The organism is Streptomyces sp. 2P-4 (assembly GCF_030167965.1).
Lineage (GTDB): Bacteria > Actinomycetota > Actinomycetes > Streptomycetales > Streptomycetaceae > Streptomyces > Streptomyces globosus_A.
Genome location: NZ_CP095011.1, coordinates 5,859,960 through 5,916,676, shown reverse-complemented (window position 1 = coordinate 5,916,676; position 56,717 = coordinate 5,859,960). Strand labels below are relative to the sequence as shown.

At 73.7% G+C, this 56,717-nt stretch carries 45 protein-coding genes and 3 rRNA genes (2 of these 48 cut by a window edge); 19 read left to right on the top strand and 29 right to left on the bottom strand.

Annotation, left to right across the window (positions count from 1 at the left end; all coding sequences use genetic code 11):
* From clsA to MUK52_RS26290, 4 genes are all read right to left on the bottom strand, one after another.
* On the bottom strand, nt 1-114 hold the beginning of the coding sequence (gene clsA / locus MUK52_RS26305; RefSeq protein ID WP_114056672.1) for a cardiolipin synthase ClsA. 477 nt of this gene lie to the left of the window's left edge; the window shows 114 of its 591 coding nt (coding positions 1-114); the start codon lies at nt 112-114; its stop codon lies off the left edge, out of view.
* 127 nt (nt 115-241) lie between these two features.
* Nucleotides 242-358: ribosomal RNA gene (gene rrf / locus MUK52_RS26300) — 5S ribosomal RNA — on the bottom strand.
* 75 nt (nt 359-433) lie between these two features.
* A 23S ribosomal RNA gene (locus tag MUK52_RS26295) occupies nt 434-3,542 on the bottom strand.
* Between the two features lie 279 nt (nt 3,543-3,821).
* A 16S ribosomal RNA gene (locus tag MUK52_RS26290) occupies nt 3,822-5,345 on the bottom strand.
* Together the 16S, 23S and 5S rRNA genes form the textbook arrangement of a ribosomal RNA operon.
* A gap of 741 nt (nt 5,346-6,086) precedes the next feature.
* Here MUK52_RS26290 and MUK52_RS26285 point away from each other — a divergent pair.
* Nucleotides 6,087-6,536: a PTS sugar transporter subunit IIA gene (locus MUK52_RS26285; RefSeq protein ID WP_114056673.1), complete on the top strand. Its 450-nt coding sequence runs from the start codon at nt 6,087-6,089 to the stop codon at nt 6,534-6,536.
* Between the two features lie 90 nt (nt 6,537-6,626).
* Nucleotides 6,627-8,297: a phosphoenolpyruvate--protein phosphotransferase gene (gene ptsP, locus MUK52_RS26280; RefSeq protein WP_284580604.1), complete on the top strand. Its 1,671-nt coding sequence runs from the start codon at nt 6,627-6,629 to the stop codon at nt 8,295-8,297.
* Nucleotides 8,298-8,389: 92 nt separating this feature from the next.
* Here ptsP and MUK52_RS26275 read toward each other — a convergent pair whose 3' ends face one another.
* Together MUK52_RS26275 and MUK52_RS26270 are read right to left on the bottom strand one after the other, a co-directional pair.
* Entirely contained in the window at nt 8,390-9,280 is an 891-nt protein-coding gene (locus tag MUK52_RS26275) for a DUF8829 domain-containing protein (RefSeq protein ID WP_174250429.1), read from the bottom strand.
* A gap of 71 nt (nt 9,281-9,351) precedes the next feature.
* The gene (locus tag MUK52_RS26270) at nt 9,352-11,334 is read right to left on the bottom strand and encodes an acetoacetate--CoA ligase (protein WP_114056675.1); all 1,983 of its coding nucleotides are present in this window, start codon (nt 11,332-11,334) and stop codon (nt 9,352-9,354) included.
* Nucleotides 11,335-11,595: 261 nt separating this feature from the next.
* Here MUK52_RS26270 and MUK52_RS26265 point away from each other — a divergent pair, with 261 nt between their 5' ends.
* Nucleotides 11,596-14,019, top strand: coding sequence for a glycoside hydrolase family 31 protein (locus MUK52_RS26265; protein WP_284580601.1), 2,424 nt, complete (start codon nt 11,596-11,598; stop codon nt 14,017-14,019).
* Here the strand turns inward: MUK52_RS26265 and MUK52_RS26260 are convergent.
* Complete coding sequence (locus MUK52_RS26260) at nt 14,010-14,519, bottom strand: NUDIX domain-containing protein (RefSeq protein WP_114056676.1); 510 nt, start codon at nt 14,517-14,519, stop codon at nt 14,010-14,012. The genes MUK52_RS26265 and MUK52_RS26260 overlap by 10 nt on opposite strands.
* A gap of 29 nt (nt 14,520-14,548) precedes the next feature.
* Between MUK52_RS26260 and MUK52_RS26255 the strand changes: the two genes are divergently transcribed.
* Genes MUK52_RS26255 through MUK52_RS26245 form a run of 3 tightly spaced genes read left to right on the top strand, consistent with a single transcriptional unit; the run spans nt 14,549 to nt 16,893 of the window.
* A complete protein-coding gene (locus MUK52_RS26255) occupies nt 14,549-15,214 on the top strand; it encodes a M15 family metallopeptidase (protein ID WP_246042637.1) in 666 nt (221 codons plus the stop codon).
* Between the two features lie 36 nt (nt 15,215-15,250).
* Nucleotides 15,251-15,697, top strand: a complete 447-nt coding sequence (locus MUK52_RS26250; protein ID WP_114056678.1) for a Zn-ribbon domain-containing OB-fold protein — start codon at nt 15,251-15,253, stop codon at nt 15,695-15,697.
* Entirely contained in the window at nt 15,694-16,893 is a 1,200-nt protein-coding gene (locus MUK52_RS26245; protein ID WP_284580595.1) for a lipid-transfer protein, read from the top strand. Before MUK52_RS26250 ends, MUK52_RS26245 begins: the two co-directional genes overlap by 4 nt.
* A gap of 161 nt (nt 16,894-17,054) precedes the next feature.
* Here MUK52_RS26245 and MUK52_RS26240 read toward each other — a convergent pair whose 3' ends face one another.
* Genes MUK52_RS26240 through MUK52_RS26225 form a run of 4 tightly spaced genes read right to left on the bottom strand, consistent with a single transcriptional unit; the run spans nt 17,055 to nt 21,340 of the window.
* Entirely contained in the window at nt 17,055-17,678 is a 624-nt protein-coding gene (locus tag MUK52_RS26240) for a GTP-binding protein (protein ID WP_114056679.1), read from the bottom strand.
* Complete coding sequence (locus MUK52_RS26235) at nt 17,659-18,105, bottom strand: DUF742 domain-containing protein (RefSeq protein WP_284580591.1); 447 nt, start codon at nt 18,103-18,105, stop codon at nt 17,659-17,661. Before MUK52_RS26235 ends, MUK52_RS26240 begins: the two co-directional genes overlap by 20 nt.
* 11 nt (nt 18,106-18,116) lie before the next feature.
* Nucleotides 18,117-18,554, bottom strand: a complete 438-nt coding sequence (locus MUK52_RS26230; RefSeq protein WP_114056680.1) for a roadblock/LC7 domain-containing protein — start codon at nt 18,552-18,554, stop codon at nt 18,117-18,119.
* Nucleotides 18,551-21,340, bottom strand: coding sequence for a nitrate- and nitrite sensing domain-containing protein (locus MUK52_RS26225; RefSeq protein ID WP_114056681.1), 2,790 nt, complete (start codon nt 21,338-21,340; stop codon nt 18,551-18,553). Before MUK52_RS26225 ends, MUK52_RS26230 begins: the two co-directional genes overlap by 4 nt.
* A 400-nt stretch (nt 21,341-21,740) precedes the next feature.
* Between MUK52_RS26225 and MUK52_RS26220 the strand changes: the two genes are divergently transcribed.
* Nucleotides 21,741-22,244: a hypothetical protein gene (locus MUK52_RS26220; RefSeq protein ID WP_284580588.1), complete on the top strand. Its 504-nt coding sequence runs from the start codon at nt 21,741-21,743 to the stop codon at nt 22,242-22,244.
* A 50-nt stretch (nt 22,245-22,294) separates the two neighbouring features.
* On the opposite strand, the gene MUK52_RS26215 is transcribed toward MUK52_RS26220, so the two are convergent.
* The 3 genes from MUK52_RS26215 to MUK52_RS26205 form a co-directional block, all read right to left on the bottom strand.
* Nucleotides 22,295-26,947, bottom strand: coding sequence for a hypothetical protein (locus MUK52_RS26215; protein WP_114056682.1), 4,653 nt, complete (start codon nt 26,945-26,947; stop codon nt 22,295-22,297).
* Between the two features lie 120 nt (nt 26,948-27,067).
* On the bottom strand, nt 27,068-27,967 hold the full coding sequence (locus MUK52_RS26210) for a hypothetical protein (protein WP_125547287.1): 900 nt from the start codon (nt 27,965-27,967) through the stop codon (nt 27,068-27,070).
* A gap of 154 nt (nt 27,968-28,121) precedes the next feature.
* A complete protein-coding gene (locus tag MUK52_RS26205; RefSeq protein WP_246042640.1) occupies nt 28,122-29,627 on the bottom strand; it encodes a hypothetical protein in 1,506 nt (501 codons plus the stop codon).
* A 109-nt stretch (nt 29,628-29,736) separates the two neighbouring features.
* On the opposite strand from MUK52_RS26205, the gene MUK52_RS26200 reads away from it, so the two are divergent.
* Genes MUK52_RS26200 through MUK52_RS26190 form a run of 3 tightly spaced genes read left to right on the top strand, consistent with a single transcriptional unit; the run spans nt 29,737 to nt 32,065 of the window.
* Entirely contained in the window at nt 29,737-30,510 is a 774-nt protein-coding gene (locus MUK52_RS26200) for a LamB/YcsF family protein (protein WP_114058809.1), read from the top strand.
* A complete protein-coding gene (locus MUK52_RS26195; RefSeq protein ID WP_114056685.1) occupies nt 30,507-31,169 on the top strand; it encodes a 5-oxoprolinase subunit B family protein in 663 nt (220 codons plus the stop codon). The genes MUK52_RS26200 and MUK52_RS26195 overlap by 4 nt, the downstream gene beginning before the upstream one ends.
* Nucleotides 31,166-32,065, top strand: a complete 900-nt coding sequence (locus MUK52_RS26190; RefSeq protein WP_284580580.1) for a 5-oxoprolinase subunit C family protein — start codon at nt 31,166-31,168, stop codon at nt 32,063-32,065. The genes MUK52_RS26195 and MUK52_RS26190 overlap by 4 nt, the downstream gene beginning before the upstream one ends.
* A gap of 166 nt (nt 32,066-32,231) precedes the next feature.
* Here MUK52_RS26190 and MUK52_RS26185 read toward each other — a convergent pair whose 3' ends face one another.
* Both MUK52_RS26185 and MUK52_RS26180 read right to left on the bottom strand, forming a co-directional pair.
* Nucleotides 32,232-33,629 carry a HEAT repeat domain-containing protein gene (locus MUK52_RS26185; protein WP_114056686.1) on the bottom strand — a complete coding sequence of 466 codons (1,398 nt, stop codon included), beginning with the start codon at nt 33,627-33,629 and terminating at the stop codon, nt 32,232-32,234.
* A 338-nt stretch (nt 33,630-33,967) separates the two neighbouring features.
* Nucleotides 33,968-34,390 (bottom strand): ankyrin repeat domain-containing protein, encoded by a 423-nt coding sequence (locus MUK52_RS26180; protein ID WP_114056687.1) that lies wholly within the window; start codon nt 34,388-34,390, stop codon nt 33,968-33,970.
* Between the two features lie 313 nt (nt 34,391-34,703).
* Between MUK52_RS26180 and MUK52_RS26175 the strand changes: the two genes are divergently transcribed.
* Both MUK52_RS26175 and MUK52_RS26170 read left to right on the top strand, forming a co-directional pair.
* Entirely contained in the window at nt 34,704-34,898 is a 195-nt protein-coding gene (locus MUK52_RS26175; RefSeq protein ID WP_114056688.1) for a hypothetical protein, read from the top strand.
* Nucleotides 34,899-34,938: 40 nt separating this feature from the next.
* A complete protein-coding gene (locus MUK52_RS26170) occupies nt 34,939-36,546 on the top strand; it encodes a hypothetical protein (RefSeq protein WP_246042642.1) in 1,608 nt (535 codons plus the stop codon).
* Nucleotides 36,547-36,557: 11 nt separating this feature from the next.
* Here MUK52_RS26170 and MUK52_RS26165 read toward each other — a convergent pair whose 3' ends face one another.
* The gene (locus tag MUK52_RS26165) at nt 36,558-38,060 is read right to left on the bottom strand and encodes an SCO1417 family PLP biosynthesis transcription factor (protein WP_114056689.1); all 1,503 of its coding nucleotides are present in this window, start codon (nt 38,058-38,060) and stop codon (nt 36,558-36,560) included.
* A 183-nt stretch (nt 38,061-38,243) separates the two neighbouring features.
* Between MUK52_RS26165 and MUK52_RS26160 the strand changes: the two genes are divergently transcribed.
* The 3 genes from MUK52_RS26160 (at nt 38,244) to MUK52_RS26150 (ending at nt 41,171) form a co-directional block, all read left to right on the top strand.
* Nucleotides 38,244-39,017 (top strand): glycerophosphodiester phosphodiesterase family protein, encoded by a 774-nt coding sequence (locus MUK52_RS26160; protein WP_284580574.1) that lies wholly within the window; start codon nt 38,244-38,246, stop codon nt 39,015-39,017.
* Nucleotides 39,018-39,084: 67 nt separating this feature from the next.
* A complete protein-coding gene (locus MUK52_RS26155; protein WP_284580572.1) occupies nt 39,085-40,473 on the top strand; it encodes an MFS transporter in 1,389 nt (462 codons plus the stop codon).
* 323 nt (nt 40,474-40,796) lie between these two features.
* On the top strand, nt 40,797-41,171 hold the full coding sequence (locus MUK52_RS26150; protein WP_007262928.1) for an RNA polymerase-binding protein RbpA: 375 nt from the start codon (nt 40,797-40,799) through the stop codon (nt 41,169-41,171).
* Between the two features lie 138 nt (nt 41,172-41,309).
* Here the strand turns inward: MUK52_RS26150 and fxsA are convergent, their stop codons facing one another.
* From fxsA to MUK52_RS26130, 4 genes are all read right to left on the bottom strand, one after another.
* Nucleotides 41,310-41,900 carry an FxsA family membrane protein gene (gene fxsA / locus MUK52_RS26145; protein ID WP_114056692.1) on the bottom strand — a complete coding sequence of 197 codons (591 nt, stop codon included), beginning with the start codon at nt 41,898-41,900 and terminating at the stop codon, nt 41,310-41,312.
* Between the two features lie 85 nt (nt 41,901-41,985).
* The gene (locus MUK52_RS26140; protein ID WP_284580536.1) at nt 41,986-42,852 is read right to left on the bottom strand and encodes a polyprenol monophosphomannose synthase; all 867 of its coding nucleotides are present in this window, start codon (nt 42,850-42,852) and stop codon (nt 41,986-41,988) included.
* Nucleotides 42,853-43,142: 290 nt separating this feature from the next.
* Nucleotides 43,143-44,786 (bottom strand): amidohydrolase, encoded by a 1,644-nt coding sequence (locus MUK52_RS26135; RefSeq protein WP_284580534.1) that lies wholly within the window; start codon nt 44,784-44,786, stop codon nt 43,143-43,145.
* A 90-nt stretch (nt 44,787-44,876) separates the two neighbouring features.
* Nucleotides 44,877-45,317 carry an Lrp/AsnC family transcriptional regulator gene (locus MUK52_RS26130; protein ID WP_162793337.1) on the bottom strand — a complete coding sequence of 147 codons (441 nt, stop codon included), beginning with the start codon at nt 45,315-45,317 and terminating at the stop codon, nt 44,877-44,879.
* Nucleotides 45,318-45,535: 218 nt separating this feature from the next.
* Between MUK52_RS26130 and MUK52_RS26125 the strand changes: the two genes are divergently transcribed.
* Together MUK52_RS26125 and MUK52_RS26120 are read left to right on the top strand one after the other, a co-directional pair.
* A complete protein-coding gene (locus MUK52_RS26125; protein ID WP_114056695.1) occupies nt 45,536-45,976 on the top strand; it encodes a hypothetical protein in 441 nt (146 codons plus the stop codon).
* A gap of 157 nt (nt 45,977-46,133) precedes the next feature.
* Entirely contained in the window at nt 46,134-46,376 is a 243-nt protein-coding gene (locus MUK52_RS26120) for a hypothetical protein (protein WP_284580531.1), read from the top strand.
* Nucleotides 46,377-46,445: 69 nt separating this feature from the next.
* Here the strand turns inward: MUK52_RS26120 and MUK52_RS26115 are convergent, their stop codons facing one another.
* The 4 genes from MUK52_RS26115 to MUK52_RS26100 all read right to left on the bottom strand — a co-directional run bounded on the left by MUK52_RS26115 (nt 46,446) and on the right by MUK52_RS26100 (nt 50,217).
* Nucleotides 46,446-47,618, bottom strand: coding sequence for an acyl-CoA dehydrogenase family protein (locus MUK52_RS26115; protein ID WP_114056697.1), 1,173 nt, complete (start codon nt 47,616-47,618; stop codon nt 46,446-46,448).
* A 273-nt stretch (nt 47,619-47,891) separates the two neighbouring features.
* Entirely contained in the window at nt 47,892-48,044 is a 153-nt protein-coding gene (locus MUK52_RS26110; protein ID WP_114056698.1) for an SCO1431 family membrane protein, read from the bottom strand.
* A gap of 204 nt (nt 48,045-48,248) precedes the next feature.
* The gene (locus MUK52_RS26105; RefSeq protein WP_114056699.1) at nt 48,249-48,686 is read right to left on the bottom strand and encodes an SPW repeat protein; all 438 of its coding nucleotides are present in this window, start codon (nt 48,684-48,686) and stop codon (nt 48,249-48,251) included.
* 106 nt (nt 48,687-48,792) lie between these two features.
* Nucleotides 48,793-50,217 carry a C39 family peptidase gene (locus MUK52_RS26100; RefSeq protein WP_284580525.1) on the bottom strand — a complete coding sequence of 475 codons (1,425 nt, stop codon included), beginning with the start codon at nt 50,215-50,217 and terminating at the stop codon, nt 48,793-48,795.
* A gap of 132 nt (nt 50,218-50,349) precedes the next feature.
* Between MUK52_RS26100 and MUK52_RS26095 the strand changes: the two genes are divergently transcribed.
* Both MUK52_RS26095 and MUK52_RS26090 read left to right on the top strand, forming a co-directional pair.
* A complete protein-coding gene (locus MUK52_RS26095) occupies nt 50,350-50,985 on the top strand; it encodes a uridine kinase family protein (protein ID WP_284580523.1) in 636 nt (211 codons plus the stop codon).
* A 379-nt stretch (nt 50,986-51,364) separates the two neighbouring features.
* A complete protein-coding gene (locus tag MUK52_RS26090; protein WP_114056702.1) occupies nt 51,365-53,299 on the top strand; it encodes an AAA family ATPase in 1,935 nt (644 codons plus the stop codon).
* A gap of 71 nt (nt 53,300-53,370) precedes the next feature.
* Here the strand turns inward: MUK52_RS26090 and MUK52_RS26085 are convergent, their stop codons facing one another.
* The 4 genes from MUK52_RS26085 to hisG form a co-directional block, all read right to left on the bottom strand.
* Complete coding sequence (locus MUK52_RS26085) at nt 53,371-54,438, bottom strand: hemolysin family protein (protein ID WP_114056703.1); 1,068 nt, start codon at nt 54,436-54,438, stop codon at nt 53,371-53,373.
* Nucleotides 54,435-55,877 carry a hemolysin family protein gene (locus MUK52_RS26080; RefSeq protein ID WP_284580520.1) on the bottom strand — a complete coding sequence of 481 codons (1,443 nt, stop codon included), beginning with the start codon at nt 55,875-55,877 and terminating at the stop codon, nt 54,435-54,437. Before MUK52_RS26080 ends, MUK52_RS26085 begins: the two co-directional genes overlap by 4 nt.
* Nucleotides 55,878-56,089: 212 nt before the next feature.
* On the bottom strand, nt 56,090-56,554 hold the full coding sequence (locus MUK52_RS26075; protein WP_114056705.1) for a PH domain-containing protein: 465 nt from the start codon (nt 56,552-56,554) through the stop codon (nt 56,090-56,092).
* Between the two features lie 60 nt (nt 56,555-56,614).
* Nucleotides 56,615-56,717 carry the final stretch of an ATP phosphoribosyltransferase gene (gene hisG / locus MUK52_RS26070; RefSeq protein WP_114056706.1) on the bottom strand. The gene runs 746 nt beyond the window's last position, so 103 of the gene's 849 nt are visible here — the last part of the coding sequence; its start codon lies off the right edge, out of view; its stop codon occupies nt 56,615-56,617.

Below are 56,717 nucleotides of genomic sequence, written 5' to 3'. Positions count from 1 at the left end.
CTCGGCGAGGATCAGCCAGAGGAACAGCGGCACGCCGGCGAGCCGAGCCATGCTCAGGATGTTCGGAATGGTGAAAATTCGGTCCGTCTGAACCCGAGTCTCCTGGACCTCCACCCGGGGGCCTCCACTGTTGCCGTTGAACGTACGAACGATGCCTCCCGACCCTACAGGAGTCGGCCCTGCCCCCTGAACGCAGGAAAGCCCCGCACCAGAGCTGGTGCGGGGCTTTCCCACAATGATTGTTCGGCGGCGTCCTACTCTCCCACAGGGTCCCCCCTGCAGTACCATCGGCGCTGAAAGGCTTAGCTTCCGGGTTCGGAATGTAACCGGGCGTTTCCCTAACGCTATGACCACCGAAACACTATGAAGTTGAACTCAAGCCGGCAATGGCGAGTTCGTTGCTTCAGAACTAACACAGTGGACGCGAGCAACTGAGGACAAGCCCTCGGCCTATTAGTACCAGTCAGCTCCACCCGTTACCGGGCTTCCACATCTGGCCTATCAACCCAGTCGTCTACTGGGAGCCTTACCCTCTCAAGGAGGTGGGAATACTCATCTTGAAGCAGGCTTCCCGCTTAGATGCTTTCAGCGGTTATCCCTCCCGAACGTAGCCAACCAGCCATGCCCTTGGCAGGACAACTGGCACACCAGAGGTTCGTCCGTCCCGGTCCTCTCGTACTAGGGACAGCCCTTCTCAATATTCCTACGCGCACAGCGGATAGGGACCGAACTGTCTCACGACGTTCTAAACCCAGCTCGCGTACCGCTTTAATGGGCGAACAGCCCAACCCTTGGGACCGACTCCAGCCCCAGGATGCGACGAGCCGACATCGAGGTGCCAAACCATCCCGTCGATATGGACTCTTGGGGAAGATCAGCCTGTTATCCCCGGGGTACCTTTTATCCGTTGAGCGACGGCGCTTCCACAAGCCACCGCCGGATCACTAGTCCCGACTTTCGTCCCTGCTCGACCCGTCGGTCTCACAGTCAAGCTCCCTTGTGCACTTACACTCAACACCTGATTGCCAACCAGGCTGAGGGAACCTTTGGGCGCCTCCGTTACCCTTTGGGAGGCAACCGCCCCAGTTAAACTACCCATCAGACACTGTCCCTGATCCGGATCACGGACCGAGGTTAGACATCCAGCACGACCAGAGTGGTATTTCAACGACGACTCCACAACCACTGGCGTGGCCGCTTCACAGTCTCCCACCTATCCTACACAAGCCGAACCGAACACCAATATCAAACTGTAGTAAAGGTCCCGGGTCTTTCCGTCCTGCTGCGCGAAACGAGCATCTTTACTCGTAGTGCAATTTCACCGGGCCTATGGTTGAGACAGTCGAGAAGTCGTTACGCCATTCGTGCAGGTCGGAACTTACCCGACAAGGAATTTCGCTACCTTAGGATGGTTATAGTTACCACCGCCGTTTACTGGCGCTTAAGTTCTCAGCTTCGCCCCACCGAAATGGAGCTAACCGGTCCCCTTAACGTTCCAGCACGGGCAGGCGTCAGTCCGTATACATCGCCTTACGGCTTCGCACGGACCTGTGTTTTTAGTAAACAGTCGCTTCTCGCTGGTCTCTGCGGCCACCCCAGCTCAAGGTGCAAGACCTATCACCAGGAATGGCCCCTTCTCCCGAAGTTACGGGGCATTTTGCCGAGTTCCTTAACCATAGTTCACCCGAACGCCTCGGTATTCTCTACCTGACCACCTGAGTCGGTTTAGGTACGGGCCGCCATGAAACTCGCTAGAGGCTTTTCTCGACAGCATAGGATCATCCACTTCGCCACAATCGGCTCGGCATCAGGTCTCAACCTTGTATGAGGGACGGATTTGCCTACCCCTCGGCCTACACCCTTACCCCGGGACAACCACCGCCCGGGCTGGACTACCTTCCTGCGTCACCCCATCGCTTACCTACTACAAGTCCGGTTCGTCGGCTCCACCACTTCCCTTCACCCGAAGGATCCAGGACGGCTTCACGGACTTAGCATCGCTCGCCTCGATATTGGGCGTTTCAAAGCGGGTACCGGAATATCAACCGGTTGTCCATCGACTACGCCTGTCGGCCTCGCCTTAGGTCCCGACTTACCCTGGGCAGATCAGCTTGACCCAGGAACCCTTAGTCAATCGGCGCACACGTTTCTCACGTGTGTATCGCTACTCATGCCTGCATTCTCACTCGTGAACCGTCCACAACTCGCTTCCGCGGCTGCTTCACCCGGCACACGACGCCCCTACCCATCACAGCCTCCGTTGGGAGTATTACTGCAATGACACGACTTCGGCGGTACGCTTGAGCCCCGCTACATTGTCGGCGCGGAATCACTTGACCAGTGAGCTATTACGCACTCTTTCAAGGGTGGCTGCTTCTAAGCCAACCTCCTGGTTGTCTCTGCGACTCCACATCCTTTCCCACTTAGCGTACGCTTAGGGGCCTTAGTCGATGCTCTGGGCTGTTTCCCTCTCGACCATGGAGCTTATCCCCCACAGTCTCACTGCCGCGCTCTCACTTACCGGCATTCGGAGTTTGGCTAAGGTCAGTAACCCGGTAGGGCCCATCGCCTATCCAGTGCTCTACCTCCGGCAAGAAACACACGACGCTGCACCTAAATGCATTTCGGGGAGAACCAGCTATCACGGAGTTTGATTGGCCTTTCACCCCTAACCACAGGTCATCCCCCAGGTTTTCAACCCTGGTGGGTTCGGTCCTCCACGAAGTCTTACCTCCGCTTCAACCTGCCCATGGCTAGATCACTCCGCTTCGGGTCTAGAGCGTGCAACTCAAACGCCCTGTTCGGACTCGCTTTCGCTACGGCTTCCCCACACGGGTTAACCTCGCTACACACCGCTAACTCGCAGGCTCATTCTTCAAAAGGCACGCAGTCACGAGACGTGCAAGCACGTCCGACGCTCCCACGGCTTGTAGGCACACGGTTTCAGGTACTATTTCACTCCGCTCCCGCGGTACTTTTCACCATTCCCTCACGGTACTATCCGCTATCGGTCACCAGGGAATATTTAGGCTTAGCGGGTGGTCCCGCCAGATTCACACGGGATTTCTCGGGCCCCGTGCTACTTGGGAGATGAGCAAGCAAGCCGCTGATGTTTCGTCTACGGGGGTCTTACCCTCTACGCCGGACCTTTCGCATGTCCTTCGACTACACCAACGGTTTCTGACTCGCCCAGCCGCCGGCAGACGACTGAAGCTCATTCCCACAACCCCGCATGCGCAACCCCTGCCGGGTATCACACGCATACGGTTTGGCCTCATCCGGTTTCGCTCGCCACTACTCCCGGAATCACGGTTGTTTTCTCTTCCTGAGGGTACTGAGATGTTTCACTTCCCCTCGTTCCCTCCACACTGCCTATGTGTTCAGCAGCGGGTGACAGCCCATGACGACTGCCGGGTTTCCCCATTCGGACACCCCCGGATCAAAGCTCAGTTGGCAGCTCCCCGGGGCCTATCGCGGCCTCTCACGTCCTTCATCGGTTCCTGGTGCCAAGGCATCCACCGTGCGCCCTTAAAAACTTGGCCACAGATGCTCGCGTCCACTGTGTAGTTCTCAAACAACGACCAGCCACCCGTCACACCCTGCCGAAACAGAGCTTTACCGGGGCCGGCACTGAAGACTAGCCAGACGGCCGTGCCTTCAGGACCCAACAACGTGCCAGGCACCCTCGTTCATCCGCATCCTCTTTCCACGCCGAAGCAGTACTCGAGAACCATCAGATCCGAAGATGCCAACTAATCAACGTTCCACCCATGAGCTGACCGTGCAGAACGTTTGCCTGCAATCGGTACTGTGCTCCTTAGAAAGGAGGTGATCCAGCCGCACCTTCCGGTACGGCTACCTTGTTACGACTTCGTCCCAATCGCCAGTCCCACCTTCGACGGCTCCCTCCACAAGGGTTGGGCCACCGGCTTCGGGTGTTACCGACTTTCGTGACGTGACGGGCGGTGTGTACAAGGCCCGGGAACGTATTCACCGCAGCAATGCTGATCTGCGATTACTAGCGACTCCGACTTCATGGGGTCGAGTTGCAGACCCCAATCCGAACTGAGACCGGCTTTTTGAGATTCGCTCCACCTCACGGTATCGCAGCTCATTGTACCGGCCATTGTAGCACGTGTGCAGCCCAAGACATAAGGGGCATGATGACTTGACGTCGTCCCCACCTTCCTCCGAGTTGACCCCGGCGGTCTCCTGTGAGTCCCCATCACCCCGAAGGGCATGCTGGCAACACAGGACAAGGGTTGCGCTCGTTGCGGGACTTAACCCAACATCTCACGACACGAGCTGACGACAGCCATGCACCACCTGTATACCGACCACAAGGGGGCACCCATCTCTGGATGTTTCCGGTATATGTCAAGCCTTGGTAAGGTTCTTCGCGTTGCGTCGAATTAAGCCACATGCTCCGCCGCTTGTGCGGGCCCCCGTCAATTCCTTTGAGTTTTAGCCTTGCGGCCGTACTCCCCAGGCGGGGAACTTAATGCGTTAGCTGCGGCACCGACGACGTGGAATGTCGCCAACACCTAGTTCCCAACGTTTACGGCGTGGACTACCAGGGTATCTAATCCTGTTCGCTCCCCACGCTTTCGCTCCTCAGCGTCAGTAATGGCCCAGAGATCCGCCTTCGCCACCGGTGTTCCTCCTGATATCTGCGCATTTCACCGCTACACCAGGAATTCCGATCTCCCTACCACACTCTAGCCAGCCCGTATCGAATGCAGACCCGAGGTTAAGCCTCGGGCTTTCACATCCGACGTGACTGGCCGCCTACGAGCTCTTTACGCCCAATAATTCCGGACAACGCTTGCGCCCTACGTATTACCGCGGCTGCTGGCACGTAGTTAGCCGGCGCTTCTTCTGCAGGTACCGTCACTTTCGCTTCTTCCCTGCTGAAAGAGGTTTACAACCCGAAGGCCGTCATCCCTCACGCGGCGTCGCTGCATCAGGCTTTCGCCCATTGTGCAATATTCCCCACTGCTGCCTCCCGTAGGAGTCTGGGCCGTGTCTCAGTCCCAGTGTGGCCGGTCGCCCTCTCAGGCCGGCTACCCGTCGTCGCCTTGGTAGGCCATTACCCCACCAACAAGCTGATAGGCCGCGGGCTCATCCTTCACCGCCGGAGTTTCCACCGCGGAAGATGCCTTCCGCAGTCGTATCCGGTATTAGACCCCGTTTCCAGGGCTTGTCCCAGAGTGAAGGGCAGATTGCCCACGTGTTACTCACCCGTTCGCCACTAATCCCCTCCCGAAGGAGGTTCATCGTTCGACTTGCATGTGTTAAGCACGCCGCCAGCGTTCGTCCTGAGCCAGGATCAAACTCTCCATGAATGTTTACCGGTCATCCGGTGCACACACACGTAGAGCGGGCCAGTCATGCCGGAATAGGACCGACTGACCACTGCGTCCTCGCTGTGTTGTTGCCTGCAAGCACTTCCAGAGGAAGCCTCACAGGTCTTTTTCAAAGGAACCTCATCCACCGAAGTGGACGGGGTATCAACTTCTGGCGTTGATTTTTGGCACGCTGTTGAGTTCTCAAGGAACGGACGCTTCCTTCGTACTCACCCGCAGTAACACTTACTGGGGCTTCCCTCCGGGCTTTCGTTCTTCGTTTTTGCGTTTTCGACTCTATCAGAGTCTTTCGCGCTCCGCTTTCCGGGGTTTTCGCTTTCGCGCTTTCCCTTTCCGGCGGGTCCGACCATATCAGGGCTTTTCCCGTTCTCCGCAACTCGGCCGCTTCGCCTTACGGCGTGCGCGAGAGAGCTGAGATCGGAGTCGGAGATCAGCTTCTGAGGTGGTTGGTTCCCGACCACTCCACCGGCTGTTCGTGAGGAGTTCACACGGGCCGTCGTGGCGGGAGTCACGACAGTAGCGCTCCCGTGGTTCACAGGCAAATCGAATCAGGCGTATGGTCTAGTCCACTACGGTGTCGGCGGACGCGCTCCGCGGCCTCCGTCAGGAGGTTCGATTCGCGCGAACCGGGACATCTCATGACATACCCTTCTGAACGTGCGCCGTCGACGACAGTCAGTGACGGCGTGGCGACGAAGCCCCACCCCCTGGGAGGCCCCCATGACCACCGTCACGTCCCCTCTTGCCGGGCGCGCCATCGGACTCGCGGCAGTGCCCGATCCGGTGTTCTCCGGCGCGATGGTCGGACCGGGCACCGCGATCGACCCCGTGCGTGAGGCTTCCGAGGCGGTGTCCCCCGTCGACGGTGTGGTCGTCTCCCTCCACCCGCACGCGTACGTCGTCGTCGACAGCGAGGGGCACGGCGTTCTCACCCACCTCGGGATCGACACCGTCCAGCTCAACGGCGAGGGCTTCGAGCTGCTCGTCGAGAAGGGCGACACCGTGAGCCGCGGCCAGGCTCTCATCCGCTGGAACCCGGCGGCCGTCGAGGCTGCCGGCAAGTCGCCGATCTGCCCCGTCGTGGCGCTGGAGGCTTCCGCGGAGTCCCTCGTCGATGTCGCCGAGACCGGCGACGTCGCGACCGGTGACGCCCTCTTCGGCTGGAACTGAGCCGACCGGCAGGGACGCGTCCGCCCGGCACGGGCGAGTCGGACATCCACCGCGGCGGCCGGGGCCGCCGCTCAATCGGAGACGGGTGAAATGGAGACAACGCTGCGAGGCGTCGGCGTGAGCCACGGCGTGGCCATCGGCGAGGTGCGGCACATGGGCACGGCGGTCCTGGAGCCGCCGGCCCGGCAGATCACGGCGGACGAGGCGGAGCGCGAACAGGGGCGCGCACGCAAGGCCGTCAGTGCGGTTGCGGCCGACCTGGTCGCGCGCGGCCAGCTGGCCGGTGGCGAGGCCCAGCACGTGCTGGAAGCCCAGGCCATGATCGCGGAGGACCCCGAGCTGATGGCGGACGTCGACCGGCGGATCGCCGTCGGCAGCACCGCCGAACGCGGTGTGTACGACGCGTTCGCCGCCTACCGGGACCTGCTCGCCGGGGCCGGCGAGTACATGGCCGGACGTGTGGCGGACCTGGACGACGTCCGCAACAGGATCGTGGCGCGCCTGCTCGGTGTGCCGATGCCGGGTGTGCCGGACAGCAACGAGCCGTACGTGCTGATCGCGCGGGACCTGGCTCCCGCGGACACCGCGCTGCTCGACCCGGCGCTCGTCCTCGGCTTCGTCACCGAGGAGGGCGGGCCGACCAGCCACAGCGCGATCCTCGCGCGGGCGCTCGGCGTGCCGGCCGTGGTCGCGCTGCCTGGGGCAGGCGAGATCGCCGAGGGCACCGTCATCGCGGTGGACGGCTCGACCGGCGAGGTCTTCGTCGACCCGAGCAGTGCGAAGAAGGCCGAGCTGGAGACCGCTGCCGCCGAGCGGAAGGCGGCCCTGGCCGCCTCCTCCGGTCCGGGGGCGACCTCCGACGGGCACCGGGTGCCGCTGCTGGCCAACGTCGGCGGTCCGGCGGACGTGCCCGCCGCGGTGGAGGCCGGGGCCGAGGGCGTCGGCCTGTTCCGCACCGAGTTCCTCTTCCTCGACGACAGCAAGAAGGCGCCGTCGGAGGAGAAGCAGGTCGACTCCTACCGCAAGGTCCTGGAGGCGTTCCCCGAGGGCCGGGTCGTGGTGCGCGTGCTGGACGCGGGCGCGGACAAGCCGCTGGACTTCCTGACGCCGTCCGACGAGCCGAACCCGGCGCTGGGCGTGCGGGGCCTGCGCACCCTGCTGGACCACCCGGAGGTGCTCCGGACCCAGCTGACCGCGCTGGCGAAGGCGGCCGAGGGCCTGCCGGTGCACCTGGAGGTCATGGCTCCGATGGTCGCCGACCGGGCCGACGCGAAGGCGTTCGCGGACGCCTGCCGGGCCGCCGGGCTCCAGGCGAAGTTCGGGGCGATGGTGGAGATCCCGTCCGCGGCACTGCGGGCGCGCTCGATCCTCCAGGAGGTCGAGTTCCTGTCGCTGGGCACGAACGACCTGGCCCAGTACACGTTCGCCGCGGACCGGCAGGTGGGTGCGGTGTCCCGGCTGCAGGACCCGTGGCAGCCGGCACTGCTCGACCTGGTCGCGCTGTCGGCGGAGGCGGCGCGGGCCGAGGGCAAGAGCTGCGGCGTGTGCGGCGAGGCCGCGTCGGATCCGCTGCTGGCCTGTGTGCTGACGGGTCTGGGCGTGACCTCCCTGTCGATGGGTGCGGCGTCGATCCCGTACGTGCGGGCGACGCTCGCCAAGTACACGCTCGCCCAGTGCGAGCGTGCCGCGGCGGCCGCGCGTGCCGCGGACAGTGCCGAGGAGGCGCGGACGGCCGCGCAGGCGGTGCTGTCCGGCGAGTAGGCGCCGCAGGGAATCAGAGCTTGGTCGGTCGAGGGGCCCCCGCCAGTCGTGGCGGGGGTCCCTCGGCTTCTGCGGGCGCCCGGCGGGACTGCTCAGTGGTGCGGGGGCGGGTCGTCCACCTCGAACCCGGGCCGGTAGTCGACGCCGTGTTCGGGAGCGACCGGGTCGCCGGTGTCGGGGTCGGTGCAGTAGGCGTTGAAGACGGCGGCTGCGGACAGCGGGACGAGGCCGCCCCCTTCCAGGCGCCATCCGTGGACCCGGTCGCCGCCCCCGTCGGCGGTGGTGCGCAGGACGAGGCCTCCGGCTCCGCCCAGGGCCATCCCGGCGGCCAGGACGGTGACGAAGTCGAGGGCCTCGCGACCGTCCGGATCGAAGCCCGGCAGGTCGGCCGGGCCCGGTGGTCCTGCCGTGCGGGCGTGCAGGACGGCGACGAGCTGTCGCTCGCCGCTGGGGATGCTGCACACGGCGTGGTGGTGTCCGGTGCCGGCCCCGGCGACGAGGCGGGTGACCGCCGTGGCCGCCCGCTCGAACGCGGACCGGCCGATGTCCTGGCCGCAGTCGGCGCAGGTTCCGGCGCGGGCGAGGATGGCGGCCGCGTACTCCCAGGTGGCCTGCCGGGCGGCCTCGTCGACCAGGAGCGGCACCATGTCGGCGACGGGCAGCCCCGTGTACGGGAGTCCGGGTCCGGTGCCGGCGAGTTCGGCGGTGAAGCGGGTGCGGGAGGCGGCCGTGTCGGGGTCGAGGCCCTGTTCGGCGCAGAAGGCGGCGTACTGCTCGGGGTCGAAGAGGGCGACCGTGGTGTGGATGCCCTGTGCGGCGAGGGATTTCAGCAGGTCGTCGACGTGCCGCAGGTAGTCGCGGTGGTCGTCGAAGGCGAAGCTGCGGTAGCGGCGCATGGCCGCGAAGTCCCGGGGGTCGGCGAGCAGGCCGATCGTGCCGGGTACCTCGCGGCGCAGCGTCGTCGTCTTCCGTGTGTCTGGCATGGCTCCCCCTGGTGTGCGAACAAATGCTCACTCAGAGTAATCAGAGCCACTGACAACGCCCGTCCGGTGCCTCAGGAGCCGGTGCGGGTGCGGGCCAGCTCCTGGTAGAAGCGGAGGAGTTCGAGGTTGTCCACGGAGCCGGGGTTGACGGCCTTCTCCAGGGGCGTGCCCTGGAGCAGCCGCTTGACGGGGACCTCGATGCGCTTGCCGGTCAGGGTGTGGGGGATGGCCGGCACCTCGATGATCTCGTCGGGCACGTGCCGCGGGGAGAGCTCCTCGCGGATCGTGGCCTTGATGCGGCCCTTGAGGTCCTCGTCCAGGGTGGTGCCGGGGGCGAGGTGGACGAACAGCGGCATCCAGTAGCCGCCGTTCGGCTCCTCCAGGCCGATGACGAGCGATTCCCTGATCTCCGGAAGGCGTTCGACGGCCTCGTAGATGTCCGCGGAGCCCATGCGGACGCCCTGCCGGTTGAGGGTGGAGTCGGAGCGGCCGTGGATCACGACGGAGCCGTGGTCGGTGATCGTGATCCAGTCGCCGTGGCGCCACACGCCGGGGTAGGTCTCGAAGTAGCTGTCGCGGTAGCGGCTCCCGTCCGGGTCGTTCCAGAAGCGGACCGGCATCGACGGCATGGGGTTGGTGACGACGAGCTCGCCGACCTCGCCGGTGAGCGGCTTGCCGGACGGGTCCCAGGACTGCAGGTCGGTGCCGAGGCAGGCGGCCTGGAGCTCGCCGATGTGGACGGGGAGGGTGGGGACGGCGCCGGCGAAGCAGCTGCACACGTCCGTGCCGCCGCTGACGGAGGCGATCCACAGGTCCTCGGCGACCTCGTCGTGGAGCCAGCGGAAGCCGTCGGGCGGCAGCGGGGAGCCGGTCGTCGCGACGCACTTGACGGCGGAGAGGTCGAAGTCGCGGGACGGGTGGACCCCGGCTTTGCGGCAGGCCATCACGTACGCGGCGGACGTGCCGTACAGGGTGGCCCGGGTGCGCTCGGCGATCCGCCACTGGGCGCCGGTGTCCGGATAGCCGGGGCTGCCGTCGTACAGGACGACGGTGGTGCCGGTCAGCAGGCCGGAGACGAGGAAGTTCCACATCATCCAGCCGGTGGAGGTGTACCAGAAGAAGCGGTCCTCGGGGCCGAGGTCGCAGTGCAGGCCGAGCTGCTTGAGGTGCTCCAGGAGGATGCCGCCCTGCGACTGGACGATCGCCTTGGGCAGGCCCGTCGTACCCGAGGAGTAGAGGACCCACAGCGGGTGGTCGAAGGGGACGGGCTCGAAGACCGGCTCGGCCGGGGTGGAGACCAGGTCCGACCAGGCGAGGGTGCCTTCGGGGGCGGGCGTGCCGAGCAGCGGGATGTGGACGACGGCGCGCAGGGAGGGGAGCTCGGCGCGGAGTTCGGCCACGGTGTCGCTGCGGTCGTGCTGCTTGCCGCCGTAGCGGTAGCCGTCGACGGTGAACAGGACGACGGGCTCGACCTGCTGGAAGCGGTCGAGGACGCTGCGGGCGCCGAAGTCGGGGGCGCAGGAGGTCCAGACGCCGCCGACGGCGGCGGTCGCGAGGAGGGCGACGACGGCCTCGGGGATGTTGGGGAGGTAGCCGCTGACGCGGTCGCCGGGGCGTACGCCGAGGGCGCGCAGCTCGGCGGCGAGTGCGCCGACGCGGCCGCGGAGCTCGGACCAGGTGACGGGGACGGGCTCGTGGGTCTCGTCGACGTGGAGGAGCGCGGCGTCGCCGGCACGGGCCGGGTCCTCGCCGGCGCGCAGCGCGTGCTCGGCGTAGTTGAGGGTGGCGCCGGGGAACCAGCGGGCGCCGGGCATCGAGCGGTCGGCGAGGACCTGCTCGGCGGGGGTGGTGAAGCGGACGTCGAACCATTCGGCGACGGCCTGCCAGAAGGTGTCGAGTTCCTCGACGGACCAGCGGTGCAGTGCCGGGTAGCCGCCGTCCGCGGGAGCTCCGTGCCGCTCGGCCGCCCACGCCTGGAAGGCGGTGATGCGGGCCGCGGCGATCCGGTCGGGCCCCGGGGTCCAGAGGGGTTCCGGCTGGGTGGGCGAGGTCATGGGTCGGCTCCCGGTCAGTGCGGCCCGCGCGTGGTGTGCACGGTGTGCCGCGGTGTCGGCGTGCAGGTGCGCAGGTGGGTGGATCGGTGCTGGTCGTTCCGTGCCGTCGCGGGCGGGGTGGGCTCGCGGTGGCACACAGGGACGATGCCATGTGATCCACCTCCGCACCAGGGGTGCCCGGGGCGTGGGCGCGGGTCGGGGCAGGTGAACGGTGTCTGAACGTCCCCCGTGCGGACGGGTCCCGGTGGCAGTGTGGGCGGCATGGACGGTCGGGATCTGGTGCGTGCGCTGAAGGGGTTCGGTACGGAGGGCGGGAGGCGGGCCTGGCGGTCGGCGCTGCGGAACCGGCGTGCGGACGCGGCGGGGCTGCCGCGGCGCGGGCCGGAGCGGGCGCGGGTGCCGGGGCTGCTGGCGGGGACGGAGCCCGCGCCGGGCGGCGGGCTGCTCCGGTTCGCCCGGTCCGAGCTGCTGGTGCGGGTGACGGTGGGCGGGGCGGTGTTCTGGAGCTGGGACGGGGCTTCGGCTGGGCCTTCGTACGCCGTTCCGGGGGGCGGGCCGGAGCCGGACCCGCGGGCGGTGCTGGAGCCGGACACCGGGGGCGGCTGGCGGGTGGTGTCGCAGCGGGTGACCGTCGGGGTGTCGCGGTACGGGGCGGTGGAGGTGCGCACTCCGGGCGGGGCGGTGCTGCGGCGGGAGCTGCCGCCGCGCTGGTGGGAGCCGCACCCGGGCGGGCCGGGAGCCGGGGCAGGGGCGCGTGCCGGCGGGCGGTGGATGGTGCGGGCGGAGGTGGCCGCCGACGCGCGGTTCTTCGGGCTCGGCGGGCGGGCCGGCGGGCCGCGGCTGCGGGACGGTGCGTACCGGCTGTGGAACACCGACCCGGGCGGCGCCTTCGGCCCGGGTGACGACCCGCTGTACATCACGATGCCCGTGCAGCTGGTCGTCGCGGACGCGGGCACGCACCTGGTGTTCCACGACAGCACCTGGGACGGGCGGGTGCTGCTGCGCGAGGGCGAGGAGGGTGCGGGGTCGGGCCCGGACCGCCCCGGTACGAGTGAGCTGCGCATGGACGGCGGCCCGCTGCGCTGCTGGGTGCTGGCGGGCACCCCGGCGCGGGTGCTGCGGGGCTGGGCGGCGCTGACCGGCGCTCCGGCGGTCCCGCCCGCGTGGGCGCTGGGGTACCAGCACGCGCGGTGGGGGTTCGGGAGCGCGGACGAGGTGCGGCGCGTGGTGGCCGGGTACCGGTCGCGCGGGCTGCCGCTGTCGGCGGTGCACCTGGACATCGACCACTACGACGGGCACCGGGTGTTCACCGTGGACCGGGAGCGGTTCCCCGACCTGCCGGGGCTCGCCCGGGAGTTGGACGGCGCCGGGGTGCGGCTCGTGTCGATCGTCGACCCCGCGGTGAAGGTGGGCGACGCGGTGCACGCCGCGGGGCGGGAGGTCGGCGCGCAGGGGGCGTTCGTACGGGACGCGGCGGGGCGGGAGGTCCAGGGCGAGGTGTGGCCGGGGCGGTGCGCCTATCCGGATTTCACGTGTCCGGAGGTGCGCGCGTGGTGGGGCGGGCTGTACGCGGAGCGGCTCGCGCAGGGCTTCTCGGGGGTGTGGCACGACATGAACGAGCCGGTGTCGTTCGCGCCGTTCGGGGAGACCACCCTGCCGCGGTCGGCGCGGCACGCGCTGGACGGGGAGGGCGGCGACCACCGGGCCGCGCACAACGTGTACGCCCTCGGCATGGCCCGGGCCGGCTGGGAGGGCCTGGTGCGGCTGCGGCCGGGCGAGCGGCCGTTCCTGTTCTCGCGGTCGGGGTGGGCGGGTATGCAGCGGTACGGGGGCACCTGGTCGGGGGACGTCGCGACCGGGTGGGAGGGGCTGCGGGCCTCGCTGTCGCTGGTGCTGGGGCTCGGGCTGTGCGGTGTCCCGTACTCGGGGCCGGACGTGGGCGGGTTCGGGGGCTCGCCGTCGCCCGAGCTGTACCTGCGGTGGCTGCAGCTCGGCGCATACCTGCCGCTGTTCCGGACGCACTCGGCGCTGTGGGCGGGGCGCCGGGAGCCGTGGGAGTTCGGGCCTGAGGTGGAGCGGCACGCGGCCGCGGTGCTGGCGGAGCGGGAGCGGCTGCGGCCGTACTTCGTGACGCTGGCGCACCTGGCGCGCCGGACCGGCGCCCCGTACGTGCGGCCGCTGTGGTGGGGGGATCCGGGCGACCGGGCGCTGCGGGACTGCGAGGACGCGTTCCTGTTGGGGGACGGGCTGCTTGTCGCGCCGGTCCTGGAGCCGGGGGTGGAGCGGCGGGGGGTCCGGCTGCCGCGTGGCCGCTGGTACGACACCGCGACCGGGGCAGCGTACGAGGGGCCCGGGCGGGTGCTGCTGGACGCGCCGGCGGGGCGGATTCCGGTGCTGGCGCGGGCGGGTGCCGTGCTGGCGGTGCGTGCGGCGGGTGCGGGTGCGGAGGCCCGCCGCGGGGTGGTGCCGGAGGCGTGGGCCCCGGCGCCCGGGCGGGCCGGGGGCGGGGTCGTGGTCCGGGAGCCGGGGCCGGGGTTCGAGCCGGGGGTGGTGGAGCGGTACGCGGTGCGGTGGTCGGGCGGCGAGGTCGTCGTGGAGGACGCGGCGGGGGCCCGGGTGGAGGACGCGGTGGTGCGGGGCGCGTATGCGGTGCGTCCGGCTGGGGTGGGGCCCGGTCAGGCGTAGCGGCCGGCGAACCAGGCCGCGGCGGCCCGGGTGTGCAGGGGGAAGGCCAGTTCCGCCGGAGTGCGCAGGATGTGCCAGCCGGTGGTCTCGTCCGTCGGGGTCGACGGGGGGAGGGTGGCCAGGGGGCGGGGCGGGAGCAGGCCGAAGAGGAGCAGGTGGCCTCCCGGGGAGCTCATGGCGTCGGCGAGGGCGACGTCGGCGGCGGGGGCGTGGATGCCGGTCTCCTCGCGCAGTTCGCGGACGACCGCTTCGCGCCAGTCCTCGCCGAAGTCCATGAAGCCGCCGGGGAGGGCGATGCCGCCGAGGGCCGGCTCGATGGTGCGGGTGATCACGACGAGGCCGGTGCCCGCCTCGTCCTCCGCGGGGAGCAGTGCGACGGCCACCGGGAGGGGGTTGCGGTAGGCGACGGCGCCGCAGGCGGTGCAGGTGCGGGGCCAGGCGTCGCTGTCGAACAGCGTTCCGCAGGTGGAGCAGTGCGAGTCCCTCAGGTGTGCCGGCATGCGGTGATGGTAGGCCAGGGGGCATGCGGATGGCGGTGGTTGCGGGGTGTCTGGCGGTGCTGGCGGGTTCGTCGCCGAGCGGGTTCGCGGCGCTGTCGGACGTGGATCCGACCATCGGGCAGGACATGCGCTACGCGACCGCGCGCAATTTCACGGGGCGGGTGGCGGAGGGGTACGAGGAACCGGTGTGCCTGCTCGCGAAGCCGGCGGCCGAGGCGCTGCGGCGGGCACAGCGGGTGCTGCGGCGGCAGGGGTTCTCGCTGCTGGTGTACGACTGCTACCGGCCGCAGCGGGCGGTGGACGGGTTCGTGCGGTGGGCGCGGGACGCCGGCGACCAGGCGGCGAAGGCGGAGTTCTACCCGGAGGTGGACAAGTCGCGGCTGGTCGCGCTCGGGTACATCGCGGAGCGGTCGGGGCACAGCCGCGGGAGCACGGTGGACGTGACGCTGGTGCGGCTTCCCGAGCGGCGGCCGGTGGACATGGGCACGCCGTTCGACTGGTTCGGGCCGCTGTCCCACACGGACGATCCGCGTGTGGGCGGTGCCGCGCGGGAGAACCGGCGGCTGCTGCGGCGGGTGCTGGAGGCGGAGGGGTTCGTGAACCTGCCCGGGGAGTGGTGGCACTTCACGCACCGGCCGGAGGCGTTCCGGGAGCAGTTCGACTTCCCCGTCGCCTTGCGCGCCGTACGCGGATGAACCCACACTTCTGACGGACCGTCAGAAGGAGGGGCTGTGGAGCGGACCCGGAAGCCGGCCGTGCCGGGGTGGTTCACCGAGGAGGGCGGCTTCCGGCTGCTCGGGACGCGGTGTGCGGCCTGCGCGGCGGTGTTCTTCCCGCGGGAGGACGCGTACTGCCGCAATCCGCACTGTGCGGGGGGCGGCGCCATGGAGGAGGTGCCGCTGTCGCGGCGCGGCCGGGTGTGGTCCTACACCGACGGGCGGTACCGGCCGCCCGCCCCCTACCCCTCCGATCCGGGAGAGCCCTGGGAGCCGTACACGCTCCTCGCCGTGGAGCTGGAGGCGGAGGGGATGGTCGTGCTGGGGCAGGCCGTGCCCGGGGTGGGTCCGGCCGACCTGGAGGTGGGCATGGAGGTCGAGGTGGTGGGCGGGGTGCTGGCCGAGGACGCGGACACCGTGTGGACCACCTGGTGCTTCCGGCCGGTGGGGGGCCCGGCATGACGGACGTGGCGGTGCTCGGGGCGGGAATGCACCCGTGGGGCAAGTGGGGCCGGAGTTTCGTCGAGTACGGGCGGGTCGCGGCGCGGGCCGCGCTCGCCGACGCGGGGCTGGAGTGGCGCGGCGTGCAGTCCGTCGTCGGCGCGGGCACCGTGCGCGGCGGATACCCCGGCCATGTGGCGGGCGCCGCGTTCGCCCGGGCCCTCGGATGGCAGGGGGCGCGCGTGGCCAGCGTGTACGCGGCGTGCGCGTCCGGCGCGCACGCCGTCGCGGCGGCGCGGGCGCAGATCCTCGCCGGACAGGCCGACGCGGTGCTGGTCGTGGGGGCGGACGCGGCGCCCAAGGGGTTCTTCGCCCCGGCGGGCGGGGACCGGCACGACGACCCGGACTGGCTGCGGTTCCGGCTGCTGGGCGCGACGAACCCGGCGTACTTCGGGCTGTACGCGCGCCGGCGGATGGCGGTGTACGGGGACACGGCGGAGGACTTCGCCCGGGTGAAGGTGAAGAACGCGGCGGCCGGGGCGCTGAACCCGCTGGCCCGCTACCGGAAGGCGGTCACGGCCGGGGAGGTGGCTGCCTCGCCCGTCGTCGCCGACCCGCTGCGGCTGCTCGACGTCTGCGCCACCTCGGACGGGGGCGCGGCCCTGGTGCTCGGCAGCATGGAGTTCGCGCGGGCGCGGGGCGCGGCCGACCCGGTGCGGATCCGGGCGGTGTCGACGGTGACGCCGCGGTATCCGCGGACGGTCCTCGACCTGCCGGACATCGCGACCGACTCGGGCTGCGGCACCGGGCCCGGCCCCGCGGGCGCCGCCGTGCCGTTCCGGGCGTCGATCGCGCGGGCCGCGTACGAGGAGGCCGGGATCGGGCCGGAGGAGCTCTCGCTGGCCGAGGTGTACGACCTGTCCACCGCGCTGGAGTTGGAGTGGTACGAGGACATCGGCCTCTGCGGCCCGGGCGAGGGCGCGGCGCTCCTGGGGAAGGGCGCCACGGCGCTCGGCGGGCGGGTGCCGGTCAACGCGAGCGGCGGGCTTGCCTCGTTCGGGGAGGCCGTTCCCGCGCAGGCCATCGCCCAGGTGTGCGAGCTGACGTGGCAGCTGCGCGGGGCGGCGGGCGCGCGCCAGGTGCCGGGGGCGCGGGTCGGGATCGCCGTGAACCAGGGGCTGTTCGGGCACGGGTCGGCGATCGTGGCCGTGCGGTGAGGCCGGGCGTGTGCGGATGCCTGACGGGACCGCGGAGCGGGTTCACACGCGCCCCGCGGTCCCGGACCGTCCCCCCTGCCCGGCGGAAGCCGCGGCCCGCACCCCGGTCGGCGGGGGTGCGGGCCGCTCCGGCGGGCGGCTCCGGCGGGCGGCTCCGGCCTTCACGTGCCGGCGGTCAGGCTCCGGCGGCGGGCCCGGGCCGTCGACATGGCATGCTCGACGACCCCGACCAGCACGTCCTTGACGGACTCCCGGTCGCGGGCGTCGCACAGCAGCACGGGCACGCCCGGATCGAGGTCCAGCGCCTCCCGGACGTGCACCACGGGGTGGCGTTCGGCCCCGTCGAAGCAGTTGACCGCGACGGTGAAGGGGATCCCCCGCCGCTCGAAGTAGTCGACCGCGGCGAAGCAGTCGGCGAGCCGGCGGGTGTCGGCGAGGACCACGGCGCCCAGGGCGCCCTGTGCCAGCTCGTCCCACAGGAACCAGAAGCGGTCCTGGCCCGGGGTGCCGAACAGGTACAGCACCAGGTCCTCGCGCAGGGTGATCCGCCCGAAGTCCATGGCAACGGTGGTGGTGTTCTTGCCCTCCACTCCCCCGGTGTCGTCGATGCCCGCACCCGGCTCGGAGAGCGACTCCTCGGTGCGCAGCGGCCTGATCTCGCTCACCGCGCCGACCAGGGTGGTCTTGCCCGCCCCGAAGCCGCCCGCGACGAGGATCTTCAGGGTCAGCGGCTCGACCGGGGAGACGGCGTGCATCGCACCGCGGCTAGAGCGCCCGAAGGCCATCGATCACCTCACGCAGAATGGATTCGTCGGGCAGTTCGGCCGGCGGTACCGGCCGGGTCACGTGGACCAGTTCCTCCTCGGCCAGGTCTCCGATGAGGACGCGCACCACCCCGACCGCCAGGTCGAGTTCGGCCGCGATCTCGGCGACCGACTGGGGGCGCTCCCGGCAGAGGCCGAGGATGTGGGCGTGCTCCGGGGAGAGGGTCAGCTCCCAGACCGGGTCGTCGGCCGCCGGCTCGGCGACGACCAGGGCGATCAGGTCGAGCCGGTGCCGGCCCGCGTGGCTGGTCCGGCCGCGGGTCATCGCGTACGGGCGTACGACCGGGCCTGCGTCGTCGTCGAACCAGTGCGGCTCGTCGGGGCCGTGGGCCCGGGCGGTGTCCGCACCGGGGGCGTGCTCCTGGTGCTCTGCGCCTGGATCGCTCATGCGGCCTCGACTCACCCTCCGGCTGGCAGTCCGGAGCGCGGGGCGGTCGCCAGGTGGTCGCCGACGCGCTTGACCATGAGGGTCATCTCGTAGGCGACCTGCCCGACGTCCGAGTCGGCGTCCGAGAGCACGGCCAGGCAGCTGCCGTCGCCGGCGGCCATCACGAAGAGGAACGCCTCGTCGAGTTCGACGACGGTCTGGCGGACGCCGCCGGAGTCGAAGTGCCGGCCGACGCCTTTGGCGAGGCTGTGGAAGCCGGAGGCGACGGCGGCCAGGTGCTCGCTGTCCTCCCGGGTCAGGTCCTTGGAGCTGCCGGTGGGCAGGCCGTCGCCGGAGAGGACGACCGCCTTGCGGATGCTGCCGACCCGGTCGACGAGTTCGTCGAGCAGCCAGTTGAGCTGGCCGGAACCGCGGCTGCGGATGTCGTTGCCGGTCTGCGGTGCGGTCATCGACCGTCCCCCTCGTTCTCGTTCGCGGGACCGCGGCCGGCGCGGGTGCCCGCCCCGGTCTCGGACTGCTGTGCGTGCGTGTTGCGGCCCGCCGTCCAGCCTCGCTGGAGGGCGGACATACGGGTGCGTACGTCTTCGGCGTCGCGCTCGGCCGGCGGCTCCGGCTCCGGCCGGGCGGGGGCGGGCGCGGGGGCGGACCTCAGCTGCGGCGCGAGGTTCGCCTGCCGGACCCGCCGGGGCAGTCCGCCGGGCCCCGTGGCGGGGGCGGCCTGCTCCGGCTGCGTCGCGCGCGGCTCCGGCTCCGGCTCCGGCCGGTCCGGCGCGGGTGGCACCGGGGAGACCGGGCGGGGCTCCACCCGGCGGCCGTGGTCGGCCACCAGTGTCGGCGTGGGGCGGCGGCGCGGCAGCGGCACGGGGCCCGAGGAGCGGGCGGCCTCGGGGCGGGGGCCGCGGACCGGGTCGGCGCGGTGGCCGTCCAGCCGGACGGGGCCGGTCGGGGCGAGCGGTTCCCGGTCGCGGGCCGTCCGGCGCTCGGGGTGCTGGCGGTCGGCGGGGCGCAGGCCGAGCAGGCCGCTGCGGGGCGTGCCGTGCGGGGGCGTCTCGTCGTCGAGGGTCGCCATCGCGGGGCGGCCGCCAACGCCGGTGAGGCCGGCGATGCCCGCGGCGGGCTCGTCGAGGGCGGCGGTGTCGTCGGCGCCGTCGAGGCCGAGCGTGCCGAGGGGGGCTTCGAGTTCGACGGGGCGGCGCCGGTCGGCGGCGGGCAGCGGCCGGCCGGCCGCTCCGTGCTGCACGGCCGGGCCGGTGTGCGCGGGCCGCTTGCCGGGGCCGGCGGGGCGGCCGTGGCGGTCGTGCTTGGCGCCGCCGGGGCGCAGTCCGCCGCCGGGGGTGTCGGGGGCCTCGGTGAGCAGCGCTGCGGGCAGGAACACCACGGCGGTGGTGCCGCCGTAGGGGCTGGGCTGGAGGACGACCTTCACGTCGTGGCGGCGGGCGAGGCGGCTGACGACGAACAGGCCGAGGCGGTCGGTGTCGGAGAGCTCGAACTCGGGGGTCTCGGCGAGGCGCAGGTTGGCGTCGAGGAGTGCTTCGGGGTTCATGCCGAGGCCGCGGTCGTGGATCTCCAGGGTGAAGCCGTTGGCGACGCGTTCGCCGTGGACCTGGACGGCGGTGTGCGGCGGCGAGAAGACGGTGGCGTTCTCCAGCAGTTCGGCGACGAGGTGGGTGACGTCGGCGACGGCGGGGCCGGCGATGCCGAGGCGGGGCAGGCGGCGGACCTCGATGCGCTCGTAGTCCTCGACCTCGGCGACGGCGGCGCGGACGACGTCCATCAGCTGCACGGGCCGGCGCCACTGGCGGGAGGGGGCCGCGCCGGAGAGGATCACGAGGCCCTCGGCGTGGCGGCGCATGCGCGTGGTCATGTGGTCGAGGCGGAAGAGGTCGGCGAGCTCCTCGGCGTCCTCGGTGCGCCGCTCCATGGTGTCGAGCAGGGTGAGCTGGCGGTGGAGCAGCACCTGGTTGCGGCGGGCGAGGTTGACGAAGACCTCGGAGACGCCCTTGCGGAGCTCGGCCTGCTTGACGGCGGCCTCGACGGCGGCGCGCTGGAGGGTGTTGAGGGCGAGTCCGACCTGGCCCACCTCGTCCTTCTCGTACTCCAGGCGGGGGGCCTCGGTCTCGACGTCGACGTGCTCCCCGGCGGCGAGGCGGCGCATGACGGCGGGGAGGCGGACGCCGGAGACCTCGTGGGCCTCCTTGCGCAGCCGGGAGAGGTCGCGGATCAGGTCGCGGCCGATGCGGACGGACATGAAGAGGGAGGCGAGCAGCGCGAAGAAGCCGAGGACGCCGGCGACGGCGGCCTGGACGAGGACGCTGACGGCGACGGGCTCCACGCGCTCCTGGTAGCGGTCGCCGGCGGCGGTGCCCATGGTGGCGAGGTCGTCGAGGACCTTGCCGGCGGCGTCGTCCCACTGGGCGGCGGTGATGCTGCGGGGGTTCTTGCCGGGGCCGCCGGAGAGGAAGCGTTCCTCCGCGTCGCGCAGGGGCTTGGTGTCGGGCCCGTTCCAGTACGTCTCGAAGACGTCCCGCTCGGCGGGGGGCAGGATGGCGAGGTTGAACGAGTACAGCAGGCGCCGGTTCGCGGCGAGGTCGGAGACCTGGCGCAGGTCGGCGGCATCGACGTTGCGCGCGGCGAGTGCGGAGGCGATGACGGCGTCCTCGCGGGAGAGGGTCTCGCGGGCGCGGGTGATGCCGACGAGGGCGCGGCCCTGCTTGTCCATCTCCACGTTCTCCAGGGCGTGGAGGTTCATCAGGAAGTCGTAGCAGGGGTCGACGAGCCGGCTGTACATCTCCAGCGCCTGGTTGGGGTCCAGGGTGTTCTGGTCGACGGAGCGGCGCAGGGTGCCGATGCCGTTCAGGGCGTCGAGGATGGAGGTCAGGCGCTGGTTGGCGGCCGGCGAGAGCTCTTCGACGACCTCGGGGTCGCGGGCGTTCCTGCCGATGCGGTCGACGAGTCGGTCGGTGGCGGCGCGGCGCTTGGCGAGCTCGGCGGTGGCGGCCGAGGCGCGGGGGTCGCCGATGACGACAAGGGTCTGGCGGCGCTCCTTCTGCAGGACGCGGACGACGTCCTCGATCGGGTAGCCGACCTTGTCGATGACGTAGGCGACGTCGAGGAGCTGCAGGGCCTGGCGGCCGGTGACGACGGTGGAGAAGCCCCAGAGGGCGGTGAGGGAGACGAGCGGCACGAGCAGCAGCGCCACGATCTTCCGGCGGATGGACTTCCCGCGAAAGCGCATGGCCTCCCCAGCCTCCCCAGCTCAACCCCCTTTGCGGGGATTGGTGTTCTGTCACTCAAACGGCGTGAGCCTACTACTGCTGCGCGACGGCTTCGAAGGCGTGTCCGGACGTTTTCGGCCTGCCGCCCGGGCGAAGATCACGAGTTGTCCGATACCTCCGGGCAACTGCGTTCCGATATGCGGCAGATGCCACTCGGTGGGGGGTCGGTTCCCGGGGCGGCACGGATGGCTGGAAGTATTCGTTCCGGCGTGCAAGGCGGTACGGGTGAAAGTCCGCGATCCGGGAATCTCCCGGGGCCGGTGCACGTCTACCTGTTCGAGGGGTTTTCGCCGGGTGCGTCGTCCGGCCCTGCGCGGGCAGGGTAGACACCACCGGCAGTGCGAGGGGAGGGAGCGCGCCATGGGGACGTACGAGGACGCGGGCGCGGGAGCGTCGGTGCGCGCACCGGCGGGTGCGGGCGACAGTGCGGCCGGCGGGCCGCGGCGCGGGCTGTGGCAGGAGGAGCCGGCCCGGCGGCGCCGGCTGCCGGACCCGGTGCGGGAGTCGGCGGTGCGGGCGGTGCTGATCGTGGCGGTCACGCTGACCGCGGCGACGATCGCGTTCTTCCTGACGCTCACGGGGTCCTGGCTGGCCCTGCCCATGGTGGTGGCCGCGATAGCCGGGACCGTGGTGGCGACGTGGGGCGTGCTGGACGTGATCATCACGCGGCAGATCTGGAACCAGCGGTACGGGGTGGTGTCGGAGCCGAGCAGCACCGCGCGGAGCCTGCGGCGCGAGAGGCGCCGGGCCCGCCGCGAGGAGCGCGCCGCCCGCCGCGGCCGGCCCGGCCGGAGCCGGCAGACCGCCGCGGGCGGACCGGCAGGCTGGGCGGAGCACATATCCGCCCGCGGCGGAGCCGGGTAGGCGGCTGCCCGCGCCGGCCGCCGACGGGTGCGGCGGCCGGCCGGGCCGGGTCAGGTGGCGGCGGTCGACCGGCGGAACATGCGGGTCGCGGTGATCTCGCCGTGGATCGCCTCGCCCTCCGCGGACTGCTGCGGCAGGCCGGGCCGCAGGTGCTCCTCGACGCTGATGTACTTCAGGCCCGCCCTCAGGTCGGCGTCGTTGCGCAGCCGGATGACCAGCGGGAACTCGGCCAGCGCCGTGGTGTCGAACAGCCCCGTGGTGTACAGGAGCTGGACGCCGAGGGCGTCCGAGACGGCCCGCTGGAGCTCCAGCAGGTACGTGGCGTTGGCGCGCCCGATGGGGTTGTCGAGGAACAGGGTGCCGGCGTGCCGGTGCTTGTCGCGGCCGCGGTCGTTGCTGCGGAGCGCCGCCATCGTGCAGTAGAGCGCGATGGCGGCGGTCAGCAGCTGCCCGCCGGAGAACACGTCGCCCATCTGGCCGACGGGGACCCGCTCCGCGCGCAGCACCGCGTCCGGCTTGAGGATCTCCACCGAGACGCCCTTGGGCTCCAGGGCCGCCTGGACGCCGCGCAGGAGGAGGGACATGCCGTCGCGGCGGCCCTCGCCGAATGCGGCGTTCTTCCTGACCGCGGAGCGGGTGGCGTCGTCGATGACCTCGCCGAGCCGCTCGGTGAGCGTGGCCGGGTCGGGCTCCTCGAAGCGGATCCGCAGGAACTCCTGGCCCGACCATTCGCCGAGGCCCTCGGGGAGCCGGGAGAGCCGCTGGGCGGAACGCAGCGTCGCCAGGGCGGACTCGACCAGTCCGCGGAGCCGGTCGACGATGCTGTCCCGGTTGCGCTCCAGCTGGGCGAGCTCGTCGGTGAGGACGCGCAGGCGGGGTGCGAAGGCCGCAGCCCAGGCCGCCGCGTGCTCGGGCAGGGCGGAGGCGGGCAGTTCGCGGATCTGCTGCCGGGCGGGGGTGCGCACCTGCTCGTAGCGGGTGGCGTTGGCGTGCCGGACGAGGACGTCGCCGGCCTCGCGGACGGCGGTCTCGGCGGCCGAGAGGTCCGCGGCGCAGCCGCGCAGCGAGCGGCGGGCCTCGGCGGCGGACTGCCGGGCCTCCTCCAGGGTCCCCGGGTGGGGCGCCGGCTCCTGCTCGTCGTCCTGCGGGGCGTGGTCGCGCAGCAGGTCCCGCAGCATCGCAGCGGTCTCGTCGAAGCCTCCGGCGCCGTCCTCGGCGGTGCGGTGGGCGCGCAGCAGGTCGGCGTGGGCGGCGCGGGCGCTCTCGACGGCCGCGGCGTGCGCGGCGAGCTGGGCGGTCGCGTTGCGCAGCATGGCCTGCGCCTGGTCGACGTCCTCGGGGACCATCTCCTCGGGGAGGTCCGTGTGGGCCTCGCCGTCGGCCGGGGCGTGGCGCTCGGCCTCCCCGCGGAGCCGGCCGAGCTGCTCGCTGGCGGCGGAGGCGCGTGCCTCCAGCATCTGGACGAGGGATTCGGCGCGGGAGGCGGCCGCCTGCCGGGAGGGGCCGTCGGCGCCGTCGGTGCCTTCGAGCAGCTGGGCGGCGCGGGTGCGGACCTTGTTGGTGAGCCGGTCGAGTTCGGCGAGGGCGGCGCTCTCGTCGGACTCGGCGCGGGCCTGCTCGGCCCGCAGGTCGGCGCCGACGCCGACCTTCTCGTAGAGCCGGGAGGCGGCCCGGTAGGCCTCGCGGAGGTCGGGCAGGGGGCGCTGCGGGGCCGCCTGGCCGGGGTCCTCGGGCAGGGCCTCGGGGGCGCCGGCGATCTCGGCGCGCTCGGCGCGCAGGGCGCGGGCGGTGCGCCGGGCGTCGTCGGCGGCGCGCTGGGCGGCGCGGCGGTCCTCGTCGGCGGCGCGGGCCCGCTCCAAACACATCTCCGCGCGGGCCTCGGCTTCGGCGGCGTCGTCGGCGAGTTCGCGGACGCGGACCTGCCAGGTGGCGCGCTCGCGCAGCCGGGAGGCGAGGCCGGCGAGGATGTCGGCGGCGCGGCGGGCGCGCTGGGCGGCGTCCTGGCGTTCGTCGCGGACGCGGGCGGCGTCGGCGTTGGCCTCGTCGGCCTCGGCCCGGGCGGTGCGGGCCTCGGCGAGCTCGGCGTCGGCCTCCTGGGCGAAGGTGCGGGCGGCGGCGGCCTGTCCGGCGAGTTCGGCGAGTCGGCCGGGCGGGCAGCCGGTGCGCCAGGAGGCGAGGCGGGCGGCGAGCTCGCGGTCCCCGGCGAGGCGGGCGGCGAGCTCGCGGATCTCGGTGTCGCGGGCGGTGGCGCGGTCGCGGAGCGCGCGGCGCTCCTCGTCGGCGGCGTGCTCGTCGTGCATGGCCGGGTTCGGCGGGACGAGGAACACTCCGGCGTCGTCCCCGGCCGCCGGGACGGGGGCGAGGAGGGCGGCGGCGGTGCCGACGGCGACGGTGGAGCGGGGCAGCAGCGCGGCCCCGGCGAGGACCTCGCGGGCGCGGGCGTGGGTGTCGGGGTCGGTGATGACGACGCCGTCGACGAGTTCGGGGCGGGCGGCGAGGACCGCGGCGTGGTCGGCGGGGTCGACGGACTGGGCGAGGTAGCGCCAGCCGGGCAGGGCGGGGATGCCGTGCTCGCCGAGGTACTCGACGGTCGCGAGGACGTCGGGGCCGGGGGGCAGCAGGCCGCCGTCGCCCAGCGCGCCGAGGATGCGGGCGTCGTCGGCGGCGGCGGTGCGCAGGTCGAACAGCTGGCGTTCGGCGGAGGCGACCGCGTCGGTGAGGAGGGAGTGCAGCTCCTCGGCGGTGCGGTCGAGGTCCTCCGCGGTCAGCCCGCCCGCCGGGGGGTCGGCCGGGGCGGATCCGCCGGCGGGGGTGTCGCCGCCGGAGCGGGGGCCGGGGACGGGGGCCCGTCCGGGCGCGGACGGCAGGCCGAGGAGAGCGGCCAGGCGGGGCGCGGCGGCCAGGGAGGCCGCGGCGAGCCGCTCGGCGCGGTGCGCGGCCTCGGCGGCTTCGGCGGCGTCCGCGGCGCGGGCGGCGGTGAGTTCGGCGCGGGATTCCGCGGCGGCCGCCTCGCGGGCGGTGTCGGCGGCGGCGCGGGCGGCCTCGCGGGCTGTGTCCCAGGCGGCCACGGCGGCGGCTTCGGCGTCGCTGGCGGCCAGGGCTGCGCGGGCCGGGTCGGCGTCGGGGGCGGAGTCGTCGAGCCAGCCGGCGCGGACGGCCTCGGCGGTCTCCTGCCGGACCTCGGCGAGGCGGGCCCGCAGGTGCTCGGCCTCGCTGCGGGCCCGCTGCGCGGCGGTGGCGGCGGCGGTGGCGTCGCGGTGGGCGGCTTCTCCGGCGGCCTGGAGTGCGGCGGAGCGCTCCTCCTCCTCGTTGGCGGTGCGTTCGCCCTCTTCGGCGGCGGTGTGCAGGGCGCGGACGAGGGCTGCGGCTGCGGAGGCGCGGGCGGCGAGGGCGGGAGCGGCGTCCCGCTCGGCCTCCAGGATGGCGGCGGCGACGCGGGCGGAGCGGTCGGCCGCGGCCCGGTGGCGGAGCACGGTCTCGGCGGCCTGCCAGGCGGCGTGCAGGGTGCGCGCCTCCAGCAGCTCGCGGCGCTGGGCGGTGGCGGCCTTCTCGGCGACGGCCAGGGCCAGCGAGGCGTGCCGGTAGGCGAGTTCGGCGGAGACGGCGGCGCTGCGGCCGCGGGCGGCCTCGGCAGCGGTGACGGCGTGGGCGGCGTCGGTGACCCGCTGGGCGAGGTCGGCGGCGCGGGCCCGCTCCTCGGCGGCGCGCGCGGAGAGCCGGCGGGCGAGGGTGCGGGTGCGGCGCTCGGCGCCGGCGTGGACGTCGCGGAGCCGGGAGCGGGTCTCGGCTGCTTCGACGATCTTCCCGAGGAGGTCGACGGAGCCGGCGGTGAAGTCCCGTTCGGCCATCAGCTCGGCGCGCCGGCCGAGCTTGTTGCCGAAGCCGTGGACGAGGTCGGCGAGGCCGTCGGTGTCGCGGGTGTCGGTGACGGCGCGCAGCAGCAGGTCGGTGAAGTCGGAGTCCTTCTTCACCGCGAACAGTCCGGCGGCCTCGCCCTCGTCGGCGTTCATCTCGCGCTGGTAGCGGAAGAGCTCCGGGTCGAGGCCCAGCTCGGTGAGGTGCTCGTTCCAGCGGTCGTGGATCTCCTCGAAGTACACCTCCAGGTGCGGGTACGCCTTGCCCGCCTCGGTCAGGGCGTCGCGGAAGCCCTTCATGGTGCGGCGGCGGCCCTGCGCGCCGGAGGCCCCCTCGACGGGCGGGCGGACGGCGGTGGCCTCGGCGACCGGCAGGTTGTCCAGGCTGAGGCCGGGGCCGGGCCGGAAGGAGTACCAGGCCTCGGCGAACTTGCGGGGGTCGTTGGAGACCTGGCGGCCGCGCCATTCGCTGACCTTGCCGACGACGACGCACTCGCCGGTCTGGGTGTGCTGCCACTCCAGGGCGACGTGCCCGCAGTCGTCGGCGAGCAGGAACTTGCGCAGCACGCCGGAGCTGGCGCCGCCGAGGGTGTTGCGGTGGCCGGGCAGCATCACCGAGAAGATCAGCTTGAGGAGGACGGACTTGCCGCCGCCGTTCTCCAGGAACAGCACGCCGGCGGGTGCGGGGCGGCGCGGCGGGCCGGTGGGCTCGTCCGCGAAGAACTCCGCCTGGGCGGGCGCCGGGTGGGGCACCGGCTCGCCCACTCCGCGCAGGTCGAGCACGGTGTCGGCGTAGCGTGCGCCGGCGGGCCCGATGGAGTAGAGGCGGATCCGGGACAGCTCGTACATGGCGGCGGGCTCTCGTGGTGTCTCGTGGGTGGCGGTACGGGAGGACGGGGGTCGGCGGGGCCGGGGCGGGCCGCGTGCCCGGGGCGGGCGCGGGCCCGCGGACCGGGTGCGGGCCGGGGTTCAGCCGTGGAAGGGCAGTCCGGCGTCGGGCGCGAGCTCCAGGTCGTCGCCCTCGGGCGGCGGGAGGAGGCTCGCGGTGCCGTCGCTGACGGGGACCACGCCGAGTTCCAGGAGTTCGGCCATGGCCGCGGTGCCCGCCATGTCGCGGACCTGGAGCTGGTAGCGGGGGGTGGTGCGGTAGGTGCCGCCGGAGTCGTCGCCGGTGCGCTGGAGGAACCCGGAGTCGGTGAGGAAGGCGGCGGCCTTGCCGACGATGCCGGTGGTGGATCCGGCGAGGCGGCGGGCGTCCTTGGTGGCGCCGGTGGAGCTGCGGCGGGCGTAGACGCGCCAGGCGGCCTCCAGGCCGGGGGCGTCGGAGGCCGGGTCGGTGTTCTCGCCGAGCTCCTCGGCCCGCTCTTCCAGGCGGCGGCAGGCCTGTCGGACGAACGCGTCGACGCCGTTGACGGTGACCCGGCCGACGTATCCGTCGTCGGCGAGGTCCTCGGGCCGGGGGAAGGCGAGCGCGGCGATGGCGAGGTGGGCCAGGCCGTGCAGGAACCGGTCGCCGGAGTCGGCGGCCGTGCGGCGGGCGTAGTCGCCCATGCGGACCGCGAAGACGGAGTCCTCCCCGGCGGTGACGGCCATGCCGGCGCGCGGGGACACCTCCAGGACGACCAGGCCGAGCCCGGTGGCGACGGCGTCGGCGAGGCGGCCGAAGGCCGGGTCCTCGCGGTAGCGGCGCAGCAGGTCGGCGTACTCGGCGTCGCGGGCGGGCTGCAGCTTGGGCTGCAGGCCGAACGCGACGAGGCGGGCCGCGTCGGCGGCGTCCGCGGGGGTGACGTGCGAGCCGGCCGGGGGGGCCGGCGCCGCCGGCGCGTCGGCCTCGCTCCACGCGGGGTGCTCGGCGTGGTGGTCGCTCACGGGTACTGCCTCTCCTGGGGTGCGGTGGTCGCGCGGGGGCGCGGTGCCGCCGGTGCGGCGGCGTACGTCGGAGCCCGGCCGCCCCCGGCGGGTGCGGCCGCGGCAGCGGCGGACGGGTCCGCCCCGGCTGCGGTGGCGGCGGCTGCCGGGGGCGTCACTGCGCCTCCGTCCGGTCGGCGGTCATCGCGGCCGCGTCCAGCAGGGCCGTGCCGACGATCAGGTCGGCGCCGCCGAACTCCGGGTCGTCCAGCTCCGTGCCGTCGTCCACCGCGAACAGCAGCCGCTCCTCGCCCTGGCGGTAGGCGGTGCCGACGGCCGGGCTCGCCGCGTGGACGGCGAGCAGCGCCACCAGGTACGGCAGCTCCGGGTCGCTGCGCCGCGCCTGCGCGAGCAGGCCCGACAGGCGCCGCGGCGCGTCGTGCGGCAGGTCCAGGAGCTCGGTGGCGGCGGCGAGCTGCTCCTCGCTGAAGCGGCTGTCGTCCGGGGTGGCGATCAGGTCGGGCTCGGGCATCTCCGCGCCGAGGTGCTCCCGCTCCACGGGCGGCGTCAGCAGCAGCTCCACCAGGTCCGCGACGCGCACGGACACCGGCGTGCGCAGGCCCGTGCCCGCCGCGAAGAACGCGTCGGTGACGCGCCTGGCCTCCGCGACCGGCAGCGGCAGCACCGGCGCCACGAGCTGCCCGTACAGGTCGATGCCGGAGCGCGGCGCGGGTGCCGCGAACGCCTGCCGGTCCTGCTCCGCCCGGAACAGCGGGCCGGCGTCCAGCAGCCGGGACTGCAGCTGGGTGTGGCGGCGGATGCAGTCCTTGACGATGTCGACGAGTTCGGCGGCCCGCCGCTTGTTCTCCGGCTCCTCGGCCTCGTCGCGGGCCTTGCGGATGTTCGTCAGGATCGCGTTCTCGTGCCGGTAGCGGTCCGCGACGTGGTCGAGGGCCTCCTCGATCATGTCGGGCACGGACCGCAGCCAGTCAACCGCCCGTACGTTGCGCCGCGTCGCCTCCAGGGTGCGGCGCAGCGTCTCCGCGTACTGCACGGTGCGGTAGCGGGCCTGCTCGGCGGCGAGCTGGGCGTCCGCGAGCCGGCCGCGGCTGACGAGGACCTCCAGCTTCACCTCGGCCGCGATCTGGGCGCTGGTGACGTCGGTGTCGAGGGCGCCGACCAGGACGTTGACGGCCTCGTCCGTGGTCCGCAGGTAGACCCCGCCCCCGTAGCCGGGAACTTCCTCGATCAGCTTGAAGTCGTAGTCGCGCCGTACGTAGGCGCCGTCCGGGCCGAACGTGCCGTAGATCGCGCGGAAGCCGCGGTCGACACTGCCGACGTTGACCAGGTTCTCCAGGACCCAGCGCGCCACCCGCTCGTGCTCCGCGGCCGGCCGCTCCGGGGCCTGGGCCGCGACGCGCGGCAGCAGCCTGGCCACTATCTGCTCGTGGTCGGCGCCGGTGTCGAAGTCCATGTGCAGCGTGACCAGGTCGATCGCGGCGAGCGCGACCTCCGCCATCGCGTACGTGCCGTACTCGCCGGCGAGGTTCGCCTTGCGGACGTCGAGGTCGTGGAGCGGGGCGGTGCAGGCGAGCGCGCGCAGCCGCCGGGCCAGGCCCTCGTCGGCGGCCGGGCCCGGCGCCGGGGACGGAAGGGTCTTCGCCGGGGCGGGGAGAGTCACGGACAAAGATTAGGCGCTCGCAGGGACAACATCCCAAACGGCATGGTTCGGCACGATCGGTCCCCGTCATGGGGGGCGAGTGTTGTTCTAGGCTCACGGCATGGCATCCATGATCACACGTGCGGTCGACCTCAACGCCGACCTGGGCGAGGGCTTCGGACGCTGGACGCTCACCGACGACGAGGCGCTGCTCTCCGTCGTCACCAGCGCCAACGTGGCGTGCGGGTTCCACGCCGGCGACCCGTCGATCATGCGGCGGGTCTGCGAGCTGGCCGCCGCGCGCGGCGTGCGGATCGGGGCGCAGGTGTCCTACCGGGACCTCGCCGGGTTCGGGCGCCGGCCGATGGACGTGCCGCCGGGCGAGCTGGCCGACGAGATCGCCTACCAGATCGGGGCGCTGGAGGTCTTCGCACGTGCGGCCGGCTCCCGTGTGTCGTACGTCAAGCCGCACGGCGCGCTCTACAACCGCACCGTCCACGACGCCGCCCAGGCCGCCGCCGTCGCCGCCGGGGTCCGCATCGCGGCCGGACCGGACGCGGACCTGCCGGTGCTCGGGCTTCCCGGGTCGCTGCTCCTCGCCGCGGCCGCCGACGCGGGCCTGACGCCCATACCGGAGGCGTTCGCGGACCGGGCCTACACCGGGGCCGGGACGCTGGTCCCGCGGGGCGAGCCCGGCGCCGTCCTGCACGACCCCGACGCGGTCGTCGCCCGCGCCGTGGCGATGGCCGCGGAGGGCGCCGTCCCCGCCGCCGACGGCAGCCGCGTCGCCGTCGCTGCGCTCTCCCTGTGCGTGCACGGCGACACCCCGGGCGCGGCCGCGCTCGCCGGACGCGTGCGGGAGGCGCTCGCCGCCGCCGGGATCCGCGTCGAGGCCTTCGCATGACCCGCGCCGCCGGGCGCCGCGCCGGGCCGGGAGCAGGCCCGGCGAGGGCCCTCGTCGTCGGCGCCGAGGCGGTGCTCGTCGAGGTCGGCACCGCCGCGGAGGCGGCCGCCCTCCACGCGGAGGTGCTGCGCCGGCGCGCCGCCGGCGAGCTGGGACCCGTACGGGACGTGGTGCCCGCGGCGCGGACCGTGCTCCTGGACGGGGTGCGGGACCCGGGGGCGCTCGCCGCGCGGATCACCGGTTGGCGGGTGCCGCCGCTGGCGGAGGAGCAGGGCCCGCTGGCCACCGTCCCCGTCCGCTACGACGGGCCGGACCTGGCCGATGTCGCCCGGCTGTGGCGGGTCGCGGAGCGGGAGGTCGCCGAGGTCGTGGGATCGGTCGTCTTCCGGGTGGCGTTCTGCGGGTTCGCGCCCGGCTTCGGCTATCTGACGGGGCTCCCCGAACGCTTCCACCCGCCCCGGCGGGCCACTCCGCGCACCGCCGTCCCGGCCGGCTCCCTCGCGCTGGCAGGCGAGTACGCCGGGGTGTACCCGCGCTCCTCCCCCGGCGGCTGGCAGCTCATCGGCACGACCGACGCCGTGCTGTGGGACCCGCGGCGCGAACCGGCGGCGCTGTTCGCACCCGGGACGCGGGTGCGGTTCGAGGAGGCAGGCGCATGAGCGGGACCGGCGGCGGCCTGTGGATGGAGGTGCTGCGCCCGGGGGCGCTGACCACCCTCCAGGACCAGGGCCGGCCCGGCCACGCCCACCTGGGCGTGCCGCGCTCGGGCGCCCTGGACGCGGAGGCGCTCGCCCTGGCCAACCGGCTGCTGGGCAACCGGCCGGACACCGCCGCCCTGGAGACGACGCTGGACGGCACCGCCCTGCGGGCATGCGGCCCGCCGGGGTCGGGGGTCGTCGTGGCGGTCACGGGTGCGCCGTGTCCTGTACGGGTGTCCGGCCGGCCGGTGGCCTGGGGGGAGCCGGTCCGCATCCCGGCGGGGGCGGAGCTGGACGTCGGCCGGGCGGCATCGGGGGTGCGCAGCTACGTGGCGGTGCGGGGCGGCTTCGCCGTGCGGCCGGTCCTCGGCAGTCGCTCGACCGATGTCCTGTCCGGGCTGGGCCCCCCGCTTCCCGAGGCGGGCACGCTCCTGCCGGTGGGGCCCGCCGGCCCGGATCCGGTGCGCGGTGCCGACGCCCTGCGGGTCCCGGCACCCCCGGCCGAGCTGGTGCTGCCCCTCAGGCCGGGCCCGCGGGCCGACTGGTTCAGCCCGGCTTCGCTGGCCGCGCTGTGGCGCTCGCCGTACCGGGTCTCCCCGGAGTCGAACCGCATCGGCCTCCGCACGGAGGCGGGTCCGCGGCTGCTCCGCTCGTGCGGCGGCGAACTCCCGAGCGAGGGCATGGTCCTGGGCGCGGTCCAGGTCCCGCCGGACGGCCTCCCGGTGGTCTTCCTGGCGGACCACCCGGTGACGGGCGGGTACCCGGTGGTGGGCGTCGTCCCCCCGGGCCCGGCATTGGATGCGGCGGCCCAGGCCCGGCCGGGGGTGCCGGTCCGGTTCACGGCGGCGGGGTGGTAGGGGCGGGGCGGCAGGGGCGGCGGCGGAGCGGGCGGGAGCCGATCGGCCGGCTCCGGCCCACCGTTCCCGCTGCGGCCTTCCCACCCGCCGCCCCCACCCGAACGGCGCCCCTTCCGACTTCCGGAAGGAGCGCCGTTCGCTGGTCTGCCGGACTGCGGCCGGCCCCCTACACCGCCGATTCCGGTGTGATGCGGCTGCGGACTGCCGACTGGACGTCCTCTTCCTCCGCCGGGTCCGCGGCCAGGCGGCGGAGGCGGGGGGCGACGCGGGCGTCCGCGGTTTCGGCGTGGTGGGCCGCGACCTCGCGGGTGGTCTCCTCGCAGTCCCACAGGCACTCGACGGCGAAGCCCGCCGCGAAGGAGGGGTCCGTGCCCGCCAGGGCGCGGGCGGCGCGGCCGCGCAGGTGGGAGGAGGCCGTCTCGCGGTAGATGTGGCGCAGCACCGGGGCCGCGCAGCCGATGGAGAGCCGGCCGGCGCCGTCGACCAGGGCGTAGAGGCGGCGGGAGTCGGGGCCGGAGCCGCGGACGGTGTCGCGGAGGGCGCCGAGGACGAGGGGGGCGTCGCCGGGGCCGCCGTGGGCGGCGAGGAGTGCGGCGGCGGCTTCGCCGAGGGCGTCGGGGCGGTGGACCCAGCCGCGGGCCCGTTCGAGGGCGACGGGTCCGCACATGCGCTCGTAGGCGGCGACGGCGGGCTCGTCGGCAGCGGCTTCGATGAGGTCGAGGACGGCCGGGTTCTCCGGTTCGGCGACGACGAGGTGGTGCAGGGCGGTGGCGCGGGCGGCGTCGCCGAGGGTTCCCGCGGCAGCGGCCAGGATGGTGCCGCGGTCCTCGGGGGAGGCCACGGCGGCGAGGCAGCGCGCGGCGGGCACGTGCAGGGGGGTGCCGCGGCGCAGGCCTTCGGCGGCCCAGTCGAAGACGGCGAGGACGCCCCAGCCGGGACGCGGGCCGTTGGGGGTGAGCTGGCGCTGCCAGCGGTCGAAGGAGCCCTGTCGGCGTGCGGCGCCGAGGCGGGCGCCGTGCTCGGGGGTCTCCTCCCACAGGCACCAGGGCCGCGGCTCGTAGGCGTCGCGGACGGCGGCGGCCAGCCGCGCCCCACCCTCGGGGGTGTCGGGGAAGCGGGCGAGGACGGGCGCGGCGAGGGAGAGCAGTCCCTCGTCGTCGTCGCGCAGGGCGAGCTCGTCGAGGGCCCAGGACCAGTTGGCTCCGGAGGCGGCGTAGCGGCGCAGCAGCATCAGGGCGTCGTCGCGGCCGTAGGAGGCGAGGTGTCCGAGGACGGACAGGGCGAGGCCGGTGCGCTGCTCGGAGTCGTCGACGAGGTCGTCGGCGCCGAAGAGGTGGCTTTCGATCTCGCCGAGGGGCCCGTCGAGGTCGAGGTACAGGCGGGCGTAGTAGAGCGAGCGGTTCTCGACCTGCCAGTCCTGGCGCGGGTCACGGAGCACGCACTGGTTGAGTGCCTGGAGGGCCTCGGGCCGGGGGGCCGCGAGTGCGTGCAGGGTGCCGTCGCCGCGGCCCCGCTGGAGGAGGCCGAGCAGGGTGCCGCTTGGCGCTATGACTGGTTCGAACATGGGAATGGCCTCACATCAAGCTGGGGACGCAACCGGGAATCAGGGTTCACAGGGCCGCGTAACAGCATGTGAGGACGTTCGCCGTCGTGTTCCGCTCGATGTAGACCATTGCCTTCTCACTCTCTTCGGTGCTTCGCGGCCTGGCGGCCGGTTCCGCAGGGATGGGGTTCGGACACGCTTCGTGTCCTCCCCCCTGCCCGTCTGCCGAGCTCACGAATCGAATCCGACGCCATGATGACCCAGCCGGTTTGTGTGCCGCGACCACATTTACGGCCGCCGTGACCAACCCGTGAGGTGGGCGGCCGGTCACACCGTGCCAGCTCACGGCCGAAAACGGACTACTTCGCTCCGAAGAGTTCGAGCAGGTCTGCCTTGGCGAACATGCGGGCGGTGTCCACGGCGGACGGGGTGCCGGCGTGCGGGTCGGCGCCGCCGGCGAGGAGGGCGCGGATGACGGCCTCCTCGCCCTTGAAGACGGCGCCGGCGAGCGGGGTCTGGCCGCGGTCGTTGGCGCGGTCGGCCTCGGCGCCGCGCTGGAGGAGGGCGGTGACGGTGCCGGCGTGGCCGTGGTAGGCGGCGAGCATGACGAGGGTGTCGCCGCGGTCGTTGGTGAGGTTGGCGGGGACGCCCGCGTCGAGGTAGGCGGCGAGCGTCTCGGTCTCCCCCTGGCGGGCGAGGTCGAAGACCTTGGTGGCCAGCTCGATGACGTCCTCGTCGGGGGCGCCCTGGGAGCCGCCGTCGGTGGGCTGGTGCTCGCTCATCGGTCGGTTGCCGCCTTTCGCTCGGGGTGCGGGTCCTGGTCGTGGCCCGCGGGGCGGCGCGGTGGGTGCGCGCCCGTACGGGTGAGCGCCAGCGTAGCGCCCGGACCTGCGGGGACGGGGGCGCGTCCGGGGTCCGGGCAGTGCGGGGCGGGCCGCCGGGCACAGCGTCGGCGGCGGGTCTCCGCCAGCGGAGCTGGTCCGGTCAAGTGAAAGAGCGGCCAATTCACCCGTATGCACCTTTTATCGCATTGATACTTCCTGTGAGGTAGGGACAACTGATGGTGACTGTCCCCCACTCACCAGGAGAACTCACATGATCCTCTCCATCTCGGGCGTGGTCCTGCTCGGCGTCATCGCGTTCCTCTTCTTCAAGAAGGACGGGATGAAGCTGTCGCACGCCTTCGTCTGCGCGCTGTTCGGCTTCTTCCTCGCCGGGTCCGCCATCGCGCCGAGCATCACGGCGAGCACGGCGAGCCTCGCGAGCCTGCTCGGCGGGATCAAGCTCTAGCCGCCCCCGTCCCGCCGCACCAGAACCACAGGAGACGCCCGTGGCCCGGCTCCCCCTCCCCCGCTTCCCGTCCGGCGGCAAGCTGTCGGCGGCCCGGGGGCGCGACCTCGTCCGCAAGGCCGCCGACGGCGCCACGGACGTCCTCCATCCGCTCCTGGTCATCGGGCGCGGGCTGCGGATCCTGGCGGCGGCCGGGCGGGCCAGGTGGGCCGCGACCCCGAAGGACAAGCGTGGTCCCGCGCTGTTCCTCGGCGCGGCCTGCGTGCTGGTCGTCGCGGTCGCCCCGTACGGGCCCGCCCTGGCCCTCGCCGCGCTGATGGCGGCGGCGGCCTGGCGGGGGCGGGAGCGGGCCCCCGCCCGGACGGGGCCCGCGCCTGCCGAGGCGGAGCGGCTCGGCTCCCTGTACGAGGCACTCGTCCCGTACTTCTCGGTGCCCGAGGACCCCGAGCCGCTCTTCGCGCACGGGGCGGGCTGGGAGCGGGCGTTCGGCGACTACGCGTTCGACGAGTCGGGCCGCCTCACCCGGCTCCGGATCCGCTACCCGGCGTACTTCACCGACGGCGAGGCCGCCTCCCGGGCCCGCATCGAGACGCTGCTGCACGCGAAGTCGGGGCGCGGCCGCGAGTACCTGTTCGACTGGGACGAGGAGGGGAACCGGCTGGACGTGCGGGTGCTGCCGGCGCTGCCGACGGGGATCGCGGCCCAGCCGTTCGTCACCTCGCCCGGCGAGACCGTCCTCGGCTTCACGGACGCGGACGGGGTGCGGCGCACGCTGCCCGTGTCGGAGGACGGCGAGCAGCGCGACGTACCGCCGGTCCTGTGGCGGACGGGGCCGCGCTCCACCGAGCCGCACCTGCTGGCGGTGGGCCATCCCGGCAGCGGTGCGTCGACGCTGCTGCGGTCGGTCGCCCTGCAGGCGCTGCGGCACGGCGGCGACGTGCTGGTCGTGGAGGGCGGGGGAACCGGGGAGTACGCGTGCCTGGCCGGGCGCGCCGGTGTGCTCGCGGTGGAGGGCGGGCCCGCGGGGGCGCTGGCGACCCTGGAGTGGGCGGCGCACGAGACGGAGCGGCGGCTGATCGCCGCGCACCGGGCGCGGGAGACGGGCGGCACGGTCTCCGAGGACGTGCGGCGGCCCCTGTGGATCCTGATGGACCGGCCGACGGTGCTGGCGCACCTGGCGGCGGCGGAGGGGGCGCCCGATCCGCTGGCCCGGCTCCAGGTGCCGCTGCGGCACGGGCGGGCGGCGCACGTGACGGTGGTCGTGGCCGAGCAGTTCGACCACCTGGAGCTGCTGGACGACACGGTGTGGCAGCACACGCGGGCGCGGGTGGTGCTGGGTGCGGTGTCGGTGCAGCAGGTGGCGGACGTGCTGGGGCTGCCCCCGCACACGACGCCGACGGCACACGTCCCGCCGGGGCGGGGGTACGTACGGCTGGGGTCGGGTCCGGTGCACCGGCTGCAGGTGCCGGCCACCCCGGACCCGTACGACGAGGCGGCGAACCCGGCGCACCGGCAGGCGGTGCTGGAGCTGCTGCCGGGGCGGTCGGGTCCGGGCGGGGCGGGCCAGGTCCGGGCGCAGGCGCCGGGGCGGTCCAAGGCTGCGGCGGTCGGCGCGGAGGCGGTGCCGGAGGCGGCGGAGGCGCCGTAGCCCCCGGGGGGTTACGCGACGAAGGTGCGGGGCGGCTCGGCCCCGCTGCCGCCGGCGCCGGTGCCGACCAGCCGGGCGGCGGCCGCCAGGCGGACGGCGGCTTCCTCGGCGACGGGCCCGCCGACGGTGAACGGCAGCCGTACGTACCCCTCGAACGCGCCGTCGACGCCGAACCGGGGCCCGGAGGGGACGCGGACGCCGACCCGCTCCCCCACCTCGGCGAGGCGGGAGCCGGAGAGCCCGCCGGCCCGCGCCCACAGGGTGAGGCCGCCCCGCGGCACCTCGAACTCCCAGTCGGGCAGCTCCCGGCGGACGGCGGCGACCAGCGCGTCGCGGTTCTCGCGGGCCTGCTCGCGGCGCAGCGCGACGGCCTCCTGCCAGCCGCCGGTCCGCATGAGCCAGTTCACGGCGAGCTGTTCGAGGACCGGGGTGCCGAGGTCGGCGTACGCGCGTGCGGCGACGAGGCTGCGGATGACGTCGGGGGCGGCGCGGACCCAGCCGATGCGCATGCCCGCCCAGAAGGCCTTGCTGGCCGAGCCGACGGTGATGACGGTGGAGCCGGCCGGGTCGTGGGAGCAGACGGGGCGGGGCATCTCCAGGGCCGGGTCGAGCCCGAGCTCGGCCATGGTCTCGTCGACGACGAGGACGGTGCCGGCGGAGCGGGCCGCCTCGACCATGGCGCGGCGCTGCTCGGCGGACGCGAGGGCGCCGGTGGGGTTGTGGAAGTCGGCGACGACGTACGCGAGGCGGGGGGCGGCGTCGCGCAGGACCTGCCGCCAGACGGCCAGGTCCCAGCCGGTGAGGCCGTCGGCCATGGCGACGGGGACGAGGCGGAGTCCGGCGGCGCGCATGAGCTGGAGGATGTTGGCGTAGGAGGGGGATTCGACGGCGATGCGCTCGCCGCGTCCGGCGAAGAGGCTGCAGATGGCGTCCATGGCGCCCATCGCGCCGGTGGTGACCATGATCTGCTCGGGCATGGTGGGGATGCCGCGGTCGGTGTAGCGGTCGGCGAGCATGCGGCGCAGCGCGGGGAGCCCGGCGGGGTAGTCGCCGTGGGTGTGGGCGTACGGCGGGAGTTCCTCGAGGGCCCCCTGGACGGCCTTGGTGAGCCAGGGCTCCGGGGCGGGGAGCGCCGCACAGCCGAGGTCGATCATGGAGCCGAGGGATTCCGGCGGGAGGGGCTCCAGTCCGCGTGCGGGCAGCGGGTTGCCGGCGGGGACGGAGGTCCAGCTGCCTGCTCCGCGGCGCGATTCGAGGAACCCCTCGCCGCGCAGGGCCTCGTAGGCGGCGGCGACGGTGGTACGGGAGAGGGAGAGCGCGGCGGCCAGCTCGCGTTCGGCGGGGAGGCGGGCGGCGACGGGCACGCGCCCTTCGAGGACGAGGAGGCGGATGCCGTCGGCCAGGGAGCGGTACGCGGGGGGCTTGCGCGCCCCGGGGACGCCGGGCCGCTCCTGCTGGGAGGTGATGAGCCGGGCGAGCTGGGAGGCACCCACCGCCGAAGTCCACTCCGCCATGTCGTCGGTCCACTTTCGTCGGATTGGCCACCGCCGGTGCCGGGGCGGCCGGGAATTGGATCGGTCGCGGGGTCCAGCCTGCCATGCCGGTGCCGGCCGGGCCAGGGTCGGGGCCGGCCGGTGGCGCGGGCCGGGGCCTGCGGAGGGCGGCGGTCCGGGCGCCGGAGGAGGCATACTGCGGCGGTGACAGACGCACCCCTTCGCCACCCTTACCTGGACCACCCGGGCCCGGTCATCCCCTTCGCCCACCGGGGCGGCGCCGCGGACGGGCTGGAGAACACGGCCGCGGCGTTCCGCCGGGCCGCCGACGCGGGCTACCGGTACTTCGAGACGGACGTGCACGCCACCGCGGACGGGAAGCTGGTCGCCTTCCACGACGCGACGCTGGACCGGGTCACCGACGGCCGGGGCCGCATAGCCGAGCGGTACTGGAAGGATCTGCGGGCGGTGCGGGTGGGCGGCAGCGAGCCGCTGGTGCTGTTCGAGGAACTGCTGGAGGAGTTCCCCGCGGCCCGCTGGAACGTCGACGTGAAGGCGGAGTCGGCGCTGCATCCGCTGCTGAACCTGATCGCGCGGGCGCGGGTGTGGGACCGGGTGTGCGTGGGCTCGTTCTCGGAGGGCCGGGTGGCCCGGGCGCAGCGGATGGCGGGGCCGCGGCTGGCGACGTCGTACGGGGTGCGCGGTGTGGTGGGGCTGCGGCTGCGCTCGCTGGCGATCCCGGCGGCGCTGCGCGCGGGCGCGGTGGCGGCGCAGGTGCCGGAGACGCAGGGCGGCTTGCGGGTGGTGGACCGGCGGTTCGTGCGGACGGCGCACGCGCGGGGCCTGCAGGTGCACGTGTGGACCGTGAACGAACCGGAACGCATGGAGGCTCTCCTCGACCTGGGAGTCGATGGCATCATGACCGACCGGATCGACATCTTGCGCACGGTGCTGGACCGGCGCGGGGTCTGGGCCTGACGGCCGCGGGCCGCCGCGTCAGCGTTCCGGGTGCCGTGCGGTGACGGGGACCAGCGAGGGGGCGCCCATGAGCGCGCAGACGGCAGACGGGGCGGATCCCGCCGCCGAGGGCGGCAGAGCGGCGACGGCGGCGAAGGAGGCCGCCGGGCGCAAGCGCGAGCAGCAGGGCTGGTACTTCTACGACTTCGCGGTGTCCGTGTACTCGGCGAGCGTGCTCACCCTGTTCCTGGGGCCGTACCTGACGTCGGTGGCGAAGGCGGCCGCCGACGCGGAGGGGTTCGTGCACCCGCTGGGGATCCCGGTGCGGGCGGGCTCGTTCTTCGCGTACTCGGTGTCCGCGTCGGTGGTGCTGGCGGTGCTGGTGATGCCGCTGGTGGGCGCCTTGGCGGACCGGACGGGCCGCAAGAAGCCGCTGCTCGCGGCAGCGGCGTACACGGGTGCGGTGGCGACGGCGGGGATGTTCTTCCTCGAAGGCGACCGGTACCTGCTGGGCGGGCTGCTGCTCGTCGTGGCGAACGCCTCGCTGTCGGTGTCGATGGTGGTCTACAACGCCTACCTGCCGCAGATCTCGACGCCGGACGAGCGCGACGCGGTCTCCTCGCGCGGCTGGGCCTTCGGCTACACCGCGGGCTCGCTGATGCTGGTGGCGAACCTGGGCCTGTACCTGGGGCACGACTCCTTCGGGCTGTCGGAGGGCATGGCGATACGGATCTGCCTGGCGTCGGCGGGTGTGTGGTGGGGGGCGTTCGCGCTGGTGCCGCTGCGCCGGCTGCGGGACCGGGGGGTGGTGCGGGAGCCGGGCGCCGGGCCCGCGGTCAGCGGCTGGAAGCAGCTGGTGGCGACGTTCAAGGACATGCGGCGCTATCCGCTGACGCTGTCGTTCCTGCTGGCGTACCTGGTCTACAACGACGGCGTGCAGACGGTGATCTCGCAGGCGTCGGTGTACGGCGCGGAGGAGCTGGGGCTGGAGCAGTCGACGCTGATCGCGGCGGTCCTGCTGGTGCAGGTGCTGGCGGTGGCGGGCGCGCTGGGGATGGGCCGGCTGGCCGGGCGGTTCGGTGCGAAGCGGACGATCCTGGGGTCGCTGGCGGCCTGGGCGCTGACGCTGTTCGCCGGATACTTCCTGCCGGCGGGCACGCCGGGGTGGTTCTTCGCGCTGGCCGCGATGATCGGGCTGGTGCTGGGCGGCAGCCAGGCGCTGTCGCGGTCGCTGTTCTCCCAGCTGGTCCCGGCGGGCAAGGAGGCCGAGTACTTTTCGGCCTACGAGATGAGCGACCGGGGGCTGAGCTGGATCGGGCCGCTGGTCTTCGGGCTGACGTACCAGGTCACGGGCAGCTACCGGGACGCGATCATCTCGCTGGTGGTGTTCTTCGCACTGGGTTTCGTGCTGCTGGCGCGGGTGCCGATGCGGCGCGCGGTGGAGGCGGCGGGCAATCCTGTTCCCGACCGGATCTGACGCGGATCGGGACACCTCCGCGGCGGGGCGGGAGGCCGGATGCGCATGCGAATTCCGAACGGATTTCGCCGTGGCGGCGCGTGGCCGGTAGTATACGCCTTTGGCCTGCCAGGCGGACCGTTACTGCGTGCTGCAGAAGTGAAGACGTTGGGTGACATCTGCTGCCAGATGTGACAAAACGGGCATTGGTGGGTACAACAAGGGGCGGCACGACGGGCGACGCATCACCCGGAGCGGGAATCTATACCGCCGACCGGACGTTGACCGGATGACGACGACAGCGACACCTGTCCTGTGGGCGACAAGCCCGGGAGGCACGATTCATGAGTGAGCGAGCTCTCCGCGGTACGCGGCTCGTGGTTACCAGCTACGAGACGGACCGCGGCATCGATCTGGCCCCGCGCCAGGCGGTGGAGTACGCATGCCAGAACGGACATCGATTCGAGATGCCGTTCTCGGTTGAGGCAGAGATTCCGCCGGAGTGGGAGTGCAAGGCGTGCGGCGCCATGGCACTCCTCGTGGACGGGGACGGGCCCGAGGAGAAGAAGGGCAAGCCTGCGCGAACGCACTGGGACATGCTCATGGAGCGGCGCACCCGCGAGGAACTGGAGGAGGTGCTGGCCGAGAGGCTGGCGGTCCTGCGTTCCGGCGCCATGAACATCGCCGTGCACCCGCGCGACAGCCGCAAGTCCGCCTGACGGCCGGACACGCAGTACGTACGACCCGAGGGCCCCCGCCACACTGTGGCGGGGGCCCCTCGGTTCTGCCCGGGCGGCGCGGTCGCGACCCGGGCCGGGCGCGGCCGGTCAGGGTGCGGCAGGTGAGGACGCGACCGGTCAGGGCGTCAGCGGCGGGCGCCGGCGGGGGCCCGGCTCCTGCGGCGCGTCCTCCCGGATCACCTCGCCGGGGACGACCTTGCCGTCGGGGTGATGGATGCGGGCCTGCTGGAAGGCGTCGGCGAAGGTGCCTGCCTGCGCCGCGTTCATCCGGCGCTCCAGCGAGCGCGCCGTCCGCCGGCCGATCCAGGCGCGGACGGGCGGCACCAGCAGCAGCAGCGCGGCCGCGTCGGAGACCAGGCCCGGCAGCATGAACAGCAGCCCGGCCAGCATCGTCAGGGCGTTGCCCGAGCCGGACCGGCGGCCCGCGGAGGGCTGCGCGGCCTGGGCCTCCGGCGAGGCCTGCGCCTGCTGGAAGGTGTCGGCCAGGTTCCGGAAGGCGCGGCGCCCGGCCCGCTTGACCACGACGGCGCCGAGCACGATGCCGCCCGCGACGATCACCGCGACCGCCGGCCCGCCCGCGGCGTCCGCGACGAGGCCCAGCAGCCAGATCTCCAGGATCAGCCAGGCGGCAACCGCAAGGGGCAGGAACGTACGGGCGGGCTTGCGCCGCCGGGCGGCGGCCGCCGGAGCGGGTGAAGAGCCGGTCATCATGGCATCCAGTGTGCCCGCAGCGGCGTAAGTGCGGCCTCAGCCGCAGGTCGGGGGCGTCCCCTAGGGGCCCGGCCCCGGCCGGTCAGGAGCCGTCGGCCTCCTCGGCGCGGCCCTTGCCGTGCCCCTTGCCGTGCCCCTTGCCGTGCCCCTCGGCGCGACCCTTGTCACGGCCCTTGTCACGGCCTCTGTCGAGGCCGGCCAGCTTGGCCGCGTGCGACTGGAGCCCCCACTGGGTGACCCGCCACAGCGCCTCGACGACGATGTCCCGGCTCATCTTGCTGTCGCCGAACTCGCGCTCGACGAAGGTGATGGGCACCTCCACGACCCGGAATCCGGCCCGCACGGCGCGGCGGGCCAGGTCCACCTGGAAGCAGTACCCCGCGGAGGCGACCTCGGTCAGGCCCAGCCCCTCCAGCGTCTCCCGCCGGAAGGCCCGGTAGCCGCCGGTCACGTCCCGGATCGGGACGTCCAGCATCAGCCGCGAGTACGTCGAGCCGCCGCGGGAGAGGAACTCGCGGCTCTTCGGCCAGTTGACCACCCGGCCGCCCGGCACCCAGCGGGAGCCCAGCACCAGGTCGGCGCCGGCCAGCGCGGTGAGCAGCCGGGGCAGCTCCTCCGGCTGGTGGGAGCCGTCGGCGTCCATCTCCACGAGGACGCCGAAGTCGCGCTCCAGGCCCCAGGCGAAACCCGCCAGGTAGGCGGCGCCGAGCCCTTCCTTGCCCTTGCGGTGCAGGACGTGCACGTGGTCGTCGCCGGCGGCGAGCTCGTCGGCGATCTTGCCGGTGCCGTCGGGGCTGTTGTCGTCCGCGACCAGGATGTGTGCCTCGGGCACGGCGGCCCGCACCCGGGAGACGATCGGCGCGATGTTCTCCGCCTCGTTGAAGGTCGGAATGATCACCAAGGCCGTGCCGAGCGGCCCCTGGGCCCGCTGTCCGCCGTCGCCGCTCACTGGGTCCGCCTTCGTGTGCTTGTACGTCCTGTCACAGAGAACGACTTTAGAACAGTGGCCGGGCCCCGCGGTCCTTCGGGCCGGTCCGGTGCCCGCCGCTGCCGGGCCCCGTGACCGTTGTCTACTGGACCGCAGGGCCCGGCCGGGCCACCGCCGCCCGGCGGACCTCCGTCGCCCCCGAGGCGCGGGCGCGTCGGGCAGGGCGGATCAGCGCGGTGCGGCCGTCCGGCGGTGGGCCCGGCCGAACCTATCCGGGACGGGCCCGCCGGGCCGAGCCGCTGCCCGCGGGATCACCCCTGTGGCCGTACGAAAACCTCCCGGCCGCCGACGACGGTGGCGAGGCAGACGGGCAGCTCGCGGCCGGGGGTCAGGTCGGGCAGGCCGGGCGTGCCGGACCGGGGGTCCGTGGACCAGCGGGCGACCCGGTCGTCGGGGGCCTGGACGACGAGCTCGCCGGTGCGCCAGACCGCGTAGTCGGCCGGCGCCCCGGGGACGAGGGTGCCCGCGCCGTCGCGGCCGAGGGCCCGCCAGCCGCCGCGCGTGTGCGCCGTGAACGCGGCGCGCACGGAGATGCGGTGCTCGGGGGTGCGGTGGAAGGCGGCCGCGCGGACGGTCCCCCAGGGGTCGAACGGGGTGACCGGGGCGTCGGAGCCGAAGGCGAGCGGTACGCCGGCCTTGAGCAGGGCGGCGAACGGGTTCAGCGTGCGGGCGCGCTCGGCGCCGAGCCGGTCCGCGTACATGCCGTCCTCGCCGCCCCAGGCCGCGTCGAAGGCGGGCTGGACGGAGGCGGTCAGGCCGAGCTCGGCGAAGGCCGCGATGGTGGCCGGGGTCATCATCTCGGCGTGCTCGACGCGGTGCCGGGCGGCGCGGACACGGGCGAGGCCGACCCGGTCGGCGGCGGCGCGGAAGCCGTCGACGACGGCGGTGAGGGCGGCGTCGCCGATGGCGTGGAAGCCGGCCTGGAGCCCCGCCTCGGTGCAGGCTGCGACGTGTGCGGCGATCTCGGCGGCGTCCAGGTAGCCCGTGCCGGTGTGGCCGGTGTCGGCGTACGGGCTGTGCAGGCAGGCGGTGTGGGAGCCGAGGGCGCCGTCCGCGAAGAGGTCGCCGGCGGCGCCGACGGCGCCGAGGGCCCTGGCCTGCTCCAGGTCCCGGTCGGCCCAGTAGCCGAAGACGCGGGGGCCGGGCCGCTCGCGGGCGAGGCCGAGCAGGCCGGTGAAGTCCTCGGCGGAGGAGATGTCGGGGCCGCCGCACTCGTGGACGGAGCCGATACCGAGGGAGGCGGCGTGGTCGAGGGCGGCGCGCTGGGCGTCGGCGCGCTGGGCGGGAGTGACGGCGGCGAGGGCGGCCCGGCGGACGGCATGGTGGTCGTCGCGGGTCAGCGGCTCGTCGCCGCGGGCGGTGACGGCGGGCACCAGGTCCAGCAGGGCGGTGGTCGCCACCGCGGAGTGGACGTCGACGCGGCTGAGGTAGAGCGGGCGGCCGCCGGCTGCCTCGTCGAGCTCCGCGCGGCGCGGCGCGCGGCGCTCCGGCCAGCGGGCGGCGTCCCAGCCGTGGCCGAGCAGGACGCGGTCGCCGGGGCGGCGGCCGGCGTGCTCGCGGACCAGGCGCAGGGCCTCCGCCAGGGAGGCGGCGCCGGTCAGGTCCAGGCCGGTCAGGGCGAGGCCGGCGGAGGTGGTGTGGACGTGGGCGTCGGTGAAGGCGGGTGTGACGAGCGCCCCGTCGAGGTCGACGACCTCGTCGACGCCCTGCGCGAAGGCGTCGGCGGCGCCTTCGGATCCGACCCAGGCGACGTGGCCCCGTTCGACGACCATCGCGGTGGCGAACGGGTCGGCGGGGCTGTGGACCTCGCCGCCGCGGAGGAGGACGGTGCGGTCGGGGGCCGGGCGGGCGGGTGCTCCGGCGGCGTCGGCGGAGTGGGCGGTGCGGTCAGTCATGGGGACAAGTCTCGCCGCCCCGCGCCGGCGCCTCGACCCCGCCCCCGGCACAGCGGCTGCCCGACCGCGCCGGTGCGGCGGCGCGGGGGCTCAGATGCGGGGCGGGCGGGCCTCGTAGGGGGTGGAGAGGACGACGGTGGTGCGGGTCGAGACGTGGGCGAGGGCCCGGAGGCGGCCGAGGAGGTCCTCCAGTTCGAGGGGGGTGGCGACCCGGACCTTGAGGATGTAGTTCTCGTCGCCGGCGACGCTGTGGCAGGCCTCGATCTCCGGTACGCCGGCGAGGCGCTCGGCGATGTCGTCGGGGGCGCTCGGGTCGAACGGCTTCACCGAGATGAAGGCCGTGAGGGGCAGCCCGACGGCCTCGGGGTCGACGACCGCCGCGTAGCCGCGGATGACCCCGCGCTGCTCCAGGCGGCGTACCCGCTGGTGGACCGCGGACGTGGACAGGCCGGTGGCCTTGCCGAGGTCCGTGTAGCTCATCCGACCGTCCCGCACCAGCAGATCAACGATCTGGCGGTCCAGCTCCTCCATTGCGCTCATAGCCGTTCAACCTACGGCCCGATGGGGTCCCCGGCACAGTGCTGCCGGCCCACAAGTGGCACCTGCGGCGGGCATGTGACCAAAGCCACAAGGGTATGCCCTACTGCGGCGGGTTGTCGTGGTTACTCGTGCCGTGCGGCGGGAAGTGCTCCGTGTGGCCGAGGCCGAAGAACATTGCCCGCCCGGCCCACCCAAGGGGGAGTACATCCATGCAGAACACCAAGCGCGCCGGCCGCACCGAGCCGGAGCCCCTCGATCCCGGCGGTCCCGGTTTCGCGGACGACGGCGAGGGGTTCGACGACGCCGAGGGCTTCGAGGTCCGCCACGCGGTCTGCCCCGACTGCGGCCAGTCGATCGCCCTCGTCGCGGACGAGGAGCACCTGCCGGAGCACGCCCTGTGCCTGACGCCGTGGAACCCGTTCGGGCTCACGGTCTGCGCGGGCACGGGCCGCCCGGTCGGCGAGGCGCCGGCGGCCGTGGGCGCGGGGGCGGAGGAGTCCCCGGAGCTGGAAGTCGTCATGCTGGCCCTGCCGCAGGGCCTGGACTGGCGTACGCAGCCCTTCTCGCACGTCGGCGGCCCGGGGTCGCGGCCGGTGCGTCCGGCGGCGCAGGTGCTGCCGCAGCGCAGCGGGCACGCCCAGGCGGCCTGAGCCCGTCGGCCCGGGGCCTCTCCGGCGCCCGGGCCGACGCGTCCCCGCGCCGGCGGCCGGCCGGCAGGCCCCGCTTCCGGACGGTCGGGGACGTCTCGAACGGATCCCCGGACTCCGCGTGCGATTACCCGTGCCCCGGCAGCGCGTTGGTCTCCGCATGAGCGCACTCGACACATCCGCGCCGAGAACGGGCCGGCGGCACGCGGTCCTCCACCGCTTCGAAGAATCGGTTCGGCAGCAGCGGCAGCAGCCGCCTCCGGACCCGCCCATCTACCGGGCGCTGATGGACCACTGGACGGCCGACGGCCGCACCCTCCCGGGCCGCCCGGACCCGGAGTGGACCCGCGTGGCGGCCTCCCCGATCTGGCCGACGGGCCCCCTCTTCGAGTCGCGGCCGTGACCCGTCCGCCCTGAGGGCGCCGCCCCGCCGCCCCGCCGCGCGCGGCGTGCGGCAGGGGGCGCGGTGGTGTCAGCGGGATTCGGGGCCGGCCAGGTGGCGGGCGATGACCACGCGCTGGATCTGGTTCGTGCCCTCGACGATCTGGAGGACCTTCGCCTCGCGCATCAGGCGCTCCGCCGGGAAGTCGGCGGTGTAGCCGTAGCCGCCGAGGATCTGGACGGCGTCGGTGGTGACGGCCATGGCGGCGTCGGTGCAGAACAGCTTGGCCATGGCGGCCTGCCGGGAGAACGCCTTGCCCGCGTCGCGCAGCCGCGCGGCGGCCAGGTACAGGGAGCGGCCCGCCTCGATCTTGGTCGCCATGTCGGCGAGCATGAAGCGGAGGCCCTGGAAGTCGGCGATGGGGCGGTTGAACTGCTTGCGGCCGAGCGCGTACGCGAGGGACTCGTCCAGGGCGGCCTGGGCGACGCCTATGGCGCAGGCGGCGATGCCGAGGCGGCCGGCGTCGAGGGCGGCGAGGGCGATGGTGAAGCCCTGGCCCTCCTCGCCGATGCGGCGGGCGTCGGGGACGCGGACGCCGTCGAAGTGGAGCTGGGCGGTGGGCGAGCCCTTCATGCCCATCTTCTTCTCGGGGGCGGCCGCGGAGAAGCCTTCCGCGTCGCCGGGGACGAGGAAGGCGGTGATGCCCTTGGGGCCCTCGCCGCCGGTGCGGGCGAGGACGGTGTAGAAGTCGGCGATGCCGCCGTGGGTGATCCACGCCTTGGTGCCGGTGATGACCCAGTCGTCGCCGTCGCGGACGGCCTTGGTGCCCAGGGAGGCGGCGTCGGAGCCGGAGGAGGGCTCGGAGAGGCAGTACGCGCCGAGCAGCCCGCCGCCGAGCATGGCGGGCAGGTGGGCGGCCTTCTGCTCCTTGGTGCCGTAGCCGGCGAGGCCGTGGCAGGCGAGGGAGTGGACGCTGACGCCGAGGCCGACGGTCAGGCGGGCCGCGGCCAGCTCCTCCAGGACCTGGAGGTAGACCTCGTAGGGCTGGTCGCCGCCGCCGAACTCGCCGTCGTAGGGCAGGCCCAGCAGGCCGGACTCGGAGAGCAGGGAGAAGACGTCGCGCGGGAAGTGCCCGGCCTCCTCCTGCTCGGCGGCGTGGGGGCGGATCTCCCGCTGGGCGATCTCTCGTACGAGCGCGAGGAGGTCCCGGGACTCCTCGGTGGGCAGCTGACGGTCCACCGGCTGCGGGGCGCGGTCGTTCATGGCGGCGCTCTCCTCCCTCGTCGGGCACGGCGGCGACGCGTGAGGTGTGGGACGCGCCGCCGGGTATCGGTGCTCTCACAGCCGATGGTGCCCTCCGGATCACGGAATGGGCAGCTCAGCGGATGCGGCGGTGTGAGTATGCCCGATCGGGGGCGTCCCGTCACCGGGGCAAGATCATCACGATTTCCGAACGGCCGCCCGAGGAGAGCGGCAGCTGCGGACACTCCGGGACGAACCCCTCGGGGGCCGGAGCGGCCGGGCGGGCCGGAGGTCTCAGATGAGGCCGAGCTGGGTGACGAACATGGCGACGACCACCACGAGGGTCCAGCCGAGGACGTGCTCCAGCCAGGAGGAGCCGTCCTTGGGGCCGCCGGTGCGGGCGAGGTTCCGGGCGGGGGCGTGGGGGGCGGCGCTGTGTGCGGTCATGCCGTCCAATGTGCCAGCGTTTGCGGCTTTCGCGGTAGGGAGGAGCGGCAGGGGTGGCGCGTATCACGCCGCCGGGCCCCGACCGGCTCGCGGTCGGGGCCCGGGACGGGGACGGGGACGGGGGACGGGGGACGGGGGACGGGGACGGTACGCGGCCGCCGGCCGGTGCCGGCCGGCGGGGGCGGCGTGCCGGTCGGGCGGCGGTCAGCGGCCCCGGGCGCGCGGTGTGCGTTCACGGCCCGCCATGGCGCTCATGGCGAGGGCGAGGAGCAGGGCCACGCAGCCGGTGATGACGTTGCTGACCACGCTGCGGGTGGTGTCGTTCGCGCCGGCGACGACCCACGGGGCCACGATCGTCCAGGCGCCGATCGCGACCGCCGTCCACGCCATGGCATGGGTGCGCTCGTAGGCGGAGCCGAGGCCGCTCATGCACAGGCAGTACGCCAGGCCGGCGATCAGGTTGTTCACCGCGAGGGCGGTGAGCACGCTGAATCCGGCTATCCACGGCGATGCCGCCAGGTAGAGGCCGGTGATGAGGGCCAGCGCCTCGACGGCCTGGGCGGCCGGGGTGCTGGTGACCCGCTCGAACCGGGAGCGCATCTCGGCGAGGTCGGGGTGGTGTTCGATGCTGTGGGTGGTCATGGTGGGCCGCCTCCTGTAGAAGACTTATGCGCCCTTTACTCCCTTATGGTGCGCTTGTCCTTTCTCCAGGTCAACGGCCGCTTTCCCACCCGAAGTCACAACCCGGTCACAGCACCCCGACCGCGCGCAGGGCCGTGACCTGCGCCGGGCTCGGGCGGGTCGGCGCGTACAGGTAGCAGACGCCCCCGGGCGCGGAGACCGCCTTGCCGGCCGCGTTGTACCGCTGCGTCCGCAGCCATACGTTCTCCCATTCCCGGCGGCGGTACACCCTGCGGACCGAGGGGTTGTCCGGGGAGTGCGGGTCGTTGGCGACGACGTCGCCGGACGCCGTCAGGCCGACGATCGTCATCAGGTGTCCGGCCGTCCCGTAGCCGGCGCCCGTCAGCTCGTCCGCGCGGAAGGACTGCGAGGTGATCACGGGGATGCCCGCGCGGAGGAGGGTCTCCAGGTCGGCGAGGGAGGACAGGCGGGTGACCACCGCCCCGATACCGCCGTACGAGGCGGCGTACGCGGCGTTGAAGGGCCAGTTCCCGCAGCCCTTGTAGGCGTGGTCGTACGTGGAGCGGGCGGCGTGGCAGACCTGCGGGTCGCTGTACGACGGGTCGACCCAGGCGAGGTCCGCGGGGGCGGGCCGCCTGCCCCAGAACTCCACGACCATCTGGGAGGAGGTCGGGCTGCACCACGCCTCGCCGCCGTTGTCGTACTCCGGATAGCGGCCGATGTGGACCTCCTGCGAGTAGCGCGGGACGGCCAGTTCCACCGCCGCCCCCGAGGGGACCGACGCCGGCACGGTGAAGCGGTCGGGCACGTCGGACGCCATCGCCCCGGCGAGCCCGACGGTCGGGCCGCGCCCCGAGCCGGGCTTGCGGTACAGGGTCAGGCGCAGCTGCCACGCCGTGATGCGCAGGCCCGCGGCGCGCGCCGGCGCGTCGACGGCGAGGGTGTCGGTCCACACCGTGGACCGGCCGTCGGTCTGCCCGTCCACGGAGGTGCGGCGGATGTCCGCGTCACCGGAGGCCCAGCGGCCCATCACGTACCAGGGGCTGGTGCCGCCGTCCCCGTACGTGGCGCGCAGCTCGATCCGGATCCAGGTGCCGGCCGGGGTGTGGGCGTTCCAGGAGGCGACGACCTCGGTCGCCGGGACGGCGGTGCGGTGCACGGGCGAGGTCCAGACGGCATGGTCCCAGGCGGCCTTGCGGCCGGTGTGCGGGTCGGTGTAGTCGGTGCGGCCGGCCGGGACGTCGAAGGCCAGGCTCCCGAGGGTGCCGGGCAGGGTCGTCGTGCCCCGGTGGGTGCCGGCGCCCCAGTGGCCGCGGGAGAACCAGAACCGGTTGTCCACGCTCCGGCCGGCCGCCGCCGCGGCCGGAGGGGCGCCGCCGGCGTCGGCGCCGGGCACTCCGGCCGGGCCCGCGGGGCCCGCCGGCTGCGCAGCCGCGGCCGCGGCCTGCGCCCTGCCGACGGGCACGGTCGCCGCGGCGGCCGCCGCGAGGGCGACGGCCAGCAGGGCCCTGCGTGGTGTGGGTGCGGTCATCGCGGACTCCCCCTGGTTCAGTACGGCGGAAACGGTCCTCCACCCTTGCAGTTCCCCGCTGCGGGATGTCGATGCCGCACGCCGTGTCGGGGAGGAAGACCCGGCCGCCGCGCCCGGCCGTAGGCTGGCCGGGTGGAGTCACAGCAGCCCCTCGCGTCGCTCGCCCGGCAGATCCGGGCGCTGCCGCCCTCGCTCGGACCGGTCCGCCTGATCGGCATCGACGGGCACGCCGGCTCCGGCAAGAGCACGTTCGCCGGGCGGCTCGCCGAGGCGCTGGGCGGCCCGCCGGTGCTCCACCTGGACGACGTCGCCACCCACCGAGAGCCCTTCGCCTGGCCCGACCGGCTGCGCGCCCAGGTGCTGGAGCCGCTCGCCGCCGGCCGGCCCGCCCGCTGGACCCCGTACGACTGGGTGGAGCGCCGGTTCGGCCCCGTACGGGTGCTGGAGCCGGCCCCTGTGCTGCTCGTGGAGGGGGTGGGCGCGGGCCGGCGCGCACTGCGGCCGCACCTGGCGCGGCTGCTGTGGATGGAGACCCCGCGCGCCGAGGCCTGGGGGCGCGGGCGCACGCGGGACGGCAGGGGGCTCTCGGACTTCTGGGACGGGTGGGAGCGCGCGGAGCGCGCGCACTTCTCGGATGACCCTTCGCGCCCCTTCGCGGACATCCTGGTACGCCAGAGCGGTACGGGATACGAGTGGTCTTCCGGGACGGGTGCGACCGCCGGAGGGACGGGTTCCGTCACCCAAGGTGACGGATTCCCCCAGGCCTGAGCGCCCCGCGAAAACGGCTTGCGCGGCCCTCCCCCGACCCGCTTGACCTGGCCCCCGCAGCGGCCTTACGTTCTGAAGGCGCGGTCTTTCCAGGCCGCAGCGGACGCGAAGCCCCCGATTGTTCCCCCGTGATCGGGGGCTTCGTTCTGCCCCGGGCGCCCCTCCGGCTCCCGCCGAGGCCTCCGCACCACCGCAAAAACCTCACCCTGAGTCACCCCGCCCGGTGTACGCCCCCCCGGCGGGCCTTCGCCGCAGCACCCTACGGAAGGGGCGTCGCCGCAGGTACGATGCAGCCCTGATTTCATCGGCGCAGCGGACAACCGGCTTGTGCAGTGCGGGGGTTGCTGGGCACCACGGGGGCAGGCTTGTGGGGGATGTGATGGATTTCGGCATGCCGGGCAGCGCGCACGCCCCGGCCGAACTCGCCTGGCTGCGCGGGGTCGACGCCTGCACCATGGGCGCCTATCCGCAGGCCGAGGAGGAGTTCCGCACGGCCGTCCGGCTCGACCCCGCGATGGCCGACGCCTGGCTGGGCCTGCATGCGCTGCGCGTGGACACCACGAACGCGTTATTGCGCATGTACACCCACCGCGAGCGCTTCGGCGAGCAGCGGGCGCGGCACCGGCGGACCCTCAACTCCTGGTACTGGCTCGGGTGGTGGGTCCAGCCCGTGCTGGAGAGCCGCCGGGACCTGCTGCTGGCGCACGCCTCGCACTGGCTGGACGGCCGGCACGTGCCGGAGCTCGACCAGGCGCTGGCGGCCCTCCCGCCCGTGGACGCCGACCCGCAGGTGCGGTTCCTGCACGCCTGCCGCGCCTACCTGGTCAAGGACTGGGAGCAGCTCGTCCGGCACACCGAGCCGCTCGTCGACGACCCGCTCCTGGGGATCGAGGCGGGCCTGTTCGGCGGCATGGCCCGGGTCCGGCTGGAGATGTACGGGCAGGCCGAGCCGATGCTGGCGGCGGCGCTGATGCGCTGCCGCAGCGAGCAGCCGCAGCGCAAGGAGCTGCGCTACTGGCTGGCGCGGGCCCACGAGGGGACCGGCCGCAGCGCGGCGGCGCTGCCGCTGTACCGGGCGGTGCACCGCGTCGACCCGGCGTTCATGGACACCGCGGCGCGGCTGACGGCGATCGAGGACAGCGAGGACTACGACGGCTACGCCGGGTACGCGGGCGCGGGCTGCGAGGCGTACGGCGGTCTCGGGGCCGCCCCGGGCGGCGGCGACTACGCGGCGGTCGTCCTCGGCGGCGGGCCCGCCCAGGACGTCGGGCTCGTCGCGGACGGCCCCGCCGATCCCCTGGACCCGCTGTCGGCGGCGGACCCGGCCGAACCGCGCTACGGGGGCCCCGTACCGGGGCGGCCGCCGGGCGTACGGCGCAAGTCGGTCTTCCCCCCGCAGGGGCCGGCGGACGGCACGCCGGCCGGGCCGGCCGATCCGCAGCTGCTCGCGCAGGCCCTCGCCGAGCTGGAGCGCATGGTCGGCCTGGAGCCGGTGAAACGGCAGGTCAAGGCCCTGTCGGCGCAGCTGCACATGGCCCGGCTGCGGGCCGGCCAGGGGCTCCCCGTCCAGCCCCCGAAACGGCACTTCGTCTTCTCCGGGCCCTCGGGGACGGGCAAGACGACCGTGGCCCGGATCCTCGGCCGGGTGTTCTACGCGCTGGGCCTGCTCGGCGGCGACCACCTCGTCGAGGCCCAACGGGCCGATCTCGTCGGCGAGTTCCTCGGGCAGACCGCGGTCAAGGCCAACGAGCTGATCGATTCCGCGATCGGCGGGGTGCTCTTCGTCGACGAGGCGTACAGCCTCTCCAACTCCGGCTACAGCAAGGGCGACGCGTACGGCGACGAGGCCCTTCAGGTGCTGCTGAAGCGGGCGGAGGACAACCGGGACCACCTCGTGGTGATCCTCGCCGGCTACCCGGCCGGGATGGACCGGCTGCTGTCCGCGAACCCGGGGCTGTCGTCGCGGTTCACGACGCGGGTGGACTTCCCGAGCTACCGGCCGGCCGAGCTGACGGCGATCGGCGGCGTCCTCGCCGAGGCGAACGGCGACTGCTGGGACTCCGAGGCTCTGGAGGAGCTGCGCAGCATCAGCGGGCATGTCGTGGAGCAGGGCTGGATCGACGAGCTCGGGAACGGGCGGTTCCTGCGCACCCTGTACGAGAAGAGCTGCGCGTACCGGGACCTGCGGCTGGCCGGCTTCGCCGGGGAGCCGTCCCGGGAGGACCTGGCGACGCTGCGGCTGCCGGACCTGATGCAGGCGTACGGGGAGGTCCTCTCGGGCCGCGGCCCGCACCAGGACCCCCCGCCGCTCTGACGGACCCCCGCAGGACACGGGCCCCGGACACGGGGCCGCCCCGGGACCGCGCGGTCCCGGGGCGGCTGCCGTCAGGGGGTGAGGGCCGCCGAGGGGGCCCGGCGGCGGGACGGGATGCGGTGGGCGGGGTCGCGGACCTCGCCGACCAGCATCTCCAGGACGTCCTCCAGCGCCACCAGCCCCAGCACCCGCCCCGCGGGATCGGCGACCTGCGCCAGGTGTGTGGCGTCGCGCCGCATGACGCTCAGCGCGTCGTCCAGCGGGAGCGTCGAGGACAGGGTCGGCATCCGGCGCCAGACCCGCTGCGGCACGGCCCGCTCCCTGTCGTCCAGGTCGAGGACGTCCTTCACGTGGACGTAGCCCATGAAGGCCCCGCCCTCGGAGCGGACCGGGAAGCGGGAGTACCCGGTGCGGACGGTGAGGCGTTCGATCTGCCGGGGCGTGGCGCCGGGCCCGACCGTCACGAGCCGCTCGCGGGCGAGCAGGACGTCGGTCACCGGACGGCTGCCCAGTTCGAGGGCGTCCTCCAGGCGCTCCTGCTCCCGCGGCTCCAGGAGCCCGGCCTGCCGGGAGTCCTCGACGAGCCGGCCGAGCTGGGCGCTGGTGTAGACGGCTTCGACCTCGTCCTTCGGCTCGACCTTGAACAGGCGGAGCACGACGGCGGCGCAGGCCCCGAGGGCGGTCGTGATCGGCCCGCACAGGCGGGCGAAGGCGACCAGGCCGGGGCTGAACCACAGGGCCGTCCTCTCCGGCGCGGCCATCGCGAGGTTCTTCGGGACCATCTCGCCGATGACGAGGTGCAGGAAGACCACGGCGGCGAGGGCGACGGCGTACCCGAGGGGGTGGACGAGGCCCTGCGGAATGCGGGCGGCGTGGAAGACGGGCTCCAGGAGCCGGGCGACGGTGGGCTCGGCGACCGCTCCGAGGGTGAGCGAGCAGAGGGTGATGCCGAACTGGGCGGCGGCCATCATGCGGGGCAGGTTCTCCAGGCCGTGGAGGACCTGGCGGGCCCGCTTGGATTCTGCGGCGAGCGGCTCGATCTGGCTGCGGCGGACGGAGACGAGCGCGAACTCGGCGCCGACGAAGAACCCGTTCGCCAGGACCAGGAGCAGCGCGAAGAGGAGTTGGAGGACGTTCACCGGCCCGCCGCCTCCAGCTCGCCGGCGCCCGCGGCAGCCGGGACGGCCGGGGCAGCGGCCGCGGCTGCCGGGACGGCCGCGGCGGCCGTGACGGGCGGCGTCTCCGGGGCGTCGCCGCCGACCGGTCCGGGCGCGGTCCGCACCAGGCGGACGCGTTCGGCCCGGTAGCGGGCCACCTGCCGGACGGACAGCTTCCAGCCGGGGAGCTCGGCGTGGTCGCCGGGGGCCGGGATGCGGCCGAGGAGGTCGGCGACGAGGCCGGCAACGGTCTCGTACGGGCCGTCGGGCACGTCGAGGCCTATGCGGCGCAGGGCCTGAACGCGGCAGCTGCCGTCGGCCTCCCAGGCCGGCCGGCCGTCCTCGGCGGGGAGGGCGGCCAGTTCGGGGGTGGCGTCCTCGGCGAGGTCGTGCTCGTCGCGGACCTCGCCCACGAGCTCCTCCACGATGTCCTCCAGGGTGACGACGCCGGCGGTGCCGCCGTACTCGTCGACGACGACGGCCATGGGCTGCTCGCTGCGCAGCCGCTCCAGCAGCGGCTGCACCGGCAGGGACCCGGGTACGAGCAGCGGGGCGACGCAGATCCGGCCGACGGCGGTGCGTGCGCGCTCGGCTTCGGGCACGGCGAGGGCGTCCTTGAGGTGGACGACGCCGGTGACCTCGTCGATCCGCTCGCGGTAGACGGGGAAGCGGGACAGGCCGGTGGCACGGGTCAGGTTGAGGACGTCCGCGGCCGTGGCCGTGTACTGGAGGGCGCTGACCTTGACCCGGGGGGTCATGACGTGCTGAGCGGTGAGCTCGCCCAGGGACAGGGTGCGGACGAAGAGGTCGGCGGTGTCCTGTTCGAGGGCGCCGGCCTGCGCCGAATGGCGGACGAGGGAGACCAGCTCGCCCGGGGTGCGGGCGGAGGCGATCTCCTCGGCCGGCTCGACGCCGAAGGCCCGTACGAGGCGGTTGGCGACGGCGTTCAGCCCGGCGATGACCGGCCGGAACACGGTGGCGAAGAGCGTCTGCGGGCCGGCGACGAAGCGGGCCACCTGGAGCGGCCGGGAGACCGCCCAGTTCTTCGGGACGAGCTCGCCGACGACCATCTGGACGGCCGAGGCGAGGAACATGCCGATGAAGACGGCGACGCCGGAGACGGCTCCGGCGGGCAGGCCGGTGGCGGTCAGGGGGCCCGCCAGCAGGGCGGCGAGGGCCGGTTCGGCGAGCATGCCGACCACCAGCGAGGTGATGGTGATGCCGAGCTGGGTGCCGGAGAGCTGGAACGACAGCTCCCGCAGGGCGCGGACCACCGTGCGGGCACGGCGGTCGCCTTCGGCCGCGGCCCTCTCGGCCTCGGGGCGTTCGACGGTGACGAGGCCGAATTCGGCGGCCACGAAGAAGCCGTTGGCGAGGATCAGGGCGAAGGCCGCCAGGAGCAGGACGAGCGGGATGGTCATGCCGCCGCCTCCGGGGGAAGGGCGGCGCGGGTACTACAGGACGATCCGTCCATTGCCGGAGGGAGTCACTCCTCTGGTCGCAGGTGCCCGCGGGCCCCGGGGGTCCCGGGGCCGGTGGGAGGGCACAGGGCTGTGCCCGGCACCAGGGTAGTCATTGGGATCGCCGCCGCAATGGGACGCAGCGGCCGGAGTGTGCGCGGCGCGGGTCCGGTTCAGTGGTGGTGGTCGCCGGTGCCGCGGGTCTCGGCGAGGGCGCGCAGGGCGCGGGCGTCGGCGATCGCCTGTTCCTTGGCGATGCCGGGCTGGATGCCGAGGGCGGGCAGGCTGGTGCCGTCGCTCAGGTCGAGGAAGACCCACGCGTCGCCGGGGCGCAGGTTGACCCGGAGGATCTCGGCCCATTCCAGGCGGCGCTTGCTGGTGAGGTTGACGACGGTGACGCCGGCCTCGTCGGCGACGACCTTGGGCCGGCTGAGCAGGACGAGGACGGAGCTCATCAGCGCCGCGGTGAAGATGAAGCTGAGGCGCTCCCCCGGGCCGAGGTTCTCCAGCAGCAGGGCGATCGCGGTGATCGTCGCGAACATGGCGAGCCCGACGCTCAGCAGGACGACCCGGGTGCGGGTCGGCCGGAACGTGACCGGCAGGGCGGGGAGGTCGGGCTGGGCGGCGGACTCGGCCATGGTGCGGGAGGTGCCTTCTTCAGGGGGCGTGCGGGTCGGGCGGCGGCGTACGCGGAGGGGTCACAGGCGGCAGGCGTGGATCGAGGTGGTGAGGATGGCGCGGGCGCCGAGCTCGTACAGGTCGTCCATGATGCGCTGGGCTTCCTTGGCGGGGACCATCGCG

Coding starts and splice junctions, on each gene's coding strand:
- MUK52_RS26220 (WP_284580588.1), top strand. CDS start 21,741: ATGGGGACGTACGAGGACGCGGGCGCGGGAGCGTCGGTGCGCGCACCG.
- MUK52_RS26155 (WP_284580572.1), top strand. CDS start 39,085: ATGAGCGCGCAGACGGCAGACGGGGCGGATCCCGCCGCCGAGGGCGGC.
- MUK52_RS26130 (WP_162793337.1), bottom strand. CDS start 45,317: ATGGAGGAGCTGGACCGCCAGATCGTTGATCTGCTGGTGCGGGACGGT.
- MUK52_RS26215 (WP_114056682.1), bottom strand. CDS start 26,947: ATGTACGAGCTGTCCCGGATCCGCCTCTACTCCATCGGGCCCGCCGGC.
- MUK52_RS26255 (WP_246042637.1), top strand. CDS start 14,549: ATGGCGGTGGTTGCGGGGTGTCTGGCGGTGCTGGCGGGTTCGTCGCCG.
- MUK52_RS26075 (WP_114056705.1), bottom strand. CDS start 56,554: ATGGCCGAGTCCGCCGCCCAGCCCGACCTCCCCGCCCTGCCGGTCACG.
- MUK52_RS26190 (WP_284580580.1), top strand. CDS start 31,166: ATGAGCGGGACCGGCGGCGGCCTGTGGATGGAGGTGCTGCGCCCGGGG.
- MUK52_RS26150 (WP_007262928.1), top strand. CDS start 40,797: ATGAGTGAGCGAGCTCTCCGCGGTACGCGGCTCGTGGTTACCAGCTAC.
- MUK52_RS26265 (WP_284580601.1), top strand. CDS start 11,596: ATGGACGGTCGGGATCTGGTGCGTGCGCTGAAGGGGTTCGGTACGGAG.
- MUK52_RS26175 (WP_114056688.1), top strand. CDS start 34,704: ATGATCCTCTCCATCTCGGGCGTGGTCCTGCTCGGCGTCATCGCGTTC.
- MUK52_RS26110 (WP_114056698.1), bottom strand. CDS start 48,044: ATGACCGCACACAGCGCCGCCCCCCACGCCCCCGCCCGGAACCTCGCC.
- MUK52_RS26240 (WP_114056679.1), bottom strand. CDS start 17,678: ATGGCCTTCGGGCGCTCTAGCCGCGGTGCGATGCACGCCGTCTCCCCG.
- MUK52_RS26135 (WP_284580534.1), bottom strand. CDS start 44,786: ATGACTGACCGCACCGCCCACTCCGCCGACGCCGCCGGAGCACCCGCC.
- MUK52_RS26195 (WP_114056685.1), top strand. CDS start 30,507: ATGACCCGCGCCGCCGGGCGCCGCGCCGGGCCGGGAGCAGGCCCGGCG.
- MUK52_RS26115 (WP_114056697.1), bottom strand. CDS start 47,618: ATGAACGACCGCGCCCCGCAGCCGGTGGACCGTCAGCTGCCCACCGAG.
- MUK52_RS26270 (WP_114056675.1), bottom strand. CDS start 11,334: ATGACCTCGCCCACCCAGCCGGAACCCCTCTGGACCCCGGGGCCCGAC.
- MUK52_RS26245 (WP_284580595.1), top strand. CDS start 15,694: ATGACGGACGTGGCGGTGCTCGGGGCGGGAATGCACCCGTGGGGCAAG.
- MUK52_RS26080 (WP_284580520.1), bottom strand. CDS start 55,877: ATGACCATCCCGCTCGTCCTGCTCCTGGCGGCCTTCGCCCTGATCCTC.
- MUK52_RS26120 (WP_284580531.1), top strand. CDS start 46,134: ATGAGCGCACTCGACACATCCGCGCCGAGAACGGGCCGGCGGCACGCG.
- MUK52_RS26185 (WP_114056686.1), bottom strand. CDS start 33,629: ATGTTCGAACCAGTCATAGCGCCAAGCGGCACCCTGCTCGGCCTCCTC.
- MUK52_RS26105 (WP_114056699.1), bottom strand. CDS start 48,686: ATGACCACCCACAGCATCGAACACCACCCCGACCTCGCCGAGATGCGC.
- MUK52_RS26235 (WP_284580591.1), bottom strand. CDS start 18,105: ATGAGCGATCCAGGCGCAGAGCACCAGGAGCACGCCCCCGGTGCGGAC.
- MUK52_RS26260 (WP_114056676.1), bottom strand. CDS start 14,519: ATGCCGGCACACCTGAGGGACTCGCACTGCTCCACCTGCGGAACGCTG.
- MUK52_RS26200 (WP_114058809.1), top strand. CDS start 29,737: ATGATCACACGTGCGGTCGACCTCAACGCCGACCTGGGCGAGGGCTTC.
- MUK52_RS26100 (WP_284580525.1), bottom strand. CDS start 50,217: ATGACCGCACCCACACCACGCAGGGCCCTGCTGGCCGTCGCCCTCGCG.
- MUK52_RS26230 (WP_114056680.1), bottom strand. CDS start 18,554: ATGACCGCACCGCAGACCGGCAACGACATCCGCAGCCGCGGTTCCGGC.
- fxsA (WP_114056692.1), bottom strand. CDS start 41,900: ATGACCGGCTCTTCACCCGCTCCGGCGGCCGCCGCCCGGCGGCGCAAG.
- MUK52_RS26275 (WP_174250429.1), bottom strand. CDS start 9,280: ATGCCAGACACACGGAAGACGACGACGCTGCGCCGCGAGGTACCCGGC.
- MUK52_RS26285 (WP_114056673.1), top strand. CDS start 6,087: ATGACCACCGTCACGTCCCCTCTTGCCGGGCGCGCCATCGGACTCGCG.
- MUK52_RS26180 (WP_114056687.1), bottom strand. CDS start 34,390: ATGAGCGAGCACCAGCCCACCGACGGCGGCTCCCAGGGCGCCCCCGAC.
- MUK52_RS26090 (WP_114056702.1), top strand. CDS start 51,365: ATGGATTTCGGCATGCCGGGCAGCGCGCACGCCCCGGCCGAACTCGCC.
- ptsP (WP_284580604.1), top strand. CDS start 6,627: ATGGAGACAACGCTGCGAGGCGTCGGCGTGAGCCACGGCGTGGCCATC.
- MUK52_RS26165 (WP_114056689.1), bottom strand. CDS start 38,060: ATGGCGGAGTGGACTTCGGCGGTGGGTGCCTCCCAGCTCGCCCGGCTC.
- MUK52_RS26125 (WP_114056695.1), top strand. CDS start 45,536: ATGCAGAACACCAAGCGCGCCGGCCGCACCGAGCCGGAGCCCCTCGAT.
- MUK52_RS26225 (WP_114056681.1), bottom strand. CDS start 21,340: ATGCGCTTTCGCGGGAAGTCCATCCGCCGGAAGATCGTGGCGCTGCTG.